Genomic DNA, 56606 nt, shown 5'->3' with positions numbered 1-56606 from the left:
CCCGCCCTCGCCGCCGGAGCCCGCCTCCTCGCCGCCGCCCGCGCCGCCGGCGCGCCGGTCGTCCACGTCGTCAACGACGGGGGCGAGGGCACCCCGTACGACATCCGCGCCGAGATCGGCGCCATCAGCCCCGAAGTGGCCCCCGTGGCGGGCGAACCGGTCGTGGTCAAGCAGGTCCCCGACGCCTTCCACGCCACGGACCTGGAGAAGACGCTGCGCGAACTGGGCGCGGGACCCGACCTGGTGCTGGCCGGGTTCATGACCCACATGTGCGTCACCTTCACCGCCCAGGGCGCCTTCAACCGCGGCTACCGGCCCGCCGTCGTCGCCGAGGCGACCGCCACCCGCGCCCTGCCCGCACCCGACGGCGCCACCGTGCCCGCCGCCGCCCTCCAGAGCGCCGCCCTGACCACCGTCGCCGACCTGTTCGGCGTCGTGGCCCCCACCGTCGGCCACCTCACCCGCGACTAGGACGCCTGCGCGCGGACGCTCCCGATCACCACCGTCGCGTACAGCTCCTCCGAGGTGAGCGCCCTGGTCTCGAAGCCCGCCGAGGTCAGGGCCGCGGCCGTGACCGGGCACTGGCGGGCGCTCGTCTCGATCAGCAGGTGCCCGCCGGGGGCCAGCCACGGCAGTGCGCCCGCCGCGACCCTGCGGTGGACGTCCAGCCCGTCCGCGCCCCCGTCCAGGGAGACCAGCGGCTCGTGGTCCCGGGCCTCCGGCGGCATCAGGGCGATCTCCTGCGTCGGGACGTACGGGGCATTGACCACCAGCACGTCGACCCGGCCCCGCAGCCCCGCCGGGAGCGCCCCGAACAGGTCGCCCTCCCACACCGCGCCGCCGTACGGGGCCACGTTGCGCCGCGCGTACGCCAGCGCCGCCGGGTCGACGTCCGCCGCGTGCAGCTCCACCCCGCCCGGCGCGCGCGCCGCCACCGCCGCGCCCAGCGCGCCGACCCCGCAGCACAGGTCGAGCACCACCGCGCCGGGCCGGGTCAGCGCCACCGCCTGCTCCACCAGGAACTCGGTACGCCGGCGCGGCACGAAGGCACCCGCCCCGACCTCCATGCGCAGCCCGCAGAACTCCGCCCAGCCCACGACGTGTTCCAGCGGTTCGCCGGCCACCCGGCGGGCCAGCATCTGCGCCAGGTGACCGTCGTCCCGGGCCGCCCCGACCAGCAGGTCCGCCTCCTCCTCGGCGAAGACGCAGCCGGCCGCACGCAGGGATTCCACCAGTGACTTCAAATACCTCTACCTCAGTCCTCGTTCACCGACGGTGCTTCAGTCCAGCACCGTGACGTCCACCTGCTGCAGGCGTTCGGGATCCGCCAGGATGTCGATCGCGACGATACGTCCGCCGCTGACCGTGAGCCCCATGACGGCGACCGCCTTGCCCTCCGGAGTGATCGTGACCAGCCCGGGCACCCCGTTGACCAGCGCCGGGCGCGCGTACGGCGCCAGCCGCTGGAAGGTGAGCGCCTGACGGGCCACCGCCTGCGCCCCCAGAGCCGTTTCGGACAGGTCCACGCGCAGCACGACGTCCGGGTCGAGGACCGCGATCAGGCCCTCGAAGCTGCCGCCCCGGGCCGCGGCGAGGAAGGCCCCGACGATCTCCTTCTGCCGCCCCGTGCCCACGTCCGGGGCCGGTGCCCCGCCCTGCACCCGCCGGCGCGCCCGGCTCGCCAGCTGGCGGGCCGCGGCCGGGGTCCGCTCCACGATGGGCGCGATCTCGTCGAAGGGCACCCCGAACATGTCGTGCAGCACGAACGACAGCCGTTCCGCGGGCGCCAGTTGCTCCAGTACGACGAGCAGCGCGAGCCCCACCGAGTCCGCGAGCAGCACCTCCTGCTCCGGGTCCATCCCGTCCGGCGGGCTCAGCAGCGGCTCCGGGAAGCCCACCGCCCCGTCGAGGGACTCCTCGCGGCGCGCCTTGCGCGAACGCAGCTGGTCCAGGCAGACCCGGGCGACGACCGTGGTCAGCCAGCCGCCGAGGTTCTCCACGGCACGCGTGTCCGTACGGTCGAGCCGGAACCAGGCCTCCTGCACGGCGTCCTCGGCCTCGGACAGCGATCCGAGCATCCGGTAGGCGACCGCCCGCAGGTGCCCGCGCTTCTCCTCGAACTGCTCCGCCAGGTACGCGCTGTCGCCGGTCATCCCGGTCCCCCTCGTCCGTCCGTCCGTACGCCGGTGCCGCAGTGCACCGGTGCCCCTTCACCGCCCTGACGTACTGCGGACCGCCGATGTGACGGGGCCGGAGCAGGAACCGCCGCCGCGGCTCAGAAGACGTCCGGGCACCAGGGCCTGCGCCCCGTACGGAAGACCGCGTCGGCCAGCACGAGCGCCCCGGGCCGTTCCTCGCTCACCCGGCCGAGCGCGGCCAGCCGCGCCGCGGACTCGTCACCGAGGTAGAGGGAGCCCAGCGCGGCCACGTCCAGCCGCAGGTCCGCCGCGTCCCCGGTCCGCGCGCAGGCACCGGTGCCCGCGTCCAGCCGGTAGCGGCCGTCCGCCAGACCGTCCGCGTCGGTCACCTCCAGGACGAGGACCCCGGGCACGGCGTACGTCCGCGCCCGCAGCGCCGCCTCGACGTCCAGCAGCCGCACCCACAGGAAGTCCGCCGAGGTCAGGGGACGCGCCGACCGGGCGTCGGGGAGCAGGTGGGCCACGAGGTCGTCGGGGGCCCGCAGGCCGGTGCGGACCTTCAGCACCCAGTCGATGGAGCACAGGAAGTGCCACAGCGCCCGCTCCGCATCCGGGGTGACCGCGATCAGGTCCGTGACCTGGACGGTGTTCAGCGGGACCTTCGCATCCGTCCAGTGGTCGTCGGCCCGGTAGGAGACCAGCCCGGCGACCTCACCCGCCGCCGTCCGGTACACCGCGTGGAACTTCTCCTTGTACGGGCGGTACGAGATCTCCTCCCGCCCGGTCGCCAGGTCCCACCAGCGCGCGTCACGGTCCACCACCCCGGGCACGGCCGCCCGCAGCCGCTCGTGCAGCTCCGGGCCCACCCGGCGCACCTCGGCCACGTCCACCAGGTCGATGCGCCCGCCGTCCGCGGGCGCCGGCCGGCGCCGGTCGAGCCCGGTGCGCGGTACGTCGATCTCCCACTCCGCGGCCAGCGCGGCGGGCCCGTAGCCGTACCGCCCGTAGATCGGGTACTCGGCGGCGATCAGCGTCGACAGGACGTCGCCGCGCGCACGGGCCGCGGTCAGCTCGGCGGCCATCATCCGGCTCAGCAGGCCCTGGCGGCGGTGCGTGGGCAGCACGGCGACGTTCGAGACGGCACTGGCCGCGACGGCCGCACCGCCCGGCACGGTCAGCTGCTGGGAGAAGGAGCGGAAGGTCGCGACGCACCGGCCGGTGACGGTGTCGAAGCCGCCCAGGAGACGGCCGAGGTCGCTGTGCGCGGCCCGCTGGGCGACATCGGAGGCGGTGACACCGGCCGCGCTCAGGAACCCCTTGTTCAGGGTCGTCATCCACTCGGCGAGTTCGGGTTCGGCGATCGGCCGGACGTCAGCGCTCATGACCGGCCACGCTAATCGGCGCACCGGCCCGCGTCGCCCGAATTTTCCCCGGCCCGGCCCGGCGCGTCCCGCCGCGTCCCGCCGCGCCCCGCCGCGCCCGCCTCGGCCCGCCGCGGCTCAGGCCAGCAGGTCGTCCACCTGCGCCTCGCCCTCCCGGTAACGCCGGGTGATCTCGGCGCTGCAGTCGTCGACCGTCCGCTGGAGCTGCTGGCGGCGGCGCGAGACCTGCTGCTCGTACCGCACCAGCCGGCCCATCCCGTCGTACAGCTCGGCGTCCGTGCGGGCGCCGAGGTCCGACAGCTCCACGTCGGAGAGCATCTCCGCCGCCAGCACCCGGTACTCCTCGCTGTGCGGGGTGCCGAGCGTGACGTGCCGGGCCGAGGCGCTGCGGGTGGAGGGGGCGTCCGCGAGGATCTCCGACAGCCTGTCCACGACCGGGCTCTCGGGGTCGCTGCGCCGGGCGAGTTCGGCCCGCAGGATGTCGATGCGGCCCTGGAGCAGGCGGCGCACGTAACTCAGATCGGCCTCGTCGCGCTGCGCGTCACGGCGCAGGGCGCGCAGTTCGGGCAGGCCGAGCGAGCTGGTCTGCGCCGCCGGCGGCTGCGTGTCGGCGGTGCGCTGCGCGGGCGGTCGTACCGCGGCAGCTGACACGGAGGCGGGTGAAGCAGGTACGGAGGTACCAGAAGTATTCATACGAACGAGTCCGTCCCCTCGACCGGTGCGGCGCACCCGCACCGCCTGCGTGCATCGTGCCACTCTCCGTGGGCACCGTGCAGTCCCACTCCACCCGATCGGCCCCGGACGGGTGCACGCCTGGTACACAGGTGGTATGCGAGCAGTGGTGCAGAGGGTGGACGGCGCGAGCGTGGTCGTGGCCGGTGAGACGGTCGGCGAGATCGTCGGCGAGGGGCTGTGCGTCCTGGTGGGGGTGACCCACGACGACACGCCGGAGAAGGCCGCGGTGCTGGCGCGCAAGCTGTGGTCGGTGCGGATTCTGGAGGCGGAGAAGTCCTGCAGCGACGTGGACGCGCCGCTGCTGGTGATCTCCCAGTTCACCCTCTACGGAGACGCCCGCAAGGGCCGCCGGCCCACCTGGAACGCGGCCGCGCCTGGCCCCGTCGCGCAGCCCCTGGTCGACGAGGTCGTCGCGCAGCTGCGGGCGCTGGGGGCGACGGTGGAGACGGGCCGGTTCGGCGCGGACATGAGGGTCTCGCTCACCAACCACGGCCCGTTCACCATCGTCATCGACGTCTAGGGCCTGTCAGGGCGCGACGACTACCTCCTGCGCGGCGGCCGTCTTGCCGACCAGCAGCGGGGCGTCCACCGGAACGTTCCTCTTCACCAGGGCGAGCGCGATCGGGCCCAGCTCGTGGTGGCGGACGGCCGTGGTCACGAAGCCCAGCTGGCGGCCCTCCTCCCCGTCCGCGGCGAGCCGGACCGGGGTGCCGTGCGCCGGGAGCAGCACCTCGGAGCCGTCCAGGTGGAGGAAGACCAGGCGGCGCGGGGGCTTCCCCAGGTTGTGGACGCGGGCGACCGTCTCCTGGCCGCGGTAGCAGCCCTTCTGGAGGTGGACGGCGCTGCCGATCCAGCCCAGCTCGTGCGGGATGGTGCGGTGGTCGGTCTCCAGGCCGAGCCGCGGCCGGTGCGCCTCGACGCGCAGGGCCTCATAGGCGAGCAGGCCCGCGGCCGGACCGTGCGCGGCGGCGAAGGCCTCCAGCTCGGCGCGGGGCAGGAAGACGTCACGGCCGTGCGCGGTCTCCCGCACGGCGTGCTCCTTGCCCAGCTCGGCGATGGACCCGGCCGGCAGGTGCACGACCGCGAACTCCGCGGTGCGGTCGGCGACTTCCACGCGGTAGAAGAACTTCATGGACTCCAGGTAGGCGATCAGCGCCTCCTGCGTCCCGGGCTCCACGTGCGCCCAGGTCGTCTCGCCGTCGTCGACGAGGTACAGCGCGTGCTCGATGTGGCCGTTGGCGGAGAGGATCAGCGCTTCGGTGGCCTGGCCGGACGGCAGCTCCGTGAGGTGCTGGGTGAGCAGCAGGTGCAGCCAGCTCAGCCGCTCCGGGCCGGTGACGGTGACGACTCCGCGGTGCGAGAGGTCGACGAAGCCGCGGCCGTTCGCGAGGGCACGCTGTTCGCCGTACAGCTCTCCGTAGTGGGCGGCGACGCCCTCGTCGCGGCCTTCGGCCTGCACGGCGCCGGGGAGGTGGAGCAAAGGGCTGGTCATGGGGCCAAGCCTACGACCCGGTCACGCGTTGGCGGCACGGTGTTTGGCGGCACATTTCTTGCAGAGCCCGAAGATCGCGAAGTGCTTCATGTCGGTCTCGAACCCGAAGGTGGTACGGAGCTTCGCGGTGAACTCGGCGGCGACGTCCACGTCCGCCTCGATGACGTCGGAGCACTCGCGGCAGACCAGGTGGATGTGGTGGTGCCGGTCGGCGAGGTGGTAGGTGGGGGCCCCGTGACCCAGATGGGCGTGCGAGACCAGCCCCAGCTCCTCCAGGAGCTCCAGCGTCCGGTACACGGTGGAGATGTTCACCCCGGAGGCCGTCTTGCGCACCTGGACCAGGATCTCGTCCGGGGTGGCGTGCTCCAGGGAGTCCACAGCCTCCAGGACGAGCTGGCGCTGGGGGGTCAGCCGGTACCCGCGCTGGCGCAGGTCCGTCTTCCAGTCGGTGCCCTCGGTGCCTTCGGAACTGTCGGTGCTCACCACCCGGCCAGTGTAAGCGCGCGAAGGGGACCGCGGGCTTCCCGCGGTCCCCTTCGTACACAGCCTGTGGGCGGATCCGCCGGCGTCAGCGGAAGAAGGCGATGCCGTCGTCCGGCATGTCCGGGAGGTTGCGCGCCATCTCGGCGACCTCCTCGGGCGTGACGACCTTCTTGAGCTGGGCCGACATGTACGGGCGCAGCTCGACGTCCGGGGTGGCCTTCTCGCCGACCCACATGAGGTCGCTCTTCACGTAGCCGTAGAGCCGCTTGCCGCCGCTGTACGGGCCGGAGGCCGCGGTGCGCGCGACGGCGTCCGTGACGATGTCGATCTGGGGCTTCTGGTCGGCGAGGTCGCCGTACCAGACCTCGACGACGCCCTGGTCACGGACCATGACGATCTCGACCTTGCGGTCCTTGTCGATGCGCCAGTAACCCGATTCGGACTCCAGCGGCCGCACCTTGTTGCCCTCGGCGTCGAGGACCCAGGTGTGGGAGGTGTACTCCAGGAAGTCCCGCCCGTCGTGGGTGAAGACGACCTCCTGGCCGAAGTTGCACTTTTCCTCACCCGGGAAGTCGAAGACGCCCGCGCCCTCCCAGTTTCCGAGGAGGAAGGCGAGGGGGACGAGGCCCGGGTTCAGGTCGGACGGGATCTGGATCATGAATGGCTCAGGCGATCTGTGGGAGGGGTTCCGGGGCGGTCAGCGGAGCCGGGGCTCAGCGCTGGCCCTGGTAGAGCTTCTTGACGGCCAGGCCGGTGAAGGCCATGACGCCGACGCAGACCAGGACCAGCAGGGAGGTGAAGACTGCCTCAAGCACGGGGTGCTCCTCGGAGGATTCGGTGCGGTGTACGGGCCGGTCCCCAAGCCTACTGGCCCGGGGACCGGCGCACTCTGCGAGGTGGGCCGTTCCCGGCGCCCCTCCCGGGCGTCAGCTCAGCAGCTGGCCCTGGAGGATCACCGTCTGGTGGAAGGGAACGGCGGGCGCCCCGTCCTTGCGGGACTGGATGACCACGCCCTGCACATCCCCCGCCTGGAGGCAGCCCAGCCGGGTCTGGGTGTCGCCGTGGGGCTTCTTCTCCTCGAAGAGGGTGACGTCGTTGACCTTGATGTAGTCGGCGAGGTTGTTGCGCTGGGAGCCCTTGGCCTTGGACCAGTCCAGGTCCGTACCGATGACGGAGGCTCCCACCAGCTTCGTGTCCGCGGCGCAGCCGGGGAAGAGGTCCCCGAAGCCGGAGGAGTGGAAGCGCAGCAGGTAGATCCGGGTGCGCGTGCCGTCCGGCATCGTCCAGGCCCGGCCGGTGATCTGCCGGAGCCCCTCGTACTCGAAGCCCTCCTTCATCGCGGCCCGGGCGTCGGGGACGTACTCCTCCAGGAAGGCGTCCGGGGTGACGACCCCGTCCTGGTCCGCCTTGAAGCCCTCGTCGGCCCCGGCGCCCTCGGGGGCCGGGAGCAGCAGCGCGGAGAGCGCGGCGAAGTGGGTGCCGTCCTGGTTGTCCGCGCCGTCGGGGAGCGGGGCGCCGGCCGGCAGCTCGGGCCTGGCCAGCACGGGGTACGACCAGCGGCCGTCGCCCTGGGTGGACAGCCCCGGGAGGTCGGTGCGCTCGGACTGGAGCAGCGTGTGGGCGACCCCGGCGCCGGCCCCCGCGAAGACGAGGACGGCCGCCGTCCAGCGCAGCGCGGCGAACAGGACGCGGCGCCCCTTGCGGGCCGCGGCGGGGGCGGGGACCTCGGCGGCAGCGGGTCCGGTCGCCGGGGCCTCGTCCTGCCGGACCGCGCCCTCGGCGCCCTCGGCGGCTTCCTGTTCCCGGACGGGGGCGGCGCCGGTGGTGATGGTGGTGTTCTCGGTCACGCGGACTCCCCCGGGGACTTCAGGTGCTTCAGCTGCTGCGTGAACAGGTCCGCGGACTTCTTCACGAAGTCCGTGGTCCCGTACGTCCGGAACGTCACCAGGACGTCCCCCTCGACGGCCACGCACTCGAGGGAATCGATCTTCCCCTTGTCCTTGTCCTTGGCCTCCTCGTCGACGACTGCGTACAGGGCGCACCGGGCCTCGGGGAAGCCTTCGATCTTCGGGGCCTCGCGGTCCTCGCCCAGCATCCCGAGGAGTTTCTTGGCGAAGTCGGAGAAGGAGGCCAGGGCCGCGGGATCCGCCTGGGTGAGGTGGATCCCGCTGACCACGCCGTTGCCCGCGAGGTAACTGCGCCCGGCCAGCCCCTTGAGCTTCAGCTCGGCCAGGGCCTTGTCCCGTTCCCCGCGCTCCTTGGCGGACAGCCCCGTGCGGGTGCCTTTGAAGCTCTCCGCGGCGCGCTCGCCCGACACGTAGAAGTCGTTGCCCTCCTCGTCCAGGTCCGGGCCGGCCTCGTACCCGCGGGGCAGGGGCAGCAGCCTGGCCACCAGGGCGTTCGGCGGGACGGTCGGGGCGGGGGTCGTCGACGTGGTGGAGTCGTCCCCGGCCGCCGCCCAGTACTGCGTCGGGGCGGTCCGGTCCGCTGCGTCGAGCATCTCCGCCGCCCAGAGCCCGGCGCCCGCGAGGAGCGCGAGTCCGAGGCCGCCGCCAGCCAGTGCGAACACGGTGCGCCTGCGCCTGCGGGGCGCCCGGGCCGGGGCTGCCGGTTCCGCGCCGGACGCGGTCACCGGGGCCTCGGCCGTCACGCTCTCGTCGTTCTGCTGCTCGCTCACAGCCGCTCCATCTGCCGCTTGGCGAGGTCGAGGAGCACGTCCTTGTCGACCTTGCCGCGGTTGTTGCTGTAGTGGATGTCGATGACGATGTCGCCCCGCCGCAGGACGGCCCGCGCACCGCGCATGGGGAGGAAGCCGGGCTCCTCACTGACCTCGGAGTCGATCCACGCGTGGCCGGCGCCCCCGGGGATCCCGGGAACTCCCATGCCGTCGTTCCCTGCGAAGCCCTTCTCGGACATGTACGAACCCTGGCTGGCCTGGAAGTTGTCCGCGCCGGCCCGCGCCCTGAACTGCAGCAGGGTGACGTCGACGAAGTCGCTGTCGCCCTGTTCCCACCGCCGGGACGCGATCCGCCGGATGTCGTCGACGACGAGGGCGCGCAGGCCCGGGCCGGGATGGTCGAAGAAGTCCGCCGCGAAGGAGTCCGGGGACACGTAGCCGGAGAAGCTCGTCCTGGCTCCGGCGGGCGCCTCGATCAGCAGTTGGGAGAGGTCTTCGTCGCTCTTGTGCCAGCGGTTGGCGTGGACCGAGCGCACGCTGGACGTCTCGTCCAGGGCCAGCGGTGCCGGGGCGTCCAGCTTCGGCTGGGCCAGCGGCGGGAGCGGGGTGGGGGCGCGGTCGTACTGGACGGCGTAGCCGGTGACCGTGCCCGCGAGGACGCCGAGGACGGCGGCGGCGGCGATCAGCAGGGGCGTACGGGCCCGGCCGCGGCGGCGGGCCGCGGGCTCGGGGGCCGGCGCGGGCTCCGGGTCGGGCTCGGGGGCCGGCGCGGGCTCGGGGGCCGGGGTCGGTTCCGGCGCGGGCTCCGGGGTCGGGGCCGGGTCGGGTGCGGTGGGCGGGGCCGGGTCGGGTGCGGTGGGCGGGGGCACGGGCGGAGAGTCCGAGTCCGGTCCACCTGCCTCCTCTTTCCGCAGGTCAGGTGTGGTCTGTTCAGATGACAACGAAAGTCCCCCCACAGGACGTCAGGCGCGGGTTCAGGTGCCCGCGTGTACATGACCAGCCCTACGGGGGAGCAGTTGTGCGGAATTGGATCACGTTTCCGTATCGCGGCGGCGGTTCAGTCCTCGCGGCGCCGCTTGCCGTCGAGCTCGTCCCACCACTCGTCGGACTTCTCGTCGCCCGAGGGGTCGTCCCACCAGCGGTCGTCCGGGCCGCGCCGGTTCGCGATCATCGCGGCGACCGGCGGAATGACCATGGCGACCACGCACAGGGCCACGGCCGCCTCCACCGAGAACAGCCGCACGAAGGACCAGGCGGAGACGAAGAGGAACAGGCATCCGCCCATGAGCAGGAAGTAGGAGCGCCGACGCCGCGCGTACATGTCTCCAGCGTAGGGCGGAAACGGAAAGGCGCGAAGGGCCGCACCTCGGTCCAGTGGCGTCCAACCCCCGGAGGTGCGGCCCTTCGGCCGGTCGATCAGTGTTCGAGCACGGTCGGTCAGACCGCGATCGCCACGTCCGTCACGCCGCCGGCCTCGGCGACCACGACGCTGCGGTCCGCCGTGGCACCCGGGACGAGCGCCCGCAGCGTCCAGGAGCCGGTGGCGGCGTAGAAGCGGAACTGGCCGGTGGCCGAGGTCGGGACCTCGGCGGTGAACTCGCCGGTCGAGTCCAGCAGACGGACGTAACCGGACACCGGCTCGCCGCCCTTGGTGATCTGACCCTGGATCGCGGTCTCACCGGGCTTCAGCGTGGCGAGGTCGGGCCCGCCGATCTGTGCTCCACACATGTTCTCTGTCCTGTCCTAGAGAGGTCGTACTGGCTACTACGGGCCCTGCGTGCCCGGCAGGGTTACTTGTTGGGGCCGAGCTCGATCGGCACGCCGACCAGCGAGCCGTACTCGGTCCACGAACCGTCGTAGTTCTTGACGTTCTCCTGGCCCAGGAGCTCGTGCAGGACGAACCACGTGAGCGCGGAGCGCTCACCGATGCGGCAGTAGGCGATGGTGTCCTTCGCCAGGTCGACCTGCTCGGCCTCGTAGAGGGCGGTCAGGTCTTCGTCCGACTTGAAGGTGCCGTCGTCGTTGGCGTTCTTCGACCACGGGATGTTGCGGGCGCTCGGCACGTGGCCGGGACGCTGCGACTGCTCCTGCGGGAGGTGCGCCGGGGCGAGCAGCTTGCCGGAGAACTCGTCGGGCGAGCGGACGTCGACCAGGTTCAGGGAGCCGATCGCGCTCACGACGTCGTCGCGGAAGGCGCGGATCGAGGTGTCCTGGGCCTTGGCCTTGTACTCGGTGGCCGGGCGGTTCGGGACGTCCTTGCCGTCGACCAGGTCGCGGGAGTCGAGCTCCCACTTCTTGCGGCCGCCGTCGAGGAGCTTGACGTCCTGGTGGCCGTAGAGCTTGAAGTACCAGTAGGCGTAGGACGCGAACCAGTTGTTGTTGCCGCCGTAGAGGACGACGGTGTCGTCGTTGGAGATGCCCTTGGCGGAGAGGAGCTTCTCGAAGCCCTCCTGGTCCACGAAGTCACGGCGGACCGGGTCCTGGAGGTCGCTCTTCCAGTCGATCCGGACGGCGTTGGTGATGTGGTTCTTGTCGTACGCGGACGTGTCCTCGTCCACCTCGACGATGACGACGTTCGCGTCGTTCAGGTGGGCCTCGACCCAGTCGGCGTCTACGAGGACGTCGCTGCGGCTCATGATGTTCTCCTCCGGGGCAGTGTGCGGCGGGGCTGTGCTGGTACGGCTGCGGACCTGCGGGCCGTGAAACCTGCTGGCTGCGGGTGGTGCTTGCGTGCGTCCGGGTACGCTCACCGGTCCTGCGCGGGGAGGCGGCAGGGATCAGGAGGCGGGTGCGGTCACGCGGGAAAGGCTGTCGTCCGGCTGGGTGGAGCGGATGCGCTCACAGGTCACATGGATCGACAGAGCATGGCGGCGACGCGACACAGGTCTACTGCCCGCCGCTTCGTGAGGTCCGCCTGCTGATGCTTCATAGCCATGGATCGTAGGGACGAATCAGCCGCCCTGTCACCGGCGTGTCATATTCCGAGACAGGATCGTCCGAATAGTGGGATACGAACGCCCCGGGCGGCCGCCGCGCCGCCCCCGGGGCGCCCCGTGGGGCCCGTCCATCTGCGGAGCGGACCCCTCCGTCTCACGATCCGGCCAGCACCACGTCCGAGCCGCCCAGCGTGAGGTGCACACCGGCCTCGTCCGAGGTCAGCGCCGTCAGCTGGAGCCCGGCCGGGAGGCCGTCGTCGAGCCTGCGGTCGAAGTCGGTCTTCTTGCGGACCATCTTCTCGATCCCCGGAATGCCCTCGCCCGGCACCTCGTCGGCGCGCACCCGGACGATCTTGCCGCCCTTGCCGCCCTCGGCGTCCACCAGGCTGACGCTGGACACCACGCTGCGCGTCAGGGACTTGCCGAGGACCTCGACGGTCGCGGTGACCTTCACCTTGTTCGGGGCCCCGCCGTAGGTCAGCGTCGCACCGGTCTGCGAGGCCGCGGTGAGGTCCGCGTACGTGATCAGCGCGGAGCCCTCGGCCCGCTCGGCGGTGCCGCCGGTGTAGTCCCCGTTCAGCTTCACGCCGTGGAAGCGCGCGGTGAGCTCCGACAGACGCGTCTTGCGGCCGTCCGCCGTGGCGTCCACGCCCTTGAGGCGCAGGTCGACCCGGTCCAGGTCGTGGCTGAGCGCCTGGGTCAGGAAGGGGAAGCCGTGTATCTCCACGTCGGTGCTGCCGGACAGCCCCTGCCGGGCCTGTATCCGGTCGGCCAGCCGGTTCTCGGCGTAGCCGACCGCCCAGCGGTCCACCCCGGCGAGCAGGGCCCCCAGCACCACGACGACGATCACAAAGATGCGCAGGAAACGCACGCGTCCCACCCCCTACTAATCGGTACGTGCGTTCTAGTTGACCATGCTCGGCCGTGAAGCGGCCGTCAGCCCACCACCCGGCCGATCAGGTAGACGGCGGGTGCGGCGGCCGCCAGCGGCAGCGCGACACCGGCCGTCATGTGCACGAACTTCGACGGGTAGTCGTACGCCGCCACGCGCAGCCCGATCAGGGCGCACACCCCGGCGGCCAGCCCGAGCAGCGCCCCGCCGCCCGCCCCGACGGTCAGCCCGCCGACCGCGATGCCCGCACCCGCGGCGGAGGCCAGCGAGACGCCCACCGAGGGCGCGGTGGGCAGCGGGAGCGCGCGGGCGAAGACGGCAGCGGCGACGGCCGCGCCGCCGACGGTGACGGCTTCGGAACCGGCGGCCAGATAGCCCGCGCAGACGATGGCGAGGGCGGCCGAGGCCACGGAGGCCATCAGGCCGTACATCCGCTCGTCCGGATCGGCGTGGCTGCGCAGCTGGAGCACCAGCGTGAGCAGCACCCAGGCGCCGAGCGTCCCGATGATCGCGCCGGGGCCGTACGGCCGGTCCACCGCGAGCACGGCGGCATCGGCGACGAGGGCCCCGAGGAAGGCCAGGGCGATGCCCTGGCGGGCCGGCCACATCCCGTTGAGACGGAACCAGCCGGCCGCGGTGAGGCCCTGGAGCGCGATCAGCGGCACGAGCAGGGCGAACTCCCCGAGGGCGGCGGCCACGGCCAGCAGCACCCCGAGGGCGGCGGTCAGCAGGGCCGACTGCGGACCCGGGTCGATGATCGGCGAGAGGCCTTCGGCGCGGGCCTGCGCGGGGTCGACCGCGCGGATGGTGTTGCCCGCGAGGGTCGGCGGCGACCAGGCCGGCTCCTCACCCGGAGCCGGGGCCGGAGCCGGGGCGGCGTGGGCCGGGGCGGCGTGGGCGCCGTGAGCACGGGCCGGGCCCTGGGCAGCGTCGGCCGCCGGGCCGGGGTAGGGCGGCAGGTACGCCGTCTCCTCGGCCGAATGCGGGGCCGGGGCCTGGGCAGGTGCCGGCTCCTGTGGCGGCAGGTACGCGGTCTGCTCGGCCGCGGAGACGTCCGGCCAGGGCGAACCGCCCCGGGACCAGTCCTGGACGGGCGCCTGGGCCTGGGGGGCCTGCGGGGCCTGGACCTCGTCGCGGAACCAGCCGTCCGCAGCCGCGCCCTGCTGCTGCTGACCGGCGTCCTGGTACGGCGGCAGGTACGCGGTCTCCTCGGCCGAGGCCTGGGCCGGGGCCACGGGCTCCTGGTACGGCGGCAGATAGGCCGTCTCGGCCGCCAGGGACCAGTCCTGGGCGGGCGCCGCAGCCTGGGCCTGGGGGGCCTGCGGGGCCTGGACCTCGTCGCGGAACCAGCCGTCCGGAGCCACGCCCTGCTGCTGCTGACCGGCGTCCTGGTACGGCGGCAGGTACGCGGTCTCCTCGGCCGGGGCCGGGGCCGGGGTATGGGGGGCCTCGTCCCGGAACCAGCCCTCGGGCGCCACCGGCTGCCCGGGCACCGCGCCCAGCGGCGGGTGCACCGGCTGGTAGCCGGTCTCCCAGGTCTCGGCCTGCCAGGTCTGGGTCCCGTACGGATCCTGCTGGTACTGCTGGTACTGCTCTTGCTGTTGCTGTTGCTGTTGCTGTTGGTGCTGCTGCTGGTGCTGCTGCTGCTCTTGCTGTTGCTGCTGTTCCTCAGGCGTGCTCGGTGTAGTCATCGGGTTCCGCTCACCCGCCCGCGAACGGCGGGAGCACCTCGACGGTGCCCCCCTCGGTCAGCTGGACGGCATCGTGCGGGCGCTTGCCCACGGGCTCGTCGTTCACGAGGAAGGAGCAGCGCAGCAGGACCCGGGTCAGTTCCCCGGGGTGGCGTTCCCGCACGGCGTCGAGCGCCTCGGCCAGTGTCCGCGCCGAGTACGGCTCCTCCGCCGTCTTGGCCGCGGCCTTGGCCGCCGCCCAGTAGCGGATGGTTCCGGTTGCCACTGCAGCTCCTATCGTCGGCTCTCTACCGTCGGCCTCCATGATGACCCCTCCCCGCCCCCGCCCCGGCGTGCCACCGCGCGCCCCGTGTGCGCCCACCCGGCCCGGCGGGGGTCCACCCATACGGTGAAACCGGGTCATAAACGGGCTGCGGGCGTGGCACGAACCACAGAAGTGGAACCCGTCGGGGCCTCGGCCTCGAAAGCACCGGTGGGCTATTCTGCTGGCGTGAGGATCCGGGCAACGTTGCCCCCGGGTCCTTTTGTGCTTTCAGCACGTTGAACGAACCGAGAACAGTGGCGTCCGTCCGGGCCCCAGGGCGCGGGGCCGTACGGACGCCGTACGAGACGCACCACGTACGAAGCAGCACGTCCTCGACGGGACCGAGGAGGAACCGACGTGATGGACCAGCGAAACGTGCTTGACCGGCCGACCGGAACGGGGCGGGGTGGTCGGGCATGAGCTCACTCCTGCTGCTCACCAACGCACTGCAGCCGTCCACCGAGGTGCTGCCCGCCCTCGGCCTGCTGCTGCACAGCGTCCGGGTCGCTCCCGCCGAGGGCCCGGCCCTCGTGGACACCCCGGGCGCCGATGTCATCCTCGTGGACGGGCGCCGCGACCTGCCGCAGGTGCGGTCGCTGTGCCAGCTGCTGCGCTCCACCGGTCCGGGCTGTCCGCTGATCCTCGTCGTCACCGAGGGCGGCCTCGCGGCCGTCACCGCCGACTGGGGCATCGACGACGTCCTCCTCGACACCGCCGGCCCGGCCGAGGTCGAGGCACGGCTGCGGCTGGCCACCGGCCGTCAGCAGCTCGGGTCCGACGACTCCCCGATGGAGATCCGCAACGGCGACCTCTCGGTCGACGAGGCCACGTACTCCGCCAAGCTCAAGGGGCGGGTGCTCGACCTCACCTTCAAGGAGTTCGAGCTGCTCAAGTACCTCGCGCAGCACCCCGGCCGGGTCTTCACCCGCGCCCAGCTGCTGCAGGAGGTCTGGGGCTACGACTACTTCGGCGGCACCCGGACGGTGGACGTGCACGTACGGCGCCTGCGCGCCAAGCTCGGCCCCGAGCACGAGTCGCTGATCGGCACGGTCCGCAACGTCGGCTACCGCTTCGTCACCCCGGAGAAGGTGGAACGGGCCGCCGCCGAGGCCGCGGCCCAGGCCGCCGCGAAGACGGCCGCGCAGAGCGCGGCACAGACCGCTCCGCAGGCAGCCGCGAAGACTCCCGCGGCCGTCACCCGGTCGGCCGAAGACCCTGTGAGCATCCACTCCTCAGGACGCCCTGCCCAGAGGTAGGTCACCCCGCGTAGACTTCCGCGCGTGGCCAAGGTGACGCGGGATGACGTGGCGCGACTTGCGGGTACCTCTACCGCCGTCGTGAGCTACGTCATCAACAACGGACCCCGGCCGGTTGCCCCGGCCACGCGCGAGCGTGTCCTCGCCGCGATCAAGGAACTGGGCTACCGCCCGGACCGGGTCGCCCAGGCGATGGCCTCGCGGCGCACCGACCTCATAGGCATGATCGTCCCGGACGCCCGGCAGCCCTTCTTCGCGGAGATGGCGCACGCGGTCGAACAGGCCGCGGCCGAGCGCGGGAAGATGGTGCTGGTCGGCAACTCCGACTACCGCGACGAGCGCGAGGTCCACTACCTGCGGGCCTTCCTCGGCATGCGGGTCTCCGGCCTGATCCTGGTCAGCCAGGGCATGAGCGAGCGCGCCGCCTCCGAGATCGAGGCCTGGGACGCCCGGGTGGTGCTGCTGCACGAGCGGCCCGAGGCGATCGACGACGTGGCCGTGGTCACCGACGACATCGGCGGCGCCCAGCTCGCCACCCGCCACCTGCTGGAGCACGGGCACCCGTACGTCGCCTGCCTCGGCGGCGTCGAGACCACCCCGGAGGTCGGCGACCCCGTCGCCGACCACGTCGAGGGCTGGCGCCGGGCCATGCTGGAATCCGGCCGCTCGGTCGAAGGACGGCTCTTCCAGGCCCCGTACAACCGCTACGACGCCTACCGCGTGGCCCTGGAGGTCCTGTCCGGCCCGGACCGGCCGCCGGCCATCTTCTGCGCCACGGACGACCAGGCGATCGGCCTGCTGCGCGCGGCGCGCGAGCTGCGCATCGACGTGCCCGGGGAACTGGCCGTGGCCGGTTTCGACGACGTCAAGGAGGCGGCCCTGACGGACCCGCCGCTGACCACCATCGCCTCGGACCGCCCGGCGATGGCCCGCGCGGCGGTGGACCTCGTCCTGGACGACGGCCTGCGCATCGCCGGATCCCGCCGCGAACGCCTGAAGCAGTTCCCCTCGGCCCTGGTGATCCGCCGCTCCTGCGGCTGCCGCTGACCGCTGCGCCCGGGCCCGCGGGTCCGGGCCTTATTCCGGGCATACGCGGTTCTGTCGGGCTTCTCAGACCAGGCTCAGGAAGCTCTCATCATCGGCGGCCACAGTCATAGTCATGACCGACAGCTTCCGCCGCGAAGGCGAGTACCCGCAGGAGAGCCCGACCCAGCACGCGCCCTTCGGCGAGGACTGGCAGCGGGGGCGCGACCGGCTGGCGCAGGACGCCGCGGCCGGGGCCTACCCGCCGCCGCCCTCGTACCCGCCCGCCGCGCCGGGCTGGCACGAGGCGCACCAGCCGCCGGTCCTGATCGGCGAGACGGTCCCCCCGAGCATCCCCGGCGGCCCCATCGGCCCCGGCGGCCCGGCCCACGCCGCCGCGCCCGCGCCCCGTGCCAAGCGCCCGGTCGCGCTGCTGGCCGCGGTCGCCCTCGCGGCGGCACTGATCGGCGGCGGCACCGCGGCCGCCGTCCAGCAGCTGACGGGCTCGCACGGGAGCTCCGGCGGCGGAGTCAACGGCACCAACGTCTCGCAGTCCGGCAACGGCACCGTCACCGGCGTGGCCGAGCAGGTCAGCCCCTCCGTGGTGCGCATCGACACCGGCACGGCCTCCGGGCAGGGCACCGGCTCCGGCATCGTCCTGAGCGCCGACGGCGAGATCGTCACCAACAACCACGTCGTGAACGGCGCCTCGCAGATCCAGGTGACGACCAGCGACGGCAAGAAGTACAACGCCAAGATCGTCGGTACCGACCCCGACAAGGACCTGGCCCTGATCAAGCTGGAGAACGCCTCCGGGCTCAAGCCGGCCAAGCTGGGCGACTCCGGCGGCCTCAAGGTCGGCGACCAGGTCGTCGCGATCGGCTCCCCCGACCGCCTCACCGGCACGGTCACCAGCGGCATCGTCTCCGCGCTGGAGCGCGAGGTGAACGTGCCCAAGTCGGAGCAGCAGTCGCCCCAGCGCCAGCAGGACGGGGGCGGCTGGCCGTTCTCGTACGGCGGCCGGCAGTTCAACGGGGACACCGGCTCCGACACCACGTCGTACAAGGCCATCCAGACGGACGCCTCCCTGAACCCCGGCAACTCCGGCGGCGCCCTCGTCAACATGAACGGCGAGATCGTGGGCATGCCCTCCGCGATCTACTCCCCCTCCAGCAGCGGTTCCGGCGCCGGCAGCGTGGGCCTGGGCTTCGCCATCCCGGTCAACACGATCAAGGCCGACCTGGACTCCCTCCGCAAGGGCGGCCCCGGCGGCGCGGGCGGCGGATCCGGGACGAACGGCAGCGGGAACGGCAACACCGGGCTCGGCACCACCTTCTGACCGCGCCGTCCCTGGCCGGTCCGCCGCCGCCCGCGTGCGACGCTGGGGAGGGTCTCCGTGAAGGCGCCCCGCGCCCGCGCGGGGGCCGCGGAGGCACGGCCCGGACGACCACGACCATCCCTGGGGGAGCACCCATGAATCCCGCCGAAGGCGACCAGCAGCGCGTCCTCGTCGTCGACGACGAGCCGGCCGTGCGCGAAGCCCTGCGCCGCAGCCTGGCCTTCGAGGGGTACGCCGTGCAGACCGCCGTCGACGGGCTCGACGCCCTGGACAAGGCCGCCTCGTACGCCCCGGACCTGATCGTCCTGGACATCCAGATGCCCCGTATGGACGGGCTGACGGCCGCCCGCAGGCTGCGCGCCACGGGCAGCGTCATACCGGTCCTGATGCTCACCGCCCGCGACACCGTCGGCGACCGCGTCACCGGCCTCGACGCGGGCGCCGACGACTACCTCGTCAAGCCGTTCGAGCTGGACGAGCTGTTCGCACGCGTCCGCGCCCTGCTGCGCCGCAGCTCCTACGCCGCCCCGCAGGCGGGCCCCGACGGCCCCGAGGACGTCCTGTCCTTCGGCGACCTGCGGATGGACCTCGCGACCCGCGAGGTGCGCCGGGCCGGGCGCCCGGTGGAACTGACCCGGACCGAGTTCACCCTGCTGGAGATGTTCCTCGCGCACCCGCGCCAGGTCCTGACCCGCGAGCAGATCCTGAAGACCGTGTGGGGCTTCGACTTCGAGCCCAGCTCCAACTCCCTGGACGTGTACGTGATGTACCTGCGCCGCAAGACCGAGGCGGGGGGCGAGCCCCGGCTCGTCCACACGGTGCGCGGGGTGGGCTACGTCCTGCGGGCCGGCGAGAGCGGGCCCGAGTGAGCCCTGTGGCCGGGTTCCGCGCCCTGCCGCTGCGCTCCCGCCTCGCCCTGCTGGTCACGGTCGCGGTGGCGCTCGCGGTGGCCGCCGTGGCGGCGGTGTCCTGGGTGATGGTGCGGACCCAGCTCCGCGACCAGCTCGACAGCTCGCTGCGCGCCACCAACGCGGAGGCGCAGGCCAACCAGGTGGTCCGGTCGATCGGCTGCGTGTCCGTCTCCGGCAGCGCCCTGCCGGAGCGGCCCGCGAACAACCTCAGCGCCCAGGTGCAGATCGTCCTGCCGGACGGCGGCCACTGCTGGGTCGACGGCCGCAGCACCCTGCGGATCAGCGACACCGACCTCGCGGTGGCGCAGCGGCGCCGCGGGTCGGCGCTCTACGACACGACCACCTCCGACGGGGTCCCGATCCGCGTCTACACCCAGCCCGCCCTGCTGGAGGGACGGGCCGCCGCACTGTCCGTGGCCAAACCGCTGGCCGACATCGACAAGCCGCTGTCGACCCTGGCCTGGGTGCTGCTCCTGGTGTGCGGGATCGGGGTCGTCGGGGCGGGCGCGGCCGGTCTGTGGGTGGCCCGGACCGGGCTTCGGCCGGTCGACGAACTCACCGGTGCGGTCGAGCACATCGCCCGCACCGAGGACCTCACCGTACGGATCCCCGACGAGGGCGACGACGAGATCGCCCGCCTGTCGCGGTCCTTCAACTCGATGACGGCGGCCCTCGCCTCCTCCCAGGAGCGCCAGGCCCAGCTGATCGCGGACGCCGGGCACGAGCTGCGCACCCCGCTGACCTCGCTGCGGACGAACATCGAGCTGCTGGCGCGCAGCGAGGACACCGGCCGGGCCATCCCGCCCGAGGACCGCAAGGAGCTGCTGGCCTCGGTGAAGGCGCAGATGACGGAGCTCGCCGCCCTGATCGGCGACCTCCAGGAGCTGTCCCGTCCGGACGCGGTCTCCCCCGGCCCGCTCGGCGTGGTGGCCCTGCACGAGATCGCCGGGGCCGCGCTGTCCCGGGCCCGGCTGCGCGGGCCGGAGCTGACCTTCACCTCGGACCTGCGGCCCTGGTACGTCCGGGGCGAGGCGGCCGCGCTGGAGCGGGCCGTGGTCAACGTGCTGGACAACGCGGTGAAGTTCAGCCCGCCGGACGGGGCGGTCGAGGTGACGCTGCGGGCGGGCGAGCTGACCGTACGGGACCACGGGCCCGGCATCCCGGCGGAGGACCTGCCGCACGTCTTCGAACGGTTCTGGCGGTCCCCGTCGGCCCGCGCCCTGCCGGGCAGCGGACTGGGCCTGTCGATCGTGGCCCGCACGGCTGCCCGGACGGGCGGCAGCGCCGAGCTGCGGGCGGCGGCGGACGGCGGCCCGGGCACGGAGGCGGTGCTCCGCATCCCGGGGGCGCCGAACCCGCCGCCGGACGGCCCGTCAGTTGTGCCGGATCAGTGAGGCGACCAGGCCGGAGCGGGTGTTCGGGAAGTCCATCGGGACGATGCCGAGCCCGGTCCGGCCCGCCAGCTCCCCGCCGTCGACGAAGGCGTGCACCTGCGGGTTGAGGCGGTCGGAGTTCCAGCGCGGCGGCATGTAGGCCGCGGTGCTGGTGTAGTTCACGAAGAGCTTGCCGGGCTGCTGGACGGCCTTGCGGAAGTGGTTCTCGATGCGGCCGCGCTTGGCGAACGGCTCGGTGTTGTAGTCGTCCTGGATGTCGAAGACGTTGCCGTCGCCGTAGCGCAGGCCGGGCAGGCCGCCGTTGTCGGCGAGCAGGACCACCTTGCCGCGGGCCTGCCCGAGCGAGGGCAGGGTGTCGGAGATCCGGAAGAGCGGGCGCCAGCCCCGGTTGTCGAGGTAGTCGTCGAAGACGGCGCGGAAGGTCGCGTCGCTGTCCGTGGAGTACTCCTGCTTGACCCGCATCAGGAGGGTCTCGGAGGGGTGCGCGGCGAGGAAGTTCCAGCAGGCGACGAGCACGTCGCCGAACATCAGGTTCTGGTAGAAGGAGCCGTGGTGGATCGCGAACGACCCGCCCGTCACCCGGCAGCGGACGTCGAGGAAGCGGATACCGGAGTCCAGCTGTTCGGCGATCGAGGTGTTCTGGCAGGCCACGTAGAGCCCGCCGTGGCGGGCGCCGGCGTCGTGGGTGCCCGGGATGGTCATCCGCTGCAGGGCCGTGGAGTCGGCCAGGCCCGCCATCCAGTCCTGGGTGCCGAGCGTCCGCGCGGGCGCCGGGGCGGTTGCCGCCGCGGCCGGGCCTGCCGTTCCCAGTCCGACGGCGGCCGTCGCCGCCAGCGCTCCGGCGCCCGTGAGGAACGTCCGCCGGTCCAGTGCCATGCTCATGCCCGCCCCTTTGCCGACCCAGTGGTGGGACCGGATTATGGCGTGCGGAACCAGCCTTTACTACCCGTCGGTAGGCACTACTTCTCCAGCAACTCCGCCATCCTGCGCAGCCCTTGGGCCAGCTCCCGCCCGTCCGGCGCCTGCTCGGGGTCGGTCAGGCACTGCACCATCACCCCGGCCAGCAGCGCGACGTGCACCGACCCGAGGGACCGTACGTCCTCCTCCGCCACGGCCTCCTCGGACACCCCGCGCAGCTGGGCCGCGACCGTGCGCCGGGACCGGCGCTGGCCCTCGGCCAGCACCGCGAGCAGCTCGGGCGAGGACTGGGCGTGCACGAAGGCCTCCACGGAGGCGATCCACAGCCAGCGCATCTCGCCGAAGTCCTGGATCTTGCGGTCCCACATGTCGGCGTAGCGCGCCCCGGCGGATTCCCCCTGGCCCGCCAGGCGCCCGGACCCGGCGGCCCACTCGTCCATGGCGGCGAACAGCGCCTGGTTCAGCAGGGCCTCGCGGGAGCCGAAGTGGTAGCCGATCGCGGCCATGCTCACCTGCGCCGCGGAGGCGATGTCGCGCACGGTCGTGCGCAGGTACCCCTTCTCCTCCAGGCAGTGGCGCGCCCCGGCCAGCAGGTCCTCACGATTTCCCATGCCGGGATCGTATCGGCGAGCGTCTTGGGCAAGCGCCCAATACAAACGTATTGCGCGCTTGCCCAAATCCTGGCACGCTGAAGCACACCTGCAGACCTCGGCAGGCCGGACCACGACACGGGGGAGACGAACACACATGCGTCACGAGCTGAAGATCGACGACCGCACCCTGTCCTACCTGGACTTCGGCGGCCCCGGCCGCCCGCTGCTCGCCCTCCACGGCGGCCTCTCCGAAGCCGCCCACTGGGCCGACCTGGCCGCCGCCCTCGGAAACGACTGGCGGGTCGTCGCCCCCGACCAGCGCGGCCACGGCGACTCCGACCGCGCCACCGAATACAGCCGCGCCGGCTACGTCGCCGACGCCGTCGCCCTGCTGGACCACCTCGGCCTCACCGGCCCGCTGCCCGTCCTCGGCTTCTCCCTCGGCGGGATCAACGCCTACCACCTCGCCGCCACCCACCCCGGCCGCGTCCGCGCCCTGATCAACGTCGACGCCCCCGTGGAACGCAGCGAGGGCCCCAACCCCTTCGAGTTCGTCGCCCGCCTCCCCTACACCGCACCCACCCGCGAACAGCTCATCACCGCCTGCGGCCCCTTCGGCGAGGCGCTCGCACCAGCACTGCGGCAGCTCCCCGACGGCATCGGCTGGCGGCTCCCGTTCCACCCGCAGGACACCCTGGACACCGTCGCCCAGTTCCGGGACGCCGAATGGGACGTCTGGAGCGCCAGCACCTGCCCCGCCCTGCTCGTCCACGGCCTGCGCAGCCAGGCGCTCCCCCGGGAACAGGCCGACGCGATGGTCTCCCGGCGGCCCGGGACCTCGTACGCCGCCCTCGACACCGAGCACCACGTCCCCTTCCAGGACCCGAAGGGCTTCGCCGAAGCCGTCGCCGCCTTCCTCGACACCCTGTAGGCGCCGAGAACGCCGGAGGGGCGGCGGGCCACGGGGGACCCGCCGCCCCTCCGGGCACGCGGTGCGCTGGTCCTGCTCTCCGCCGCTACTTGACGACGGTGATCCGGTCCGCCGCCGGCGGGGCGATCGGGGCCTGCGCCGAGGAGTTCTTCGTCAGGTAGGCGTTGAAGCAGTCCAGGTCGGACGCGCCCACCAGCTTGTTCTTGTGCTCCTTCAGGACGGTGAACCCGTCACCGCCGCCCGCGAGGAACTCGTTCATCGCGACCCGGTAGGTCCGCGCCGGATCGATCGGCACGCCGTTGAGCTTCACCGAGTCCACGACGATGCGGTCCGCACCGGCCTTCGTCATGTCCAGGGTGTAGGTGAAGCCCTTCGACACCTGAAGGATCTTCGGGCTCGGACCGTTGACCGGCCCGCTGACCTGCTGCTGCAGCGCCGTGATCAGCTGCGCACCCGTCAGGTCCACGATGTTCATCATGTTGGTGAACGGCTGGACCGTGAAGGACTCGCCGTACGTCACCACGCCGTCGCCCTCGTCACCCGAGGCCTTGTAGGCGAGGTCCGAACGGATGCCGCCCGGGTTCATGACGGCCAGCTCCGCGCCGCCCTTGTCGGCCGGGGCCAGCGCCTCCAGCTGCGCGTCGGCGATCAGGTCACCGAGCGGCTTCTCCGGCTCCGCCGAGCCGCGGCCCGGGATGTCGGCCGAGATGAAGCCCTGCGGACGGTTGGCGATCGGCGCCGCGAGGGTGTTCCAGCGCTGGATCAGCTCGGTCAGGTCCGGGGCCTTGGGCTGGTCCCGGGTGACGACCTTGTTCACCGGCTTCGGCGAGGTGACCGGCGTACGGACGATGTCCTTGGTCTGCCGGTCGTAGGTCAGCGTGGTGTCCGTGTACAGACGGCCGATCGAGGCGGCCGAGGTGACCGTACGCGGGTTGCCCGCCGGGTCGGGGATGTTGCACGCGTACGCCTGGTGCGTGTGGCCCGTCACCAGCGCGTCGACCTTGGCGTCGACGTTCTTGGCGATGTCCACGATGGCACCGGAGATGCCCGCGCCCGCACCGGGGACGTCGCAGTCGTAGTTGTACGCGCCGTTCGCGGGCAGACCGCCCTCGTGGATCAGCGCCACGATCGACTTCACGCCCTGCTTGTTCAGCTCGGCGGCGTACTTGTTGATCGTCTCGACCTCGTCACCGAACTTCAGGCCCTTGACGCCCTCCGCGGTCACGACGTCGGGAGTGCCCTCCAGGGTGACGCCGATGAAACCGATCTTCACGTCCCCCTTCTTCCAGATGAAGGTGGGCGACATCATCGGACGCTTGGTCTTCTCGTCCGTGACGTTGGCGGCGAGGTACTGGAACTCCGAGCCGGTGAAGGTCTTGCCGTACTCGTAGCAGCCCTCGACCGGGTGGCAGCCGCCGTACTGCATGCGGCGCAGCTCGGCACGGCCCTCGTCGAACTCGTGGTTGCCGACGCTGGTGACGTCCAGGTCGAGCTTGTTCAGCGCCTCGATGCTCGGCTCGTCGTGGAAGAGCCCGGACAGCATCGGGCTGCCGCCGATCATGTCACCCGCGGCGGCGGTGACGGAGTACTCGTGACCCTTGCGGGCCTCGCGCAGGCTGGTCGCGAGGTACTCGACCCCGCCCGCGGGTATGGCCTTGGTGGTGCCGTCTGCCTGACGCTCGGTCACGTTGCCGGAGGAGCCCTGCGGGGGCTCGAGCGTGCCGTGGAAGTCGTTGAACGACAGCATCTGCACATCGACGGTGCGGCTCTTGCCCGCACCGCCACCACTCGCGGCCCCGGCCGGCAGTGCGGCGGCGACCATCGCCCCGGCCCCCGCCGTGACGGCGATGGCTGCGAGGGTCAACCGGCGGGCTCGGCGGTGCCGTTGTGGCGTCGCTGACATTTAATCCCCTTTGTGGACAGCGATACAGCTTGGGAGGTCCGCCGAAGCCTATGGTCAACGCGCGTAGCACGACAGGGGGTAACGGGTATCGAGGTGGTTACGCGCAGAAGACGGGCCGACTGCGGTCCCGCACTCCACCCCGCGCCCGCCGCGGTCGTAGGCTCGTGCCATGACTGACGCAGCAGCGGCCGTGGAGCCCGGACGGCAGATTGAGACCTTCGACGAGCTGACGGAGGAACAGGCCGAGACCGTACTCGCCCTGATCGAGGACGCGGCGCGCACCGACGGCACCACCGCCGTGTCCGAACAGGGACGGCTCCAGCTGCGCGGCGGGCCGCGCGAGGGCATCCGGCACTTCCTGCTCACCGTCGGCGACCGGCTCGTCGGGTACGGACAACTGGAGGACACCGACCCGGTGGAGGCCCCCGCCGCCGAACTCGTCGTCCACCCCGCGCTGCGCGGCCGCGGCCACGGCCGCGCCCTCGGCTCGGCCCTGCTGGCCGCCTCCGGCAAGCGCATCCGGGTGTGGGCCCACGGCGGCAAGTCGGCCGCGCGGCACCTCGCCCAGGTGCTCGGTCTGACCCTCTTCCGCGAGCTGCGGCAGCTGCGCCGCCCGCTGGCCGCGGGGGACCCGCTGCCGGAGCCCGCGCTGCCGGCCGGGGTGACCGTACGGACCTTCGTACCCGGCGCCGACGACGAGGCCTGGCTCGCGGCCAACGCGGCCGCCTTCGCCCACCACCCCGAGCAGGGGGCGCTGACGCAGCGGGACCTCAACGACCGGATCGCGCAGCCGTGGTTCGACGCCAAGGGCTTCTTCCTCGCCGAACGCGCGGGGGAGCTCGTCGGCTTCCACTGGACCAAGGTCCACGCGGAGCAGGCGCTCGGCGAGGTGTACGTGGTCGGCGTCCGCCCCGGCGCACAGGGCGGCGGCCTCGGCAAGGCCCTCACCGCGATCGGCCTGCGCCACCTGGCGGCGCAGGGTCTGCCGACGGCCATGCTGTACGTGGACGCCGACAATCCGGCGGCCCTGGCGGTCTACGAGGGCCTCGGCTTCACCACGCACGAGGTGGACCTGATGTACCGCACCGAAAGCTGACGGGTCCCTGCGGTCGGCTCGGCGGGTCCATGGCCGGGCCCGGGCGGCGCCGAGCCTTTCCGGGGCTCCGCCGCTGTTCTTTGGCTCCCGTGACGATGCGGGTGCGGTGCCTGGCGGGGCCTGTTCGGTGAGGGCCCCGCCACGGCTCCGCCAAGGAGACCAGGCTGTGCTTCCAGGGCCCGGGCGTGTGGGGTGGGGGCGCGCAGGAGGGTCCCCGCAGGACGAGCGCGCAACCCAGGCCGCATCTCTCACAGCCAGGGCTCAGTGCGCGAGCCGAGGAGACACTCCGGAGGGACCCCGCCCCACACACGACACCAAGGCAAAGACCCAACAGACCACAGGCGGTAAAAATCAGCCCCGCCCGGGGGTCCCCCCCCCCGGACGGAGTCTGGGGGAGATTGAGGCGCGGGGTCCGGGGCGGAGCCCCGTGCAACGTCGCCGCAGACGGGCCACAACACCGCCGAGCCCCGCAGGGACACCGCCGGGATGCCACGCGCCATTAACCACGCATTCAGACGCGCTTGCGACCCTCCCCCCATGAAGCCCCGACTCCGACTGACGGCCGACGCTTCCGACGCGCCTGTCCTGCCGCGTGCGCGGAACAATGGAGTCATGAGCCACCAGCCCAGCGCAGGCCCCACCGAGGTCCCCGCCCAGCACCCGTCTCACACCTCCGCCCCGGCGCCCGGCTTCTCCGGCGCCCCCAGCGCCCCCGCCCCCGCCCCCGCCGGCATGACCGGTCTCGCCGTCAGCGGAGCGCACGCGCGCATAGGCTCCATCTCCGCGCACCGCCCGCACGTCGACCTCGAACCCGACATAGACGCCGACCTGGACGCCTACGAGGACGACAAGGACGGCGACGAGCTCCCCCCGGGCCGCTTCCTCGACCGCGAGCGCAGCTGGCTGGCCTTCAACGAGCGGGTGCTGGAACTCGCCGAGGACCCCACGACCCCGCTCCTGGAGCGCGCGAACTTCCTGGCGATCTTCGCGAGCAACCTCGACGAGTTCTTCATGGTCCGCGTCGCCGGCCTCAAGCGCCGCATCGCGACCGGTGTCGCCACCCGTTCGGCCTCAGGCCTCCAGCCCCGTGAGGTGCTGGACCTGATCTGGACGCGTTCGCGCGAGCTCATGGCCCGCCACGCCGCCTGCTTCCAGCAGGACATCTCCCCGGCGCTCGCCGAAGAGGGCATCCACCTCATCCGCTGGCCCGACCTCACCGAGAAGGAGCAGGCCCGCCTCTTCACCCTGTTCCGCAACCAGATCTTCCCGGTGCTCACCCCCCTCGCCGTGGACCCCGCGCACCCGTTCCCGTACATCTCCGGGCTCTCGCTGAACCTGGCCGTCGTGGTGCGCAACCCCGTCAGCGGCCACCGCCACTTCGCCCGGGTCAAGGTCCCGCCGCTCCTCTCCCGCTTCCTGGAGGCCTCCCCGCAGCGCTACGTCCCTCTGGAGGACGTCATCGCCGCGCACCTGGAGGAGCTGTTCCCCGGCATGGAGGTGCTCGCGCACCACATGTTCCGCGTGACCCGCAACGAGGACCTCGAAGTCGAGGAGGACGACGCGGAGAACCTGCTCCAGGCCCTGGAGAAGGAGCTCATGCGGCGCCGCTTCGGCCCGCCGGTGCGCCTGGAGGTCGAAGAGTCCATCGACCCGGGCGTCCTGGACCTCCTCGTGCAGGAGCTGAAGGTCAACGCCTCCGAGGTGTACCCGCTGCCCGGCCTGCTGGACCTGACCGCCCTCTTCGGGATCTCCTCGCTGGACCGGCCGGAGCTGAAGTACCCGAAGTTCGTCGCCGGTACCCACCGGGACCTCGCCGAGGTCGAGTCCGCGTCCGCGCCCGACATCTTCGCCGCGCTGCGCGAGCGGGACGTCCTGCTGCACCACCCGTACGACTCCTTCTCCACCTCGGTGCAGGCCTTCCTGGAGCAGGCCGCCGCCGACCCGGACGTCCTCGCCATCAAGCAGACGCTGTACCGGACCTCCGGCGACTCCCCGATCGTGGACGCCCTGATCGACGCCGCCGACTCCGGCAAGCAGGTCCTCGTACTCGTCGAGATCAAGGCCCGCTTCGACGAGCAGGCCAACATCAAGTGGGCGCGCAAGCTGGAGGAGTCCGGCTGCCACGTCGTCTACGGGCTCGTCGGCCTCAAGACCCACTGCAAGCTGTCGCTCGTCGTCCGCCAGGAGGGCGACCAGCTGCGCCGCTACTCCCACGTCGGCACCGGCAACTACCACCCGAAGACCGCCCGGCTCTACGAGGACCTCGGCCTGCTCACCGCCGACCCGCAGGTCGGCGCGGACCTCTCCGACCTCTTCAACCGGCTCTCCGGCTACTCCCGCCGCGAGACCTACCGCCGCCTGATGGTGGCCCCCCGTTCGCTGCGCGACGGGCTGATCGCGCGGATCGACAAGGAGGCCGCCCACCACAAGGCCGGCCGCCCCGCGTACGTGCGCCTGAAGATGAACTCGATCGTCGACGAGGCCCTCATCGACTCCCTCTACCGGGCCTCCCAGGCGGGCGTGCCCGTCGACATCTGGGTCCGCGGCATCTGCGCGGTGCGGCCCGGGGTCCCGGGGCTGTCGGAGAACATCCGGGTCCGTTCGATCCTCGGCCGTTTCCTGGAGCACTCGCGGGTCTTCGCCTTCGGCAACGGCGGCGAGCCCGAGGTGTGGATCGGCAGCGCCGACATGATGCACCGCAACCTCGACCGCCGCATCGAGGCACTGGTCAGGGTCGCCGACCCGGCCCACCGCGCGGCACTGGACCGGATGCTGGAGACCGGCATGTCCGACGCCACCTCCTCCTGGCACCTGGGCCCGGACGGCGAATGGACCCGGCACAGCACGGACGCGGAGGGCCAGCCGCTGCGGCACGTACAGGAGACGCTCATAGACGCCCGGAGGCGCCGGCGTGGCTCAGCCAAACCGTAACCCACCATCGGTGCAGCCCCGCGCGGGTGACGTGCTCAGCACGTACCTGCGCGGGCAGGCCACCGCTTTCCTGCGCGCCCTGCGCCTCCACGGCGAGGGCGCGGCGGGCAGCGCGACGGACCCGGCGGACGGAGGTGAGGCGGCGCGCGGCCTGCGGGGGGCCGCGCGCCGCATCAGCGGATCCCTGGCCACCTTCCGGGTGGTGACCGAGTCCGCCTGGGCGGACGGACTGCGCACCGAGCTGGTGTGGCTCTCCTCGACCCTCGCCGACGAACACGCCCACGCGGCTCGCCTCGCCCGGCTGATGGAAGCCCTGCACCGGCTGGCGGGTGCCCCGGAGGTCCCGACGCCGCGCAGCTCCGCGGGCGCCCTCACGGTGGGCTCGGCGCGGGCGGGGGCGCTGCTGGAGCGCCAGCTGACCCTGGCCCGTACCCGCGCGCACTCGGCAACCCTCCAGGCCCTCGGCTCCTCCCGCTTCCACGCGGTGGCGGACGCGGTGGCGGTCCTGGCCTCAGAGGTCCCGCTGGACCCGGTCGCGGCCCGCGGGCGGGTCTCGGAGGTCCTCGTACCGCTCGCCGAGGTGGCCGGAACCCGACTGTCGGCCGCGGTGGAGGTGCTGCCCGCGCCCGACGGGGCCCACCCGTACAACAGCGACCACGACGGCTCATGGCACGAGGTGCGCCGCCTGCTGCGGATCCACCGGTACGCCCAGGAGGTCCTGGGCGAGGACGTGACCCGGCTGGCGGCGGCGGGCGAGGCCCTGGACCTGCACCGGGACGCGGCCGAGGCCGCCACGGCCTCGGCGACGGCCGCCCGCACCCCCCGGATCGCCCCGGCCACCGCGTACGCCCTCGGCGTGCTGCACGCCGACCAGCGCCACGAGGTCGAGGCCGCCCGGTCCGCCTTCCAGGAACTCTGGCTGCCGCAACCCGCGGTCACGCCTCGATAACGCCCGGGTAACGGACCATTACGCTCGTGTGCGATCCGATGAGGTCGCACCGGGCCGTCCGCCACGGTTCACCGTCCGTTCACTCGGGCCGGTCGGCCGCTTCACTTCATCTGACTAATTTCTGATGTGCAGGGTGCGAGCGGCTCGCCGGCCGAGCCGTTCCACCGGGCACACCGACGTAGTCCTCTTCGCACGCCGCCCCGATACAGAAAGCGGCCGGCGGCTTCTGGAAGGAACACCCGAAAGTGAAGCTTCAGCGCAAGAACATGCTTCGTGCCTCCGCCCTCGGGGCGCTTGTCGTGTCCGGCGCCCTGGTCCTCACGGCGTGCGGCTCGGACGACAACACCAAGGACAACGGCTCCCCGAGCAACAAGCCGGCGGCGGCCGCGGGCGACATCAAGTGCGACGACGCCAAGGGCAAGCTCCTCGCCTCCGGCTCGTCCGCACAGAAGAACGCGGTCGACCTGTGGGTGAAGAACTACATGGCCGCCTGCTCGGGCGTCGAGGTGAACTACAAGTCCTCCTCCTCCGGTGAGGGCATCGTCGCCTTCAACCAGGGCACCGTCGGTTTCGCCGGCTCCGACTCGGCGCTGAAGCCGGAGCAGGTCGAGGAGTCGAAGAAGATCTGCACCGGTGGCCAGGGCATCGACCTGCCCATGGTCGGCGGCCCGATCGCCCTCGGCTTCAACGTCGCCGGCGTGGACAAGCTGAACCTCGACGCCGCCACGATCGCCAACATCTTCAACGACAAGATCAAGAAGTGGGACGACGAGGCGATCAAGAAGCTGAACCCCGGCGTCACGCTCCCCGGCACCGCGATCCAGCACTTCCACCGCTCCGAGGACTCGGGCACCACCGAGAACCTGGGCAAGTACCTCAAGGCCACCGCCGGTGACGCCTGGCCGTACGAGGCCGCGAAGAAGTGGCCCGCCCCGGGCGGCCTCGGCGCCTCCGGCTCCGCGGGTGTCGCCACCCAGGTCAAGCAGGTCGACGGCTCCATCGGCTACTTCGAGCTGTCCTACGCCAGCGCGCAGAGCATCAAGACGGTCGACCTGAACACGGGCGCCGCAGCCCCGGTCAAGGCCACCGGCGAGAACGCCTCGAAGGCCATCGCCGCCGCCAAGATCGCCGGCACCGGCAACGACCTGGCGCTGAAGCTCGACTACACCACCAAGGCCGAGGGCGCGTACCCGATCGTCCTGGTCACCTACGAGGTCGTCTGCGACAAGGGCAACAAGGCGGAGACCCTGCCGACCGTGAAGTCCTTCCTGAACTACACCGCGTCCGACGCGGGCCAGAAGATCCTCCTGGAGAACGGCTACGCGCCGATCCCGGCCGAGATCAACGCGAAGGTCCGCGAGATCATCGCCTCGCTGGCCTAGTCCTGAGCCCTGGCCGGTCCGCTCCACCCCCCGTCCGGGGGGAGCGGACCGGCCCGGGAACCCTTCCCCTCCACCCGGGGGAATCCGGTGCACCGCCGCCAGGGGGCCTGTCCCCCCACCCAGACCGGAAAGACCATGGCTTCCACCACACCCACCCAGATAGACCAGGCTCCGCCTGTCTCCAAGAGCACGAGGTCCACCGGCCGCGCCGGTGACAAGATCTTCGCGGGGCTCTCCAAGGGCTCCGGCATCCTGCTCCTGGTGATCATGGCGTCGATCGCCGTCTTCCTCACCTACCGCGCCTCGATCGCCCTGTCGGACAACGAGGGCAACTTCCTCACCACGTTCGACTGGAACGCGTCGGCCAACCCGCCCGTCTTCGGCATCGCCGTCCTGCTCTTCGGCACCGTCGTCAGCTCGGTCATCGCGATGGCCATCGCCGTCCCGATCGCCGTCGGCATCGCCCTGTTCATCTCGCACTACGCGCCGCGCAAGCTGGCCGCGCCCCTCGCCTACGTGGTCGACCTGCTGGCCGCCGTGCCCTCGATCATCTACGGCATCTGGGGCGCGCTCTTCCTCGTGCCGCAGCTGGCCGGGCTGAACCTCTGGCTCGACGAGTACCTGGGCTGGACCTACGTCTTCGAGAAGTCCCAGGTCGGCGTCGCCCGCTCGCTCTTCACCGTCGGCATCCTGCTCGCGATCATGATCCTGCCGATCGTGACCAGCGTCAGCCGCGAGGTCTTCCTCCAGGTCCCGCGCATGAACGAGGAGGCCGCCCTGGCCCTCGGCGCGACCCGCTGGGAAGTCATCCGGATGTCGGTCCTGCCCTTCGGCCGCTCCGGAGTCATCTCCGCCTCGATGCTCGGCCTCGGCCGCGCACTCGGCGAGACCATGGCCGTCGCGACCGTCCTGTCGCCGAGCTTCCTCATCTCGCTGCACATCCTGGACCCGGGTGGCGGCACCTTCGCGCAGAACATCGCCGCGAAGTTCGACGAGGCCAACGAGTTCGGCCGGGACGCGCTGATCGCCTCCGGTCTGGTCCTCTTCCTGCTCACCCTGCTGGTCAACGGTGCAGCCCGCCTGATCATCGCCCGGCGCAAGGACTTCTCGGGGGCGAACGCCTGATGAGCCACGCACTCCAGGACCAGCGGCCCACCCGGGCCACCAGGTCCGCCGCACCCTCGGGCCTCACCCGGGGCGGCCTGCCCCGCTGGGCCCCGGCCGGCATCGCCGTCCTCTCGGTGGCCCTCGGCAGCGGCATCGGCCTCGTCTTCGGCCTCCAGAGCAAGGTCCAGTGGGGCCTGCTCGCGGCCCTGCTGTTCGTCACCGTGACGTACACCGCCAGCGCGGTCGTCGAGAACCGCCGCCAGGCCAAGGACCGCGTCGCGACCTCCGTCGTGTGGGTCTGCTTCATCCTCGCCGTGGTCCCGCTGCTCTCGCTGATGTGGACCACGGTCAGCCGCGGCATCGAAGCCCTCGACGGGGACTTCCTCAGCCACTCCATGAACGGCGTGACCAGCTTCGAGGAGGGCGGCGGCGTCTACCACGCCCTGCTCGGCACCCTGGAGCAGGTCGCCCTCGCGACCCTGATCGCCGCGCCGATCGGCCTGCTGACCGCCGTCTACCTGGTCGAGTACGGCCGGGGCGCGCTCGCCAAGGCCGTGACCTTCTTCGTCGACGTCATGACCGGCATCCCCTCCATCGTCGCGGGCCTGTTCATCCTGACGACGTGGAACCTGATGCTCGGCTTCGGCCCCTCCGGCTTCGCCGGCGCCATGGCCCTGTCGATCCTGATGATGCCCGTCGTGGTCCGCTCCACCGAGGAGATGCTCAAGCTCGTCCCGAACGAGCTCCGCGAGGCCGCCCTCGCGCTCGGTGTGCCGAAGTGGCGCATGATCCTCAAGGTCGTCCTGCCCACCGCCATCGGCGGCATCTCGACCGGTGTCATGCTGGCAGTGGCACGCATCGCCGGTGAGACCGCACCGATCATGCTGCTGGTCTTCGGTTCACAGCTGATCAACAACAACCCCTTCGAAGGCGCCCAGTCCTCGCTCCCCCTCTACATCTGGGAGCAGTACAAGGTCGGCAGTGAAGCCTCCTACGACCGGGCATGGGCCGCAGCGCTCGTCCTGATCGCCTTCGTCATGATCCTCAATCTGGTGGCCCGCGGCATCGCCCGCTGGAAGGCCCCGAAGACCGGTCGCTGACGCGACTCATGAAAGTGAAGTGACCCCTCATGGCCAAGCGAATCGACGTCAGCGGCCTTTCCGCCTTCTACGGTGCCCACAAGGCCATCGACGACATCTCGATGACCGTGGAGCCCCGCTCCGTGACCGCCTTCATCGGCCCGTCCGGCTGCGGCAAGTCCACCTTCCTGCGCACCCTCAACCGCATGCACGAGGTCACCCCCGGCGGCCGCGTCGAGGGCAAGGTCCTCCTGGACGACGAGAACCTGTACGGCACCGGCGTGGACCCGGTCGCGGTCCGCCGCACCGTCGGCATGGTCTTCCAGCGCCCGAACCCCTTCCCCACCATGTCGATCTTCGACAACGTGGCGGCGGGCCTGCGCCTGAACGGCAGCTTCAAGAAGTCCGAGCTGAACGACATCGTCGAGAAGTCCCTCCAGGGCGCCAACCTCTGGAACGAGGTCAAGGACCGCCTGAACAAGCCCGGCTCCGGCCTCTCCGGCGGCCAGCAGCAGCGCCTGTGCATCGCCCGCGCCATCGCCGTCGAGCCGCAGGTCCTGCTCATGGACGAGCCCTGCTCGGCCCTGGACCCCATCTCCACCCTCGCCATCGAGGACCTGATCGGCGAGCTGAAGGAGCGCTTCACGATCGTCATCGTGACGCACAACATGCAGCAGGCGGCCCGCGTCTCGGACCGCACCGCCTTCTTCAACCTCTCGGCCGTCGGCCAGCCCGGCAAGCTCGTCGAGATAGACGACACGGACCGGATCTTCTCGAACCCCTCCGTGCAGGCGACCGAGGACTACATCTCCGGCCGCTTCGGCTAGACCGGACCCGACCTCACGCGGCCGCGCCGCGTGACCCCGGACGTCCTGCGGTGCTGCATGGCGGTGCCACCGCAAGGCGGAAGAAAGAAAAGGGCCGGCTCCCCCTGGGTGGGGGGAGCCGGCCCGCTTTCGTCCTGCGGTGCCTAGACGAAGGCCAGGTTCACGATCCAGAAGCTGACCGCGGCGACCAGGGCCGCGGCGGGCATAGTAATGAACCAGCCCAGGATGATGTTCTTGGCGACGCCCCAGCGGACCGCGTTCACCCGCTTGGTCGCGCCCACACCCATGATCGCCGAGGTGATCACGTGGGTGGTGGAGATCGGCGCGTGGAACAGGAACGCCGAGCCGAACATGATCGAGGCGCCGGTGGTCTCCGCCGCGAAGCCCTGCGGCGGGTCCAGCTCGATGATCTTGCGGCCGAGGGTGCGCATGATGCGCCAGCCGCCCGCGTACGTACCCAGCGACAGCATCACGGCGCAGGCGATCTTGACCCAGATCGGGATCGCGTCGCCCGCTCCCTGCACGTCGGCGATGACCAGGGCCATCATCACGATGCCCATGGTCTTCTGCGCGTCCTGCAGACCGTGGCCCAGCGCCATGCCGGCGGCCGAGACGGTCTGCGCGATGCGGAAGCCGCGCTTGGCCTTGTGCGGGTTGGCCCGGCGGAACATCCACAGGATGGCCACCATCACCAGGTAACCGACGACCAGACCCACCACCGGTGAGACGAACATCGGGATGACGACCTTGTCGATCACGCCGGACCAGATGACCTCGGTGCCGCCCGCGAGGGCCGCACCCACCATGCCGCCGAACAGCGCGTGCGAGGAGGACGAGGGCAGGCCGAAGTACCAGGTGATGAGGTTCCAGACGATCGCGCCGACCAGCGCCGCGAACAGGATCCACATGCCCCGGTTCCCGTGGGGCGTCTCGATCAGGCCCTCACTGACCGTCTTGGCGACGCCGCTGCCCAGGAAGGCACCGGCGAGGTTCATCACCGCGGCCATCGCGAGCGCGGCGCGCGGGGTCAGCGCGCGGGTCGAGACCGAGGTCGCGATCGCGTTCGCCGAGTCGTGGAAACCGTTGGTGTACGTGAAACCGAGCGCGACACCGATGGTCACGATCAGAGCGAAGGTGTCCACGAGGTTCAGGACTCCTTGACCGCGATGGTCTCCACCGTGTTCGCAACGTGCTCGAACGCGTCGGCCGCCTCTTCGAGCACGTCGACGATCTGCTTGAGCTTCAGCACCTCCATGGCGTCGTACTTGCCGTTGAAGAGCTGGGCGAGCAGCTTGCGGTGGATCTGGTCCGCCTGGTTCTCGAGGCGGTTGACCTCGATCCAGTACTCGGTCAGGTTGTCCATCGTCCGCAGGTGCGGCATGGCCTCGGCGGTCAGCTCGGCGGCCCGGGCCAGCACCTCGATCTGCTGCTCGACGCCCTTGGGGAGCTCCTCCACGTTGTAGAGGACGACCAGGTCGACCGCCTCCTCCATGAAGTCCATGATGTCGTCGAGCGAAGAGGCCAGGTTGTAGATGTCCTCGCGGTCGAACGGCGTGATGAAGGAGGAGTTCAACTGGTGGAAGATCGCGTGGGTGGCGTCATCCCCCGCGTGCTCCGCTGCCCGCATCCGCTCCGCGATCTCGACCCGGGCGGAGGAGTCCGCTCCGAGCAGTTCCATCAGGAGCTTGGAGCCCGTGACGATGTTGTCCGCGGATGCGGCGAACATGTCGTAGAAGCTCGTCTCCCTGGGGGTCAGACGAAATCGCACGTGAGGTCCTCGGGGTGCATTGGATTCGGTCAGGCTGATGCTAGGCGCATCCCCCTGCCACGGCTAACCGGCAGTTCCCCAGTGTCCTCCATCAGGCAGAGTGAGGACCACGGACCCCTGTTCCCACGACCAGGGCCCAGTACCCTATACCCATGAGGGGTATGTGACCCCTCGTTCCGGACCACGGGAGGACCCATGACGGCCATCGAGGCGGAGAACTCCGGAGCGGAGGCCGGCACGGCCCCGGCGGTGCACGGGTACCACCACCAGAAGGACGAGCACCTCAAGCGGCTGCGCCGCATCGAGGGCCAGATCCGCGGGCTCCAGCGCCTCGTCGACGAGGACGTCTACTGCATCGACATACTCACCCAGGTCTCGGCCAGCACGAAGGCACTGCAGTCCTTCGCGCTCCAGCTCCTGGAGGAGCACCTGCGCCACTGCGTCGCCGACGCGGCCGTCAAGGGCGGCACCGAGATCGACGCGAAGGTCGAGGAAGCCACCAAGGCCATCGCCCGCCTGCTGCGCACCTGACCCGCCGCCGCACCGGACTCCCCGGGGCTACGGGCCGAGCAGCACCTCGTCGATCCGGTCCAGGCTGAGCCGCTCCTCGTCGGCCGCGGAGGCCGCGATGATCAGCTCGCCGCACAGCTCGATCTCGGCGAGAGCCACGTGGTCCTGCACCGTCATGCCGCCTGCGGGAGTCACGCGAGTCACCTCAATCTGCCGCCATCGCCCGTCGGCGCTCGGCTTCTCAGCGTAGGGAGGACGCGGTGCGGCGCGCATGACACGGATGGACCATTTCCGGAAACCCGGCATGGCCCGATCGCACCGCCGACGGACCGCCCGGTCGGCTACTCAGCGATCTTCCCGGCGTAGATGTCCCCGTTCGCGGGCAATTCGACGGTCACCGGCGACCCGAATCCGTAGAGCAGTGTGGTCGAGGAGACATCGATCACGCCATTGTTGACGTAGGTGAAGCGGTGCCGGATCTTCCGCAGCCGCCCCTCCTCGTCGAGGTAGACGTCGAAGGGCACGGTGTCGTTGCTGAACCCTTTCGCCGCCGCCTCCAGCGACCCCTTCACCTGCGGCGAGGCCTTCTGCGCGGCCCGCCCGATGTCGGTGGTGCCCCGGTAGTGCCGCACCTTGGTGCCCGCGACCTCGGTCTCCCCGACGTACGTCACCTCCTGCGCGCCGCGCAGCAGCTCGGCCGCGGTCATCGGGTCGGTGGCCCCGCCCGTGACCAGGTTCCCGTCGCCGAGGGTCGTCGTGTCGACCCGTACCCACTTGTCGTCGGGGACGCCCGCGCCACGGTTCTTCATGTAGAGGGCGCCGGGTGCGAGCAGCTCGGTGATCGGCCGGTGCCCGGGCTTGCCCGTCACATCGGCGGGCAGCATCACCACGAGCTGGCCCATCCGGTTCTTGAAGTCGACGCCGCCCTCGCCGTGGATCGTGACCCGGGTGCCGCCCGTGGCCATCTCCATCGCCGTACGGGCCTGGGCGCTGCCCGTCCCCGCCAGTACGTCGGCCGCTCCGCGCACCACCGCCGCCGCGTCCGCGGTGGACCGGTCCCCGGCGCCGCTGCCGCCGCGGCCGGCCACGGCGCCGCCGTCGTCACCGCGCCCGCACCCGCTGATCGCCACGACCGCGAGGCCGACACCCAGGACGAACGCAGCCTCACCTGCGCGTCCGCGCCGCCGCCTGTGCTGGTGCACCACCATCGCCTGCCAACCCCCAACGCGTGACCGCTGTTTGCCCGAGGCCCCCACCCGCTCCGCTTAACGAGGTCCGGGGTTTCCCGTCACGGGCCGAGGCAGTGCCGGGCGCCCGGCACGCCGGGTACCTTGGGGAGGTGGAACCGCACACCGAAGCGACCCTGGTCCCTCCGCTTACCTCCGTGCCGCTCCCGGGGCAGCCGCCCGAGCCCGGGGAGGCCCTGCCCGCGGCGCCGCCCGGCCCCGCGCACGACACCTCCACCACCGACCGCGGGGCCTTCTGCCTGGCGGTCTGCAGCTGCGGCTGGAAGGGCCCCGCCCGCCGCTCCCGCGACCTGGCGCGCAGGGACGCCACCGGGCACGCGGCGCAGGAGTAGTTCCCGGGCCGCGCAGGCACCCGTACGGCGTGTCGCCCGTTCGGACGGCCCGGCTGGCCGACCCGCACGGGAGCGGATGCCCTTGACTCATGCCAGGACCCGCAGCCCGCCTCGTGCCCCTCCTGTGGGCCCTGCTCCTCGTGCTGTCCCCGGCCGCTCCGGCCTGGGCCCGGTCCGTGGGCTCGGCGGACGGCCCCGGCGACATCGCCCTGGCCATCGGACTGACCACCGCGGCGGCCGCGGTCACCGGGCTCTGGCTGCGCTCCCGCTACCGCCGCGAGGACCCGGCGGACGGCCGACGGGGCCGGAGCAGCGCGGGCAGCACGGGCCGCGCGGGCAGCGGGAGCAGCCAGGGCGGCGGTGGCGGTCGGCCTGGCGGAAGCGGCGGGAAGGACGTCCGGTGACCCCCCGGCCGCGCCCGCCCGCGGTGCGCCTGCTCTTCGGGGCGGCCGGGCTCTGCCTGGCGGTGGCGGTACTGCTCTGCGTCTGGGACGCCTACGCGCGGTCCTGAGTCGCCGAAGCCTCAGGCAGCGAGGTCGCTCTCGTGGCTGCACCGGTCGGCCGGCGGGGTCTGGGCCTGCGCGAGGTCGACCGGCCGGGGCAGGAGGCCGCTCCTGGCGCGGACGAGGAACGCCAGGCGCGGGGCGCCGGCCACCGCCCGCACCGCCGGGGTCAGCAGGGCCATCGCGAGCGGCGCGAGGACCAGGGCGACGGCGGTCCCGAGCGCGAAGCCGCCGATCACGTCCGTCGGGTAGTGCACGCCGACGTAGACGCGGCAGAAGCCTTCGGCGAGGGCGAGTGCGATGCCGAGGACCCCGAGCCGTCGGTTGGCCACGAACAGGCCGACGCTCAGGGCCATGGCGAGGGTCGAGTGTCCGCTGACGAAGGAGAAGTCGGTCGCCGCCAGGCCCGAGTCCGTGCGCAGGTGGGGATCGAGGACGAGCAGGCCCTCGTACTGCCTGAACGGCCGCGGCCGCGCCACGAATTCGCGCAGCGGCACGTTCACCAGCAGGGCGAGCCCCGCGGCGAGCGGGGCCCACACCAGGGCGGCGAAGGATTCGACGGCCGCGGCCTCGTCCTGCCGCCGCGCGCCGCGCCAGCACCACAGGACCAGGAGCACCAGGGCGAGCAGGATCCCGTAGCCACCGGCGAGGCTGACGGCCCGGTCGAGCCAGTCCGGGGCGTGCCGGGCCATTCCGTTGATCTCGTACAGCAGGCTGACATCCACGTTCGGCCCACCAGTTGTGAGTCCAGCCATGGTGCTGCGGCCCCTTGCTCTTGCCGTCGTTCCCCTTCGGGCGCGCCGCTGCGCGCCCCTTCGCCCCCCAGCTTGATCAACCTCTGTGTCCATGGAACGCAGGTTCTGACGGCTACGTTCCACTCTCCACCGAATGATCACGCCAACGTTATCGAAGAGTGACTCATCGTTGCAGCTCAGGGCCTTTGCATTACGGAGAGTTGCCGACGCCGGGACCGGCCGCCGCCCGCTCCGGTAGAGCGGCCGCGCCGTCCTTCGTCACGCGCGTCGCGCCGAAGTAGTCCGGTGTGTCGATCTTGTCGAAACGGATCACGGCGCCGGTGTACGGGGCGTTGATCATGTACCCGCCGCCCACGTAGAGACCGACGTGCCGGATCTCCCGGGAGTTCGTCAGATCATCGGAGAAGAACACCAGGTCACCGGGGAGGAGTTCGGCCCTCGAAGGATGCGCGCCGGCGTTGTACTGGTCGTTCGCCACCCGCGGCAGTTCGATCCCCACCGTCTCGTACGCCGCCTTCGTCAGCCCCGAGCAGTCGAACCGACCGTTCTGCTCGGGCGTCCCGTTGCCACCCCACAGGTACGGGGTCCCGAGCTGCTTCTGCGCGAAGTAGATCGCCCCGGCCGCCTGTTGGGACGGAGCGACCCGGCCCACCGGCCGCGCGAAGCTCTTGGCCAGCGTCGTGATCGTCTTCACATAGCCCTGGGTCTCCTTGTACGGGGGCACCCCTCCGTACTTGATGACCGCGTACGCCCCCGCGTTGTAGGCCGCGAGCATGTTCGCCGTCGCGTCCCCGGGCACGCTCGCCACGTCCTTGGCCAGTTCGCAGTCGTACGAGGCCGCCGACGGGATGGCGTCACTGGGGTCCCAGATGTCCCGGTCCCCGTCCCCGTCCCCGTCGATCCCGTGCCCCGCCCAGGTCCCCGGGATGAACTGCGCGATGCCGCGCGCGTCCGCCGGACTGACCGCGCTCGGGTTCCAGCCGCTCTCCGAGTACAGCTGCGCGGCGAGCAGCGCCGGGTTGATGGCCGGGCAGAGATTGCCCCACTTCTCCACCAGCGCCTGGTACTTCGCGGGTACGGCCCCCTTCACCAGCCCCACCGCACCGCTCCCCGCCCGGCCGCCGCCCACGAGGCCGGCGGCGGCCGAGTACGTCCCGACGACGAGGAGCAGGAGGAAGCTCAGGCCCACCCCGAACCCGATCCCGCCGACCATCCAGAATCTGCGCACCCGTCAACCCTCCCCCATCCCTGTCGCTTTCCGCCGCGCATTGCCCGTGTCGCCTGTCCTACTAGCCCACTTGCTTCGCCACCCTGAAGCCCGAACAGGCAATGCTCGCGTACTTCGTAGGATCATCTTCAACGTGGTAGAAGACCACCGTCCAGTCCCCCGGATCCTCGGCGAGGGGCACGGCGGGCCGGGTCGTGCCGCCCCCGTACAGGGCGAAGTCCTCGGGGTAGGTCAGCGTCAGGTACTCCCCGGGCTCCCCGGCGGCGCGGACGTCCACCGGCCGACTGGTCCAACCGACGGCCTTGTTGCCCGCGGGACCCGCCCCGTCCGCCCCGGCCCGCACCCCGTGCGGCCCCTTGACGGCCACGGAGACGTAGTAGGGCTTCTCCTTCTGCAACTTCTGCGACTTCTGCGAGGCGGACCCGCCCTGCCCGTGGCCCGTCATACGCATCCTGATGGTCACCGAACCGCTCTGCACCCCGTTGGTACGGGAGGTCTCGACCGAGGTCTCCACCCCCGCGCCCGGGGACTGTTCCTCCGGCTGCTGCGCGCACTGGCCGACGCCGAGCGCGGCGAGCGCGGCGTCCTCGGACGGCGTCCACCGGTAGCGGGAACCGCGGTTGCCCTCGATGTACGCGTCCGACGCCGTGTCCGCGACCCCGCCGACGCCCGCGCCCCCGCTCCCGCCCTGCTCCCCCAGCGGAAGCAGCCACCATCCCGCGGCACACAGCCCGACGACCACGCCCACTCCCCCCACCCCCCAAACCGCGCGCCCCCCGCGCCCCCCACGCCTCCGCCCATACCCGGTCAAGACCTCCGGACCGGGGCCGGGGCCGGGCCGGGGCACTGGTACGGGGGCGGGCTCGGCGTCGCGCTCGCGCTCGCGCTCGGGGGCGGGCTCGGAATCCGGTGCGGGCTCCGGGTCGGGGTCGGGCTCGGGGTCGGGCTCGGGGTCGGGCTCGGGCTCGGGGTCGGTCCCAGGCTCCGGCGCCTGCTCGGGCTCCGGCCGGGCCACCACCCCGCCACCGCCCGCCGACTCCGGGTCGAGCCGGGGCCCCGGTGCGGGCTCCGGGCCGGGCGCACGCTCGGGCGCACGCTCGGGCTCGGGCGCACGCTCGGGCTCGGGCTCGGGCTCGGGCTCGGGCTCGGGCTCGGGCTCGGGCTCGGGCTCGGGATCCGGTGCGGGCTCGGGATCCGGTGCGGGCTCCGGGTCGGGCTCGGGGCCGGGCTCAGGCTCCGCCACCGGCCCCGGTGCTTGCCGGACGACCACCTTACGGCCGTCCTCCGCCTCCGGCTCCGGCTCCCGGTCCGGCTCCCGCTCGGGCTCCGGCCGGGCCACCACCCCGCCACTGCCCGCCGGCGCCGGGTAGAGCCGGGGCCCCGTTGCGGGCTCCGGCTCCAGTGCCGGGTCGGGCTCCCGCTCCGGCTCCCGGTCTGTCCGGACGACCACCCCTCCACCACACTCCGGCTCCGGGTCTGGGTCCGGCTCGGGCGCAGGCTCCCATTCCGGTTCTGGGTGGGGCTCCGACTCCCACTCCAGATCCCGAGCCGGCTGGGGCCCCGGTTCCCAGTCGGCCTGCGGCTGGGGATCCCGCCCCTGCCCGGCGCCCAGCACACGGCTGCCCTTCGGCTCGGGCTCCCGGTCTGGCGCCAGCTCGAACTCCGGCTCCGGCTCCTGCCCCGGCTCCGGCTCCGGTGCTTGCGGGACGACCACCCCACGGCCGTCCTCCGCCTCCGGGTCCGGCTCCTGCCCCGGCTCCCGCTCGGGCTCCGGTCGGGCCACCCCGCCACTACCCGTCGGCGTCGGCTCCGGCTCGGGTTCCAGCCGGGCCACCGCCCCGCGGCTGCCCTCCCGCTCCCCGAGGTCCGGGGATCCTTGCCTCGTGGCCCGACGCCCGTTCACGGGCCCCGGCACCGGCCTCGTCGTCCGCAGCCCGGCCGAATCCACCCGCCGGGCGGGTTCGCCGAGCCGGACGTAGACCGGATCGTCCACCAGCGGGCCCCGCACCCCGCAGCGCCGGATCACCTCCGCCGGATCCGGTCGCGCCGCCGGGTCCTTCGCCACGCAGTCCTCGATCAGCGCCGCGAGCCCCGGCTCCACCCCGGCCACGTCCACCGGCTCGTGGACCGCCCGGTAGCCCACGCCCGCCGCCGCGCCGGCGCCGAACGGCGGCCGCCCGGTGGCCGCGTACGCCAGGGTCGCGCCGAGCGCGAACACATCGGCCGCCGCCCCCGTCCCGCCGCCCAGCAGCACCTCGGGCGCGGTGTACCCGGGGGTGCCCGGGATCTGCCCGGCCTGGGTCAGCTCCGTCGCACCGACGCCGCGCGCGATGCCGAAGTCGATCAGCTGCGGGCCCTGCGCGCCCAGGATGACGTTCTGCGGCTTCAGGTCCCGGTGCGTGACCCCGTACGCGTGCACGCTCGCCAGCCCCTCGGCCAGGGCCGCACCCAGCGCCCGGCAGGTCCGCGCCGGCAGCGGCCCGTGCCCGCCCACCGCCCGGGCCAGGGTCGGGCCCGCCACGTACTCGGTGGCCAGCCAGTACGGCGCCCCCTCCAGCGAGGCGTCGATCAGGTTCGCGGTGTACGCCGACCGCACGGCCCGTACGGTCTCGACCTCCCGCCGGAACCGGGCCAGCGCCTCGGGACGGCCGGTGATCTCCTCGCGTACGACCTTGACCGCGACCAGCCGCCCGCCGGGCGAACGGCCGAGATACACCTGACCCATCCCCCCGGCCCCGAGCCGGGCCAGCAGCGCGTACGCACCGATGTGCGCGGGGTCCCTGTCGGTGAGCGGCTCCATCCGGCGAGCCTGCCACACCCATCTCCCGTACACAGGGCGGGGGTTGATCCCGTCCGCAACCGGCGGCAACAGGCCGCAGCCGGCCGCCCGGCTACCTCGGGGCGACGAACAGGCTCTGCGCGCTCCGCCCGATCGGGCCCTTCTCGTCGTGCAGCCGGGCGTCGACGAGACCGATGCCGCCCGCGTCCACGCTCGTCCGGGACTCCACGCAGGCCCATTCGCCGACGGGATGACGGTGCAGGTGGACCGTCAGGTCGCCGTTGACGAAGACGAACCGGCCGAAGTCCAGCACCGAGCTGATGCCATTGCCGGAATCCGCGGCGACCAGCACCCGGTCCAGCGGACGGACCTCCTCCGCCACGACGAGCGGCACCCTCATCCGCATCCAGCAGGTCCCCGGCCCGAGCTCCGTGAAGGCCCCGTCCGTGAACCGGGCCTCCATCGCCGTGTGATAGCCCGTCTCCCACGGCACCGGGAAGAACGGCATCGCCCCCGCCTCCCCCGGCGGCGGCACCTGCGGCCCCGCCGCCACGGCCGGCACCACGTCCTCGGCCACCCGGATCCGCAGCGCCCGCGCCAGCATCACCGGCGCGTCCGCACCCTCCGGCGTGAGCGCGGCCTCCACCAGCTCGGTACCGCGTCCGGCCCGCAGCACGCTCGTGGTGACCTCCAGCGCCCCGATCGGCACCGGCCGCAGGACCTCGTACGTGATCCGGGCGATCCGCATGTCCGCCCGCGCTCCCGGCCGGTCCTCGACGGCACGCCCGAGCAGCGCCGCGGGCGGACCCGCGTGCTGCGCACCCTCGTCCCAGGGCCCGCGCGTGTACGCGGTGGCCAGGAACCGCCCGGCGTCGATCCGCTCGAAGAACCCCTCGGGAGCACCCATACCCCGCACGCTACCGACAGGTAACGGCCCGGGGAAGGTCGACGAGCGCCGGAAGGTCAACGAGCGCCCGGGGAGGTCAACGAGCGAACCCCAGCCCCACCCCCAGCCCCACCAGCACCGACCCGATGGCCCGGTTCAGCGCCTTCTGCGCCTTCAGCATCCGGTCGCGCAGCCGGGAGTCCGAGAAGAACAGCGCCACCGCCGCGAACCAGCCCAGATGCGCCACCGCCATGAACAGCCCGTACCCGGCCTGCTGCCACACCGGCGTACCCGGGTTCACCACCTGCGTGAAGGTCGACACCACGAACAATGTCGTCTTCGGGTTCAGCACATTGGTCAGGAACCCCGACCGCATCGCCCCGAGCGGACTCAGCTCCGGCCTGGACTCCAGGTCCACCGTCACGACCGCCTTCGCCCGGAAGGTACGGATCCCGATCCACACCAGGTACGCGGCACCCGCCAGCTTGATCGCCGTGAACAGCGCGGTGGAGGAGGCGATCAGCAGCCCGACCCCCAACATCGTGTACCCGACGTGCACCAGCACCCCCGCCGCGACCCCCGCCGCGGCGAACAGCCCCGTGGGCCGCCCGTAGAGGTAGCTGTTGCGCACCACCATGGCGAAGTCGGCGCCGGGACTGATCACGGCGAGGAGGGTGATGACGGCAACTGCGATCACTTCGGTCATGAAGGAATGCTCACCGCCCACCCGCCCGCGATCAACCCCCTCCGCCTTCCCCATACTTGCTGCATGCCGGAGCCACACCCTCCCCTTGATCCCCTTGATCCCCTTGATCCCCTTGATCCGCTTGAGCCCCGCCCGCCCCTCACCCTGCGCCCCTTCCGTCCCGCAGAGGACTCCCCCCTCCTGCGCACCTGGGTGACCGACCCCGCCGCCCTCATGACCTGGGCCGGCCCCGCCTTCTCCTGGCCCCTGGACGACGCGCAGCTCGCCGACTACGCCGCCGAGCCCGGCCGCCACGCCTGGACCGCCGTCTCCCCCGGGACCGGGCCCGTCGGCCACGCCTCGTTCCTGGGCAACCGCCTCGGCCGCGTCCTGATCGCCCCGCAGGCCCGCGGGCAGGGCCTCGGTGCGCTCCTCGTCTCCCTCGCCGCCGAGCGCGGCTTCGGCGAGCTCGCCCTGACGGAGATCAGCCTCGGCGTCTGGGCCCACAACACCGCGGCACTGCGCATCTACGAGAAGCTCGGCTTCCGCACCGAGCGGGTCATCGAGGACGTCGAGGAGGTCGACGGCGCCCTGTGGTCGGCCCACCAGATGACGCTCCGCTCCCCCCGCGGGTGACAATGGCCGACGTGTCCCTTCCTGTCCTGCCTGTCCTGAACGCCGACTGCGCCAACTGCTTCGCCCTCTGCTGCGTCGCCCTGCCCTTCGCCAAGTCCAACGACTTCGCCGTGAACAAGCCCGCCGGAACCCCCTGCACGAACCTCCGCGAGGACTTCCGCTGCGGCATCCACACCCGGCTGCGCGACAAGGGCTTCCAGGGCTGCACCGTCTTCGACTGCTTCGGCGCGGGCCAGCAGGTCTCCCAGGTCACCTTCGGCGGCCAGGACTGGCGCACCGGCACCGGGACGGCCCGCCAGATGTTCGAGGTCTTCCCCGTGATGCGGCAGCTGCACGAGCTGCTCCTCTACGTCTCCGAGGCACTGACCCTCCCCGACGCCGCCCCGGTCCACGCCCGCCTGCGCGAGGCCCTGACGGAGACCGAAGCCTGGACCCGCGCCGACGCCCAGGCCCTCACGGCCCTCGACGTGAGCACCCTGCGCGGGCGGATCAACACCCTGCTCCTGGAGACCAGCGAGCTCGTACGGGCGAAGGTCCCGGGCCGCAAGAAGAACCACCGCGGCGCCGACCTGATGGGAGCCCGCCTCGCGGGCGCGAACCTGCGCGGGGCGAACCTCCGCGGCGCCTACCTGATCGCCGCCGACCTCAGCCGCGCCGACCTGCGCACGGCCGACCTGATCGGCGCGGACCTCCGCGATGCGAACCTCCGCGGAGCCGACCTGAGGAACGCCGTCTTCCTCACCCAGCCCCAGCTCAACGCCGCCCAAGGCAACCCCACCACCCAAATCCCCCCCACCCTCACCCACCCCACCCACTGGACCTGACCCACCCCGGCCCAGCCATGGCCACCTCCCGCCAAGAGCAGGAGGCCCCCCGAGGCCGACCACCCGGACGGGCCCCACCCCCGGCCCGACCCACCAACAGCACGGATGACGGCCCTGCACAGCCGGCACGGCGCACGCCCCGTCGCAGGCCACCGGCCAGGAACAGCCGAACTCCCCGCTGGACCGACCCTTCCAGCGCGCCCGCCCGCCACAGCTCACCCGGCCCCCTCACCGCATCAGCCATCACCCGGCCACACGTCAGGCCCCGCTCCCACACCTCCGGGCGGCCCTGTCAGCAGGAGCCGAACCTCGCCGCACCCCACCGCAGGGCTCAACCGACCAGGCGCCATCTCCCCCCTGCCCCCGTAGACGCGGCCAGGGAGGACGTCCCCCAGCCGCGAGATGGGGAGCCCGAAAGCAGCGCACCGGGCCGGAGACCCGACACCGGCGCCACACCAACCGGCGCAGCCCGCCACGGTGCACGCCCCCGCAGCGGCGGCCCCGGCAGGACCACACCCCCGCAGAGCCGGCCCCGGCTACACCCGTGCCAGGAATCCCCGCACCGCAGCGCCGAACCCCTCCGGGTCCCCTTCGTGCACCGCGTGCCCGGCCGGCAGCTCCACCAGCCGTACCCCCGCCCTCCGCAAGGTCATCTCCCGCGCGTGCTCCGCCGACAGCACCCCGCTCCGGTCCCCCCGTACCAGCAGCGTCGGCGTGCGCACCGCCAGCCAGTCGCCCCAGTGGTCGCCGTTCAGCCCCCGCTGCGACTCCACCACGTCCTCCACCTCGAACCCGGCCCCCCACCCGTCCGCGTGCTCCCGTACCGAGCCCGCCACGAACGGCGCCGAACTCCCGACCCCCGCCAGGAACCCCTCCCTCGTACCGGCCCGCCTCGGCCACCCCCGCGCGAACGACAGGTCGCCCTCGACCACCGCCCCGATGTCCTCGACCACCAGCGCCCGCACCAGGTCCGGCCGCCGCGCCGCCAGCTGGTACGCCGTGACCCCGCCCACCCCGTGCCCCAGCACCACCGCGGGCCCGAGCCCGAGGTGCTCCAGGACGGCCGCCGCGTCCGCCACGTACCCGTCCCGCCCGTACTCACCGGCCCGGTCGGACTCCCCGTGCCCCCGCTGGTCAAGGGTGATCACCCGCCACTGCGGTCCCACCTCCCGGGCCAGCCCTTCGAAGGTCCGCCCGTCCTGGAAGTGCCCGTGCAGCGCGAGCAGCGGCGCCCCCGGCCCGCCGAAGTCGGTGTAGGCAAGCCGCCGCCCGTCCTGCGCCACGGCGACCCCCGGCAACGGCCCCAGCTTGTCGATGACCCGCCGGCGCAGCAGCTGGTACTCCTCCCAGCGCCTCGAAAGCCTGCCGGGCGGCCGCTTCACGACCCGCCCCGGCGTCACCGTCTCCCCCCGCCGGAACTGCTCCCGCGTCAGGTCGATCCGGATCCCACCGGGCAGCAGGTTCCACCAGTGGTACCCCTCCTGCCGCCCGTCGATGAACACCTCGCCGAGCACCAGCTCACCGCCCACGATGTCCTGCACGACCACGGCAGTGATGTCGCACTGGCCCCAGGCCGGGTTCTCCGCCGTCCAGGGGATCCGCGAGATGTCGGCCGGTTCACAGGTGTCAGCTGACCATCCCGCCCGGATGGCCGCCTCGATGTCGGCAAGGGTCCACGGAGTCGTCGTCATCCCACCACCCTGCCGGACCGCACTGACAACGCCCCTCCGAGACGATGCCCGCGTGCCCCGGACACCTCGGACGCCCCGGACACCCCAGACGCCCAGGACACCCCAGACGCCCAGGACGCCCCGGACGCCCCGGACGTCAACCTGGCGTTCTCGCGTCCTTCCACCCAGCGGCCACGACCCGCGACGCAGGTGGCGCAACTCCACCCACAGATGGAATGACTGACGGAATGTCGGACATGTGTAAGCGTGTCGGCCCAACGGCACACGACCCCGCTGGGCCGAACGGCGGCCCGCCGCCCCGCCCCCCGTACGCCGAGACGACAATCATTGCCCGGGGTCACCCCCCGTGATACACAGAGTGACCATACGTTCTTTCGCATACACACCGCACCTGCCCAGGTCAGAGCAGGAAGGCGGGGCGCGGGCCGGGAGAACGGGTAAAGAGAGCCGTGAAGTCGACGACGGCTGCGGTTTCATCAGCGAAGATAGTGAGTGACCCCTGCCGTCGGGCACGGGCGACCGGAACTACCCATACGGGGCGGTGAGTTACATGATCCTGGCAGCCGAAAAGGGCGACATTACCACCATCATCGGCGGAATCGCCCCGAACTGGGGGCCGTTCGGCAGTCTCGGCAACGAAGCGAAGATCATGATCGAAGTGGTCATGGCCGTCGCGATCCTCCTCTGCCTCGGCATCGCCATCTGGGGCGCCGCCAAACAGCGCATCGGCGCGACCGCGCTGCGCGACACCTTCAGCGCGGAACAGGGCAAGGGCCTGATCGTGGCCGGCCTGACCGGCGTCTTCATCATCGGCTCCCTCGGGACGCTGTTCACGATCGTCTACGGAATGGCCGTCTAGCCGGGCCGCCGCGGCCGTACCTGATGAGGACTCACCACACCGCACCTACGCGGGAACCAGCGCTACCGTCGGACGACGCGGAGGGGGCGGACACGCAATGAGCAACGACGATCAGTACGGCGGCGGCAGCAGCTACGGCGAGGTCGGCGGCACGGGCCAGACCCGCACCCGCCTCCCGGACTCCCCCGCCGACCCGTACGGCCCCACGCGCCGCACCCCCCGCGGCTCCCGCGGCCTGGTCACGGTCGTCGGCGTGGTGGTCCTCCTGATCGCCGCCATCGCGTTCGCGAACCAGAGCCCGGACACCCCGCAGGACCAGTCCTCGGACAAGCCCCCGGCAGCCTCTTCCACGTCCCCCACGGGCACCGACCCCGTCACGGGCAAGGCCGCCGGCATCCCCAAGGGCTTCGCCCACGACGAACAGGGCGCCCAGTCGGCCGCCGCCAACTACGCAGTGGCCCTGGGCTCCGACGGCATGTTCAAGAAGAACACCCGCCACGCCCTCGTCGACGGGATCTACGCACCGGAGGTGGCTGCCCGCATGAAGGGACCTCAGGACGCCGCGTACTCCACGGAGTTCCTCGCGAAGCTCGGCCTCGACACCAACGGCAACCCCCCACAAGGCAGCACCTTCGTCACCCGCACCGTCCCCATCGGCACCAGAGTCGAGAATTACAGCCCGACGGGCGCCAAGGTCGCGGTCTGGTACACCGGCATGATCGGCATGTCCGGCGCCAAGTCCACCGACCCGGTCCGGACCCTCTGGAAGACCTGGACCTTCGAACTGAGCTGGACCGGCGAGGACTGGAAGGTCCTCGACGACACCCAGCAGGACGGGCCCGCCCCGGTCCCCGGCGATGTCCCCGTGTCGACGTCCGACGACATGAGCAAGGCCATCACGGAATTCGGAGGATTCACCTATGCCCGCTAGCCTCCGGCTCCCGGTCCGGCTGGGCGTCATCACCTCCGTACACCTGGCCGTCGTCGCCCTGGCCACCCGCGCCTACGCCGCTCCGACACCCACGCCCACCCCGGCCGCGACCCCGACACCCACCCCGCAGGCGAGCAACGACCCCTGCGCCCTGCTCGACGGACCCTCCAAGCAGTACTGCCAGAGCGGCACGGGCACGTCCGGCGGCACCCCGAGCACAGGGCTCGCACCCAGCGACGGCGGAGACGCCCTCAACCCCCTGGCCTCCCTCGCCAAAGGCTGCGCCGACGCCGCCGCCTGGATCGTCGGCAAGCTCAGCGAAGCAGTCAAAGGCACCGCCGAGGTCGACTTCACCAACGCCACCTTCCTCAAGCAGTACGCCGTAGTCTTCGCCGCCTCCACCATCCTCACGCTCGTCCTCTGGCTCTTCGCCGTAGCCAAACGAGCCGTCCGCGGCGTCCCCCTGGCCACCGCCATGTCCGAAGCCATCGGCTTCCTCTGGCTCACGGTCCTCGCCTCCGCCTTCACCCCCCTCATCCTCTACACCGTCGTCTCCGCCACCGACGGCGTCACCGAAGTCATCGCCTCCGCCACCGGCGGCCAGACCGACGTCTTCTTCGGCTCCTTCTCCGAGGCCCTCAAGAAGGGCGACGACATCGGCGGCGGCCCGATCATGCTGATCGTCGTCGCCCTCGTCACCGTCCTCGCCGCCGGCATCCTCTACCTGGAGCTCTTCATCCGGGCCGCCCTCCTCTACGTCGGCGCCCTCCTCGGCGTCGTCGTCTACGCAGGGCTCGTCGACCGCAACCTCTGGGGCCACGTCCGCCGCTGGGCCGGCATCATGATCGCCGTCATCCTCGTCAAGCCGGTCATCGTCATCGTCCTCGGCCTCGCCGGCGCCCTCGCCGGCGAAGAAGGCCCCAACGCCTTCTCCGCCGTCGTCACCGGCCTCGCCATCATCCTCCTGGCGATCTTCGCCTCCGCGATGATCTACCGCTTCGTCCCCGGCTTCGGCGACGAGATCGCCTCCGCCCGCTCCAACCGCAGCAAGGCCACCGACGGCGCCCAGGCAGCCGCGGTCATCAGCTCCCCGGCCTCCCTCGTCTCGCAGGGCATCAAGACCCACAGCAGCCGCGGCGCCCACCGCGGAGGCGACGGCGGAGGCGGCAACAACGCGCCCCGCCCCGCCAATCCGATCTCCGGAGGCGTGGCCGCCCACAGCAGCCGCCCCACCTCCGGCGGCGGGGCCGGCGGCGGATCTGTCCCCTCCGCCGCACCCCCGCCCCGCACGAGCTCGAGCACGAGGAACACAGGAGGTGACGGGCGTTGACGACCCAGTCCCACCAGCTGCACCCGGTCGCACCCCGCCGCACGTATCTCATCGGCCGCGCCCGGCCGAACGCGATCGTCGGGAAGAACCGCGAGACCGGCGAGATCGCCCTGATCATCGCCGGGGCGTTCCTCGGCATGATGAGCGGACTACTCGTCCCCGACCTCACCCTGCGCATCGTCAGCCTCGCCGGCATCCCCATGCTCGCGCTCGCCGCCGTGTACGTCCCCTACAAGGGCCGCACCTTCTACCGCTGGTTCGAGATCAGCCGCAGCTACAAGCGCACCCTGCGCCGGGGTACGACGTACCGCTCCGGCGCCATGGAAGCCGGCGTCCGCGGCGCCGACGGCCGCGAGGTCGAGGTCGGCCCGCCCCCCGGCATCGGCCGCATCAGCTGGCTCGCCGCCCCCTTCGGCCCCGACGAGATCGCCGTCCTCCTGCACGCCGACCGCCGCACCGTCACCGCCGCCATCGAGATCGAGGGCCCCGGCGTCGGCCTGCGCGACAGCGAGGACCAGGAAGCCCTCGTCGACCGCTTCGGCACCCTCCTCAAGCACGTGGCCAACGGCGACGGCTTCGTCACCCGCCTCCAGATGCTCGCCCGCACCCTGCCCGCCGACCCCGACGCCCACGCCAAGGACGTCGCCCAGCGCGGCGACACCCAGGCCCCCGGCTGGCTCCGCGAGTCCTACGACCAGCTCCAGTCGATGGTCTCCACCTCCTCCGAGCAGCACCGCGCCTACCTCGTCGCCTGCATGCACTACACCCGCGACCTCGCCGCCGAGGCCGTCACCATCGCCCGCGCCGGCACCCCCCACAAGGGCCGCAAGCTCGACCGCGACGCAGGCCTCGCCATCGTCATGGCCCGCGAACTCACCGACATCTGCGCCCGCCTCGCCGAAGCCGACATCCGCGTCCGCCAGCCGCTGGGCCAGGGCCGCCTCTCCTCCCTCGTGCACTCCATGTACGACCCCGACCACCCCATCGACCACATCCAGGCCATGACCAAGCGCAACGCCTGGCCCGCCGAACTCGATGCCGTGGAACCCACCTACCTCCAGGCCAAGACCCGCGAGTCCTCCACCCGCGCCCCCTGGTGCCACGCCACCGCCTGGGTGAAGGAATGGCCGATGACCCCCGTCGGCGTCAACTTCCTCGCCCCCCTCCTCGTCCACACCCCCGACGTGATCCGCACCGTCGCCGTCACCATGGACCTGGAGCCCACCGAGGTCGCCATCGAGCGCATGCTCACCGAGAAGACCAACGACGAGGCCGACGCCAGCCGCGCCGCCAAGATGAACCGCACCGTCGACCCCCGCGACATCGCCGCACACGGCCGGCTCGACCAAAGAGGTGAAGATCTCGCCAGCGGTGCGGCAGGAGTCAACCTCGTCGGGTACATCACGGTGTCCTCGCGATCGCCGGAGGCACTCGCCCGCGACAAGCGCACCATCCGCGCCTCCGCCGGCAAGTCCTACCTGAAGCTGGAATGGTGCGACCGCGAGCACCACCGCGCCTTCGTCAACACCTTGCCGTTCGCCACCGGCATCCGACGCTAGCTGGAGGGAAGTGCCGCCCATGCGAGATCCCATGTCCGCCCTGACGGACGCCTTCACCAGCTTCCTCTTCGGCAAAGTCGAAACCACGCGCCTGCCCGTACGCACCTCCACCGGGCAGGCGCAAGCCGTCTACCTGCCCACCGCCGCCCCCGGACTCGGCGACTCCGGCGTCATCATCGGCCGCGAGGTCTACAGCGGCAAGGGCTACATCTACGACCCCTTCCAGCTCTACGGCCAGCAGCTCCCGGCCCCCCACTGGCTTGTCCTCGGCGAATCCGGCAACGGCAAGTCCGCCCTGGAGAAGACGTACGTCCTGCGCCAGCTCCGCTTCAAGGACCGCCAGGTCGTCGTCCTCGACGCCCAGGGCGAGGACGGCGTCGGCGAGTGGAACCTCATCGCCCAGCAGCTGGGAATAACCCCCATCCGCCTGGACCCCATCGCCGCCAACGACGACGGGATCCGCCTCAACCCCCTCGACCCGGCGATCACCACCACCGGGCAGCTCGCGCTGCTCCGGACCATCATCGAAGTCGCCATGGGCCACGGCCTCGACGAGCGCGCCGGCTTCGCCCTCAAGGTCGCCCACGCCTACGTCGTCGACACCATCCGCGACCGCCAGCCCGTCCTCACCGACATCGTCGAGCAGCTGCGCCACCCCGAGGCGGAATCCGCCGAGGCCATGAACGTCGACATAGACGATGTCCGGGCCTGGGGCCTCGACGTGGCCCTGGTCATCGACCGCCTCGTCGACGGCGACCTGCGCGGCATGTTCGACGGCCCCACCACCGTCGGCATCGACCTCGACGCCCCGCTGATCGTCTTCGACCTCTCCCACATCGACCGCAACTCCATCGCGATGCCGATCCTCATGGCGATCGTCGGCGTCTGGCTGGAGCACACCTGGATCCGGCCCGACCGCAAGAAGCGCATCTTCCTCGTGGAAGAGGCCTGGCACATCATCAACAGCCCCTTCGTCGCGCAACTGTTCCAGCGCCTCCTGAAGTTCGGCCGGCGCCTCGGCCTGTCCTTCGTCGCCGTCGTCCACCACCTCTCCGACGTCGTCGACGGCGCCGCCGCACGGGAAGCCGCGGCCATCCTCAAGATGGCCTCCACCCGCACCATCTACGCCCAGAAAGCCGACGAGGCACGCGCCACGGGCCGCGTCCTCGGCCTGCCCCGCTGGGCCGTGGAGATCATCCCGACCCTCACCCCCGGCATCGCGGTCTGGGACGTCAACGGCAACGTCCAGGTGGTCAAACACCTGATCACCGAAGCCGAACGCCCCCTGGTCTTCACCGACCGTGCCATGACCGAGTCCTCCACACCCACCCGGCTCCCCGACGACCTGCTGGCCGCCGAACTCGAGGCGGAGGAACGCGCCTTGTCCATTGAACGCAGCCGCGCCGGCAACGGCCCCGGCTCCGCCACCACGGTGGCCTGACCATGCACGACGCACGACGTACGGATCCCCCCGCGCGCGGCGGGGTCCCGGACGGCCTGCTCGTCGGCCTGCTCGTCTTCCTGCTGGGCTTCGCCCTCCTGGTCTGGTCCGCCACGGGCCTCTCCGCCTGGTTCGCCAAGGGAGCCTGGCCCGGCACCGTGACCTTCACCCGCACCCCCGACGCGGTCCGCGCCCTGATAGCGCAACCCCACGACCTCCCGGGAGCCTGGCCCGACACCGACCCCGCGGCCCTCTCCGGCTGGGGCCTGTTCTGGGGCCTGTTCATCAGCCAGCTCCTGGTGCTGTTCGTGCTCATCGTCTTCGGCATCGGCGTGTTCGCCCGCACCAAGTCCCGCCGCGCCCTCGCCAAACAGGCCGCCCTGGACCCCACCCCGGACCCCACCCCCGGCCCGGCCCCGAACACCACCCCGGCCTACATCCCGGCCCCCGCGACGGCCCCCGCACCCGAACCCGCACCCGAACCCGTCGCCGCACACCACCCGGCCCACGCTCCCCAGGCTCCCCAACCGAGCCCGCAGCCCCCGCCATCACCCGCGCCGGCGCCCGCCCCGTCTCCGGTGGACGAGGCCTACCGCTACGGGTTCGGCTACGCCCCCCGCACCCCGGCAGCCACCCCCGGCGCCGGCGCTCTCGGCGCCCCGCAGCCCCGCCTCACCTACGCAGGCCCGAACGACCGCTTCCGCGCAGCAGCACACCGCATCGGGGAAGCCGAAGGCGCGGCCTTGATCATCACCTCGTCCCCCACCCTGTGGGCCGAGACCAAGGACGCCCGCGCCAAGCTCGGCCCGGTCCTCCTCTACGACCCCTCGCACCTGTGCGACACCCCGGCCCGCATGCACTGGAACCCCGCAGAGGGCTGCGCCGACCGGGACACCGCCGCCGCCCGCTCGATCGCCCTGCTGGCCCCCGTACGCCCCCAGGCCCGCATGGACGCAGCCGTCGCCGACACCGCGGAAACGCTCCTGCGCAGCTGGCTCCAGGCCGCCGCACTGGACGACCGCCCCTTCAAGCAGCTCCACCGCTGGACCCAGGGCAACAGCGCCCAGGACCCCGTACGCATCCTGCGCACCCACCCGCAGGCCGCCCCCGGCGCCGCCGGCGAACTGGAGAGCGCCCTCACCGCGCACCCCGAACGCCGCGATCTGGCCCTGAACCTGACGGCCCGTGCCCTCTCCTGCCTCACGTCGATCCACATCCGCGAGGCCTGCAACCCGAACCGGACGGATTCGCTGACGCTGGCTTCGTTCCTCGGCGAAGGGGGCAGCCTCTACGTGGTGGGCGAACCGCTGGAAGACCCGCGTACCCACCCGGGTGCGATGCCCTTGCTGACCGCACTCGCCTCGCACGTGGTCGAGCACGGCCGCCGCATGGCCGCACGGTCATCCCACGGTCGGCTCGACCCACCACTCTCGCTGGTCCTGGACGACGTGGCCGCGGTCGCACCGCTCCCCCAGCTCCCGGAACTCCTGGGCGACACGACACTTCCGCTGCTCGCCCTGTGCCGGAGCCGCGAACAGGCCCGCACCCGCTGGCCGGATGCGGACCTGCCCTAGTTCTCGTCCAGCCGTTCAGGCGTCAGACCGCGGCCGGCCGGGCCAGCACGTATTCGAGCTCCTTGGCATCCGGATCCGTCGGCATCGGCACGGTCAGGCCGCTCGCCTCGAAACCGAACCTCCGGTAGAAGGCCCCGGCCCGCGCGTTCTCCTCATGCACGAACAGCCGTACGCGCTCCAGCGCAGGCCCTTCCAGCGACCAGGCCCATTCCAGCGCGGCCTCGAACAGGGCCTCGGTCAGCCCCGTCCCCCGCTGCTCGGCCCGTACGAAGACCCCCACCAGGTGCCCCTGGTGCACCTCGATGGCCTCGTCGAAGATCCCGGTCTCCCCGGCCTCCTCGACCAGCACCACCACGTTCCCGTTCCACGTGCCGTCCGGCGCCTCGGCGATGAACTGCCGGACCGAGCTCCCCTGCGAAGCGCCCTCGGTCCGCTCCTGCCAGAAGGCATCGGGCCGGCTCTCGGCAGCCTCCTCCGTCTCCAGGAAGGCGACCGGCGCGGCAGGATCCCGCAACGCGGCGATGCGAAGCTCCTTGACCTTCTTCCATTCGTCAGCTCGTACAGGACGTATCACGTGCGTGTTCATGGCTGGAGATCATAGCCCCTGAACGCAGAAAAGCCCCGCACCATAAGGTGCGGGGCTTTCCCACAATGATTGTTCGGCGGCGTCCTACTCTCCCACAGGGTCCCCCCTGCAGT

57 protein-coding genes (1 of these 57 running past the window's edge) are annotated in these 56606 nt (G+C 72.1%); 26 read left to right on the top strand and 31 right to left on the bottom strand.

The window, feature by feature from the left end; genetic code table 11:
- Positions 1-471, top strand: partial view of an isochorismatase family protein gene (locus IO30_RS0121735; protein WP_031145216.1) — the 3' portion only. Its footprint begins 135 nt before the window's first position; only the last 471 of its 606 coding nucleotides appear in the window; its start codon lies beyond the left edge, outside the window; its stop codon occupies positions 469-471.
- On the opposite strand, the gene IO30_RS0121730 is transcribed toward IO30_RS0121735, so the two are convergent.
- The 4 genes from IO30_RS0121730 to IO30_RS0121715 form a co-directional block, all read right to left on the bottom strand.
- The gene (locus IO30_RS0121730) at positions 468-1235 is read right to left on the bottom strand and encodes a putative protein N(5)-glutamine methyltransferase (protein WP_245234194.1); all 768 of its coding nucleotides are present in this window, start codon (positions 1233-1235) and stop codon (positions 468-470) included. The genes IO30_RS0121735 and IO30_RS0121730 overlap by 4 nt on opposite strands.
- 45 nt (positions 1236-1280) lie before the next feature.
- Positions 1281-2153, bottom strand: coding sequence for a sigma-70 family RNA polymerase sigma factor (locus IO30_RS0121725; RefSeq protein ID WP_031145214.1), 873 nt, complete (start codon positions 2151-2153; stop codon positions 1281-1283).
- A 122-nt stretch (positions 2154-2275) separates the two neighbouring features.
- Complete coding sequence (locus tag IO30_RS0121720; RefSeq protein ID WP_031145213.1) at positions 2276-3520, bottom strand: GNAT family N-acetyltransferase; 1245 nt, start codon at positions 3518-3520, stop codon at positions 2276-2278.
- Positions 3521-3637: 117 nt separating this feature from the next.
- On the bottom strand, positions 3638-4213 hold the full coding sequence (locus IO30_RS0121715; RefSeq protein WP_031145212.1) for an RsiG family protein: 576 nt from the start codon (positions 4211-4213) through the stop codon (positions 3638-3640).
- Between the two features lie 136 nt (positions 4214-4349).
- On the opposite strand from IO30_RS0121715, the gene dtd reads away from it, so the two are divergent.
- Positions 4350-4775 (top strand): D-aminoacyl-tRNA deacylase, encoded by a 426-nt coding sequence (dtd, locus tag IO30_RS0121710; protein WP_031145211.1) that lies wholly within the window; start codon positions 4350-4352, stop codon positions 4773-4775.
- A 6-nt stretch (positions 4776-4781) separates the two neighbouring features.
- On the opposite strand, the gene ygfZ is transcribed toward dtd, so the two are convergent.
- From ygfZ to IO30_RS0121645, 13 genes are all read right to left on the bottom strand, one after another.
- Positions 4782-5747, bottom strand: coding sequence for a CAF17-like 4Fe-4S cluster assembly/insertion protein YgfZ (ygfZ, locus tag IO30_RS0121705; RefSeq protein WP_031145210.1), 966 nt, complete (start codon positions 5745-5747; stop codon positions 4782-4784).
- Between the two features lie 21 nt (positions 5748-5768).
- The gene (locus tag IO30_RS0121700) at positions 5769-6230 is read right to left on the bottom strand and encodes a Fur family transcriptional regulator (RefSeq protein ID WP_031145209.1); all 462 of its coding nucleotides are present in this window, start codon (positions 6228-6230) and stop codon (positions 5769-5771) included.
- A gap of 85 nt (positions 6231-6315) precedes the next feature.
- A complete protein-coding gene (locus IO30_RS0121695; RefSeq protein ID WP_031145208.1) occupies positions 6316-6888 on the bottom strand; it encodes a heme-binding beta-barrel domain-containing protein in 573 nt (190 codons plus the stop codon).
- A 268-nt stretch (positions 6889-7156) separates the two neighbouring features.
- Entirely contained in the window at positions 7157-8077 is a 921-nt protein-coding gene (locus IO30_RS0121685; RefSeq protein ID WP_202205111.1) for a hypothetical protein, read from the bottom strand.
- Positions 8074-8907 carry a hypothetical protein gene (locus tag IO30_RS0121680; RefSeq protein ID WP_078904788.1) on the bottom strand — a complete coding sequence of 278 codons (834 nt, stop codon included), beginning with the start codon at positions 8905-8907 and terminating at the stop codon, positions 8074-8076. Before IO30_RS0121680 ends, IO30_RS0121685 begins: the two co-directional genes overlap by 4 nt.
- On the bottom strand, positions 8904-9776 hold the full coding sequence (locus tag IO30_RS46440; RefSeq protein WP_051902488.1) for a hypothetical protein: 873 nt from the start codon (positions 9774-9776) through the stop codon (positions 8904-8906). The genes IO30_RS0121680 and IO30_RS46440 overlap by 4 nt, the downstream gene beginning before the upstream one ends.
- A 188-nt stretch (positions 9777-9964) precedes the next feature.
- Positions 9965-10228 (bottom strand): DUF3099 domain-containing protein, encoded by a 264-nt coding sequence (locus IO30_RS0121670; protein ID WP_031145204.1) that lies wholly within the window; start codon positions 10226-10228, stop codon positions 9965-9967.
- A gap of 116 nt (positions 10229-10344) precedes the next feature.
- Positions 10345-10635, bottom strand: coding sequence for a DUF1416 domain-containing protein (locus IO30_RS0121665; RefSeq protein WP_031145203.1), 291 nt, complete (start codon positions 10633-10635; stop codon positions 10345-10347).
- A gap of 62 nt (positions 10636-10697) precedes the next feature.
- The gene (locus tag IO30_RS0121660) at positions 10698-11543 is read right to left on the bottom strand and encodes a sulfurtransferase (protein WP_031145202.1); all 846 of its coding nucleotides are present in this window, start codon (positions 11541-11543) and stop codon (positions 10698-10700) included.
- 209 nt (positions 11544-11752) lie between these two features.
- A complete protein-coding gene (locus IO30_RS48150) occupies positions 11753-11836 on the bottom strand; it encodes a putative leader peptide (RefSeq protein WP_350206375.1) in 84 nt (27 codons plus the stop codon).
- A gap of 161 nt (positions 11837-11997) precedes the next feature.
- A complete protein-coding gene (locus tag IO30_RS0121655; protein ID WP_031145201.1) occupies positions 11998-12714 on the bottom strand; it encodes an LmeA family phospholipid-binding protein in 717 nt (238 codons plus the stop codon).
- 65 nt (positions 12715-12779) lie between these two features.
- Positions 12780-14426: a hypothetical protein gene (locus IO30_RS40745; RefSeq protein ID WP_373316473.1), complete on the bottom strand. Its 1647-nt coding sequence runs from the start codon at positions 14424-14426 to the stop codon at positions 12780-12782.
- Between the two features lie 10 nt (positions 14427-14436).
- A complete protein-coding gene (locus IO30_RS0121645) occupies positions 14437-14691 on the bottom strand; it encodes a MoaD/ThiS family protein (RefSeq protein WP_031145199.1) in 255 nt (84 codons plus the stop codon).
- Positions 14692-15146: 455 nt separating this feature from the next.
- Between IO30_RS0121645 and IO30_RS0121640 the strand changes: the two genes are divergently transcribed.
- The 5 genes from IO30_RS0121640 to IO30_RS0121620 all read left to right on the top strand — a co-directional run bounded on the left by IO30_RS0121640 (position 15147) and on the right by IO30_RS0121620 (position 20653).
- A complete protein-coding gene (locus IO30_RS0121640) occupies positions 15147-15986 on the top strand; it encodes a response regulator transcription factor (protein WP_031145198.1) in 840 nt (279 codons plus the stop codon).
- A 24-nt stretch (positions 15987-16010) separates the two neighbouring features.
- Positions 16011-17033 (top strand): LacI family DNA-binding transcriptional regulator, encoded by a 1023-nt coding sequence (locus IO30_RS0121635; protein WP_031145197.1) that lies wholly within the window; start codon positions 16011-16013, stop codon positions 17031-17033.
- Between the two features lie 112 nt (positions 17034-17145).
- Complete coding sequence (locus IO30_RS0121630; protein ID WP_031145196.1) at positions 17146-18348, top strand: S1C family serine protease; 1203 nt, start codon at positions 17146-17148, stop codon at positions 18346-18348.
- Between the two features lie 134 nt (positions 18349-18482).
- On the top strand, positions 18483-19217 hold the full coding sequence (locus IO30_RS0121625) for a response regulator transcription factor (RefSeq protein WP_031145195.1): 735 nt from the start codon (positions 18483-18485) through the stop codon (positions 19215-19217).
- Entirely contained in the window at positions 19214-20653 is a 1440-nt protein-coding gene (locus tag IO30_RS0121620; RefSeq protein WP_373316475.1) for a sensor histidine kinase, read from the top strand. Before IO30_RS0121625 ends, IO30_RS0121620 begins: the two co-directional genes overlap by 4 nt.
- Here the strand turns inward: IO30_RS0121620 and IO30_RS0121615 are convergent.
- On the bottom strand, positions 20633-21535 hold the full coding sequence (locus IO30_RS0121615; protein WP_031145193.1) for a phosphatidylinositol-specific phospholipase C: 903 nt from the start codon (positions 21533-21535) through the stop codon (positions 20633-20635). The genes IO30_RS0121620 and IO30_RS0121615 overlap by 21 nt on opposite strands.
- Positions 21536-21612: 77 nt before the next feature.
- On the bottom strand, positions 21613-22182 hold the full coding sequence (locus IO30_RS0121610) for a TetR/AcrR family transcriptional regulator (protein ID WP_031145192.1): 570 nt from the start codon (positions 22180-22182) through the stop codon (positions 21613-21615).
- A 136-nt stretch (positions 22183-22318) separates the two neighbouring features.
- Here IO30_RS0121610 and IO30_RS0121605 point away from each other — a divergent pair, with 136 nt between their 5' ends.
- Complete coding sequence (locus tag IO30_RS0121605) at positions 22319-23095, top strand: alpha/beta fold hydrolase (RefSeq protein WP_031145191.1); 777 nt, start codon at positions 22319-22321, stop codon at positions 23093-23095.
- An 85-nt stretch (positions 23096-23180) separates the two neighbouring features.
- Here IO30_RS0121605 and IO30_RS0121600 read toward each other — a convergent pair whose 3' ends face one another.
- Positions 23181-24998 carry a bifunctional metallophosphatase/5'-nucleotidase gene (locus tag IO30_RS0121600; protein ID WP_031145190.1) on the bottom strand — a complete coding sequence of 606 codons (1818 nt, stop codon included), beginning with the start codon at positions 24996-24998 and terminating at the stop codon, positions 23181-23183.
- Positions 24999-25167: 169 nt separating this feature from the next.
- On the opposite strand from IO30_RS0121600, the gene mshD reads away from it, so the two are divergent.
- From mshD to pstB, 7 genes are all read left to right on the top strand, one after another.
- A complete protein-coding gene (gene mshD, locus IO30_RS0121595; RefSeq protein ID WP_031145189.1) occupies positions 25168-26094 on the top strand; it encodes a mycothiol synthase in 927 nt (308 codons plus the stop codon).
- A 612-nt stretch (positions 26095-26706) separates the two neighbouring features.
- Positions 26707-29025: an RNA degradosome polyphosphate kinase gene (locus tag IO30_RS0121590; protein ID WP_031145188.1), complete on the top strand. Its 2319-nt coding sequence runs from the start codon at positions 26707-26709 to the stop codon at positions 29023-29025.
- Positions 29006-29974 carry a CHAD domain-containing protein gene (locus IO30_RS0121585; RefSeq protein ID WP_037894794.1) on the top strand — a complete coding sequence of 323 codons (969 nt, stop codon included), beginning with the start codon at positions 29006-29008 and terminating at the stop codon, positions 29972-29974. The genes IO30_RS0121590 and IO30_RS0121585 overlap by 20 nt, the downstream gene beginning before the upstream one ends.
- A gap of 245 nt (positions 29975-30219) precedes the next feature.
- The gene (gene pstS / locus IO30_RS0121580) at positions 30220-31356 is read left to right on the top strand and encodes a phosphate ABC transporter substrate-binding protein PstS (protein WP_031145186.1); all 1137 of its coding nucleotides are present in this window, start codon (positions 30220-30222) and stop codon (positions 31354-31356) included.
- Positions 31357-31491: 135 nt separating this feature from the next.
- On the top strand, positions 31492-32481 hold the full coding sequence (pstC, locus tag IO30_RS0121575) for a phosphate ABC transporter permease subunit PstC (protein ID WP_031145185.1): 990 nt from the start codon (positions 31492-31494) through the stop codon (positions 32479-32481).
- Positions 32481-33563, top strand: a complete 1083-nt coding sequence (gene pstA / locus IO30_RS0121570) for a phosphate ABC transporter permease PstA (RefSeq protein WP_031145184.1) — start codon at positions 32481-32483, stop codon at positions 33561-33563. Before pstC ends, pstA begins: the two co-directional genes overlap by 1 nt.
- Positions 33564-33592: 29 nt before the next feature.
- A complete protein-coding gene (gene pstB, locus IO30_RS0121565; RefSeq protein WP_031145183.1) occupies positions 33593-34369 on the top strand; it encodes a phosphate ABC transporter ATP-binding protein PstB in 777 nt (258 codons plus the stop codon).
- Between the two features lie 143 nt (positions 34370-34512).
- Here pstB and IO30_RS0121560 read toward each other — a convergent pair whose 3' ends face one another.
- Both IO30_RS0121560 and IO30_RS0121555 read right to left on the bottom strand, forming a co-directional pair.
- A complete protein-coding gene (locus IO30_RS0121560) occupies positions 34513-35511 on the bottom strand; it encodes an inorganic phosphate transporter (RefSeq protein WP_031145182.1) in 999 nt (332 codons plus the stop codon).
- Between the two features lie 5 nt (positions 35512-35516).
- Entirely contained in the window at positions 35517-36137 is a 621-nt protein-coding gene (locus tag IO30_RS0121555) for a DUF47 domain-containing protein (RefSeq protein ID WP_031145181.1), read from the bottom strand.
- A gap of 195 nt (positions 36138-36332) precedes the next feature.
- Between IO30_RS0121555 and IO30_RS0121550 the strand changes: the two genes are divergently transcribed.
- Positions 36333-36668, top strand: coding sequence for a metal-sensitive transcriptional regulator (locus IO30_RS0121550; RefSeq protein ID WP_031145180.1), 336 nt, complete (start codon positions 36333-36335; stop codon positions 36666-36668).
- Between the two features lie 27 nt (positions 36669-36695).
- Here the strand turns inward: IO30_RS0121550 and IO30_RS46030 are convergent, their stop codons facing one another.
- Positions 36696-36842: a hypothetical protein gene (locus IO30_RS46030; RefSeq protein ID WP_167347275.1), complete on the bottom strand. Its 147-nt coding sequence runs from the start codon at positions 36840-36842 to the stop codon at positions 36696-36698.
- 146 nt (positions 36843-36988) lie between these two features.
- Positions 36989-37855, bottom strand: coding sequence for an SCO4651 family lipoprotein (locus IO30_RS0121540; protein WP_031145179.1), 867 nt, complete (start codon positions 37853-37855; stop codon positions 36989-36991).
- Between the two features lie 131 nt (positions 37856-37986).
- On the opposite strand from IO30_RS0121540, the gene IO30_RS40740 reads away from it, so the two are divergent.
- Positions 37987-38226 carry a hypothetical protein gene (locus IO30_RS40740; protein ID WP_157853353.1) on the top strand — a complete coding sequence of 80 codons (240 nt, stop codon included), beginning with the start codon at positions 37987-37989 and terminating at the stop codon, positions 38224-38226.
- 89 nt (positions 38227-38315) lie between these two features.
- A complete protein-coding gene (locus IO30_RS47090) occupies positions 38316-38630 on the top strand; it encodes a hypothetical protein (protein ID WP_234321945.1) in 315 nt (104 codons plus the stop codon).
- A gap of 119 nt (positions 38631-38749) precedes the next feature.
- Here IO30_RS47090 and IO30_RS0121520 read toward each other — a convergent pair whose 3' ends face one another.
- The 5 genes from IO30_RS0121520 to IO30_RS0121500 all read right to left on the bottom strand — a co-directional run bounded on the left by IO30_RS0121520 (position 38750) and on the right by IO30_RS0121500 (position 45083).
- Positions 38750-39484 carry a phosphatase PAP2 family protein gene (locus tag IO30_RS0121520; protein WP_031145177.1) on the bottom strand — a complete coding sequence of 245 codons (735 nt, stop codon included), beginning with the start codon at positions 39482-39484 and terminating at the stop codon, positions 38750-38752.
- Between the two features lie 190 nt (positions 39485-39674).
- Complete coding sequence (locus tag IO30_RS0121515) at positions 39675-40697, bottom strand: C40 family peptidase (protein WP_037894788.1); 1023 nt, start codon at positions 40695-40697, stop codon at positions 39675-39677.
- Between the two features lie 76 nt (positions 40698-40773).
- A complete protein-coding gene (locus IO30_RS47665; protein WP_272933194.1) occupies positions 40774-43512 on the bottom strand; it encodes a protein kinase domain-containing protein in 2739 nt (912 codons plus the stop codon).
- A 91-nt stretch (positions 43513-43603) separates the two neighbouring features.
- On the bottom strand, positions 43604-44398 hold the full coding sequence (locus tag IO30_RS0121505) for a thioesterase family protein (protein ID WP_031145174.1): 795 nt from the start codon (positions 44396-44398) through the stop codon (positions 43604-43606).
- 76 nt (positions 44399-44474) lie between these two features.
- Entirely contained in the window at positions 44475-45083 is a 609-nt protein-coding gene (locus tag IO30_RS0121500; protein WP_031145173.1) for a LysE family translocator, read from the bottom strand.
- Between the two features lie 63 nt (positions 45084-45146).
- Between IO30_RS0121500 and IO30_RS0121495 the strand changes: the two genes are divergently transcribed.
- Together IO30_RS0121495 and IO30_RS0121490 are read left to right on the top strand one after the other, a co-directional pair.
- Positions 45147-45698 (top strand): GNAT family N-acetyltransferase, encoded by a 552-nt coding sequence (locus tag IO30_RS0121495; RefSeq protein WP_157853352.1) that lies wholly within the window; start codon positions 45147-45149, stop codon positions 45696-45698.
- A 2-nt stretch (positions 45699-45700) separates the two neighbouring features.
- Positions 45701-46522 carry a pentapeptide repeat-containing protein gene (locus tag IO30_RS0121490; protein WP_031145171.1) on the top strand — a complete coding sequence of 274 codons (822 nt, stop codon included), beginning with the start codon at positions 45701-45703 and terminating at the stop codon, positions 46520-46522.
- Positions 46523-47058: 536 nt separating this feature from the next.
- On the opposite strand, the gene IO30_RS0121485 is transcribed toward IO30_RS0121490, so the two are convergent.
- Positions 47059-48213, bottom strand: coding sequence for an alpha/beta fold hydrolase (locus IO30_RS0121485; RefSeq protein ID WP_078904783.1), 1155 nt, complete (start codon positions 48211-48213; stop codon positions 47059-47061).
- Between the two features lie 550 nt (positions 48214-48763).
- Here IO30_RS0121485 and IO30_RS0121480 point away from each other — a divergent pair.
- The 6 genes from IO30_RS0121480 (at position 48764) to IO30_RS0121455 (ending at position 55907) form a co-directional block, all read left to right on the top strand.
- A complete protein-coding gene (locus IO30_RS0121480; RefSeq protein ID WP_031145169.1) occupies positions 48764-49072 on the top strand; it encodes a hypothetical protein in 309 nt (102 codons plus the stop codon).
- A 97-nt stretch (positions 49073-49169) separates the two neighbouring features.
- A complete protein-coding gene (locus tag IO30_RS0121475; RefSeq protein WP_031145168.1) occupies positions 49170-50003 on the top strand; it encodes a hypothetical protein in 834 nt (277 codons plus the stop codon).
- Entirely contained in the window at positions 49993-51333 is a 1341-nt protein-coding gene (locus tag IO30_RS0121470) for a hypothetical protein (protein WP_031145167.1), read from the top strand. The genes IO30_RS0121475 and IO30_RS0121470 overlap by 11 nt, the downstream gene beginning before the upstream one ends.
- Positions 51330-52892 carry an SCO6880 family protein gene (locus tag IO30_RS0121465; RefSeq protein ID WP_031145166.1) on the top strand — a complete coding sequence of 521 codons (1563 nt, stop codon included), beginning with the start codon at positions 51330-51332 and terminating at the stop codon, positions 52890-52892. Before IO30_RS0121470 ends, IO30_RS0121465 begins: the two co-directional genes overlap by 4 nt.
- A 19-nt stretch (positions 52893-52911) precedes the next feature.
- On the top strand, positions 52912-54333 hold the full coding sequence (locus tag IO30_RS0121460; RefSeq protein ID WP_031145165.1) for an ATP-binding protein: 1422 nt from the start codon (positions 52912-52914) through the stop codon (positions 54331-54333).
- 2 nt (positions 54334-54335) lie between these two features.
- Entirely contained in the window at positions 54336-55907 is a 1572-nt protein-coding gene (locus IO30_RS0121455; RefSeq protein ID WP_031145164.1) for a P-loop NTPase family protein, read from the top strand.
- Positions 55908-55929: 22 nt separating this feature from the next.
- On the opposite strand, the gene IO30_RS0121450 is transcribed toward IO30_RS0121455, so the two are convergent.
- Positions 55930-56493, bottom strand: a complete 564-nt coding sequence (locus IO30_RS0121450) for a GNAT family N-acetyltransferase (RefSeq protein ID WP_031145163.1) — start codon at positions 56491-56493, stop codon at positions 55930-55932.
- Positions 56494-56606 lie beyond the last annotated feature (113 nt).

The sequence above is a fragment of the Streptomyces xanthophaeus genome (assembly GCF_000725805.1).
Taxonomy (GTDB): domain Bacteria; phylum Actinomycetota; class Actinomycetes; order Streptomycetales; family Streptomycetaceae; genus Streptomyces; species Streptomyces xanthophaeus.
The sequence above is the reverse complement of the archived record's forward strand: the minus strand, read 5'-3'. Positions and strand labels throughout refer to the sequence as shown.

Coding starts and splice junctions, on each gene's coding strand:
- IO30_RS0121725 (WP_031145214.1), bottom strand. CDS start 2,153: ATGACCGGCGACAGCGCGTACCTGGCGGAGCAGTTCGAGGAGAAGCGC.
- IO30_RS0121720 (WP_031145213.1), bottom strand. CDS start 3,520: ATGAGCGCTGACGTCCGGCCGATCGCCGAACCCGAACTCGCCGAGTGG.
- IO30_RS0121715 (WP_031145212.1), bottom strand. CDS start 4,213: ATGAATACTTCTGGTACCTCCGTACCTGCTTCACCCGCCTCCGTGTCA.
- dtd (WP_031145211.1), top strand. CDS start 4,350: ATGCGAGCAGTGGTGCAGAGGGTGGACGGCGCGAGCGTGGTCGTGGCC.
- ygfZ (WP_031145210.1), bottom strand. CDS start 5,747: ATGACCAGCCCTTTGCTCCACCTCCCCGGCGCCGTGCAGGCCGAAGGC.
- IO30_RS0121695 (WP_031145208.1), bottom strand. CDS start 6,888: ATGATCCAGATCCCGTCCGACCTGAACCCGGGCCTCGTCCCCCTCGCC.
- IO30_RS0121670 (WP_031145204.1), bottom strand. CDS start 10,228: ATGTACGCGCGGCGTCGGCGCTCCTACTTCCTGCTCATGGGCGGATGC.
- IO30_RS0121665 (WP_031145203.1), bottom strand. CDS start 10,635: ATGTGTGGAGCACAGATCGGCGGGCCCGACCTCGCCACGCTGAAGCCC.
- IO30_RS0121660 (WP_031145202.1), bottom strand. CDS start 11,543: ATGAGCCGCAGCGACGTCCTCGTAGACGCCGACTGGGTCGAGGCCCAC.
- IO30_RS48150 (WP_350206375.1), bottom strand. CDS start 11,836: ATGAAGCATCAGCAGGCGGACCTCACGAAGCGGCGGGCAGTAGACCTG.
- IO30_RS40745 (WP_373316473.1), bottom strand. CDS start 14,426: ATGACTACACCGAGCACGCCTGAGGAACAGCAGCAACAGCAAGAGCAG.
- IO30_RS0121640 (WP_031145198.1), top strand. CDS start 15,147: ATGAGCTCACTCCTGCTGCTCACCAACGCACTGCAGCCGTCCACCGAG.
- IO30_RS0121630 (WP_031145196.1), top strand. CDS start 17,146: ATGACCGACAGCTTCCGCCGCGAAGGCGAGTACCCGCAGGAGAGCCCG.
- IO30_RS0121625 (WP_031145195.1), top strand. CDS start 18,483: ATGAATCCCGCCGAAGGCGACCAGCAGCGCGTCCTCGTCGTCGACGAC.
- IO30_RS0121615 (WP_031145193.1), bottom strand. CDS start 21,535: ATGAGCATGGCACTGGACCGGCGGACGTTCCTCACGGGCGCCGGAGCG.
- IO30_RS0121610 (WP_031145192.1), bottom strand. CDS start 22,182: ATGGGAAATCGTGAGGACCTGCTGGCCGGGGCGCGCCACTGCCTGGAG.
- IO30_RS0121605 (WP_031145191.1), top strand. CDS start 22,319: ATGCGTCACGAGCTGAAGATCGACGACCGCACCCTGTCCTACCTGGAC.
- IO30_RS0121600 (WP_031145190.1), bottom strand. CDS start 24,998: ATGTCAGCGACGCCACAACGGCACCGCCGAGCCCGCCGGTTGACCCTC.
- mshD (WP_031145189.1), top strand. CDS start 25,168: ATGACTGACGCAGCAGCGGCCGTGGAGCCCGGACGGCAGATTGAGACC.
- IO30_RS0121590 (WP_031145188.1), top strand. CDS start 26,707: ATGAGCCACCAGCCCAGCGCAGGCCCCACCGAGGTCCCCGCCCAGCAC.
- pstC (WP_031145185.1), top strand. CDS start 31,492: ATGGCTTCCACCACACCCACCCAGATAGACCAGGCTCCGCCTGTCTCC.
- pstA (WP_031145184.1), top strand. CDS start 32,481: ATGAGCCACGCACTCCAGGACCAGCGGCCCACCCGGGCCACCAGGTCC.
- pstB (WP_031145183.1), top strand. CDS start 33,593: ATGGCCAAGCGAATCGACGTCAGCGGCCTTTCCGCCTTCTACGGTGCC.
- IO30_RS0121550 (WP_031145180.1), top strand. CDS start 36,333: ATGACGGCCATCGAGGCGGAGAACTCCGGAGCGGAGGCCGGCACGGCC.
- IO30_RS0121540 (WP_031145179.1), bottom strand. CDS start 37,855: ATGGTGGTGCACCAGCACAGGCGGCGGCGCGGACGCGCAGGTGAGGCT.
- IO30_RS47090 (WP_234321945.1), top strand. CDS start 38,316: ATGCCAGGACCCGCAGCCCGCCTCGTGCCCCTCCTGTGGGCCCTGCTC.
- IO30_RS0121520 (WP_031145177.1), bottom strand. CDS start 39,484: ATGGCTGGACTCACAACTGGTGGGCCGAACGTGGATGTCAGCCTGCTG.
- IO30_RS0121515 (WP_037894788.1), bottom strand. CDS start 40,697: ATGGTCGGCGGGATCGGGTTCGGGGTGGGCCTGAGCTTCCTCCTGCTC.
- IO30_RS47665 (WP_272933194.1), bottom strand. CDS start 43,512: ATGGAGCCGCTCACCGACAGGGACCCCGCGCACATCGGTGCGTACGCG.
- IO30_RS0121505 (WP_031145174.1), bottom strand. CDS start 44,398: ATGGGTGCTCCCGAGGGGTTCTTCGAGCGGATCGACGCCGGGCGGTTC.
- IO30_RS0121500 (WP_031145173.1), bottom strand. CDS start 45,083: ATGACCGAAGTGATCGCAGTTGCCGTCATCACCCTCCTCGCCGTGATC.
- IO30_RS0121495 (WP_157853352.1), top strand. CDS start 45,147: ATGCCGGAGCCACACCCTCCCCTTGATCCCCTTGATCCCCTTGATCCC.
- IO30_RS0121490 (WP_031145171.1), top strand. CDS start 45,701: ATGGCCGACGTGTCCCTTCCTGTCCTGCCTGTCCTGAACGCCGACTGC.
- IO30_RS0121485 (WP_078904783.1), bottom strand. CDS start 48,213: ATGACGACGACTCCGTGGACCCTTGCCGACATCGAGGCGGCCATCCGG.
- IO30_RS0121480 (WP_031145169.1), top strand. CDS start 48,764: ATGATCCTGGCAGCCGAAAAGGGCGACATTACCACCATCATCGGCGGA.
- IO30_RS0121475 (WP_031145168.1), top strand. CDS start 49,170: ATGAGCAACGACGATCAGTACGGCGGCGGCAGCAGCTACGGCGAGGTC.
- IO30_RS0121470 (WP_031145167.1), top strand. CDS start 49,993: ATGCCCGCTAGCCTCCGGCTCCCGGTCCGGCTGGGCGTCATCACCTCC.
- IO30_RS0121460 (WP_031145165.1), top strand. CDS start 52,912: ATGCGAGATCCCATGTCCGCCCTGACGGACGCCTTCACCAGCTTCCTC.
- IO30_RS0121455 (WP_031145164.1), top strand. CDS start 54,336: ATGCACGACGCACGACGTACGGATCCCCCCGCGCGCGGCGGGGTCCCG.
- IO30_RS0121450 (WP_031145163.1), bottom strand. CDS start 56,493: ATGAACACGCACGTGATACGTCCTGTACGAGCTGACGAATGGAAGAAG.